This is a genomic window from Microcoleus sp. B5-D4, assembly GCF_036705145.1.
Classification (GTDB): domain Bacteria; phylum Cyanobacteriota; class Cyanobacteriia; order Cyanobacteriales; family Microcoleaceae; genus Microcoleus.
Genome location: NZ_JAUBTV010000063.1, coordinates 1 through 46,807 on the forward strand (window position 1 = coordinate 1; position 46,807 = coordinate 46,807).

The 46,807-nt window shown below is 45.9% G+C and carries 36 protein-coding genes; 11 read left to right on the forward strand and 25 right to left on the reverse strand.

Annotation, left to right across the window (positions count from 1 at the left end; genetic code table 11):
* Positions 1-198 precede the first annotated feature (198 nt).
* Positions 199-768: a tetratricopeptide repeat protein gene (locus QUB10_RS24085; RefSeq protein ID WP_333205756.1), complete on the reverse strand. Its 570-nt coding sequence runs from the start codon at positions 766-768 to the stop codon at positions 199-201.
* 526 nt (positions 769-1,294) lie between these two features.
* Positions 1,295-3,349: a serine/threonine-protein kinase gene (locus QUB10_RS24090; RefSeq protein ID WP_333205757.1), complete on the reverse strand. Its 2,055-nt coding sequence runs from the start codon at positions 3,347-3,349 to the stop codon at positions 1,295-1,297.
* Positions 3,350-3,906: 557 nt separating this feature from the next.
* Between QUB10_RS24090 and msrP the strand changes: the two genes are divergently transcribed.
* Positions 3,907-4,890: a protein-methionine-sulfoxide reductase catalytic subunit MsrP gene (gene msrP / locus QUB10_RS24095; protein WP_333205758.1), complete on the forward strand. Its 984-nt coding sequence runs from the start codon at positions 3,907-3,909 to the stop codon at positions 4,888-4,890.
* Between the two features lie 260 nt (positions 4,891-5,150).
* Positions 5,151-5,804 carry a Uma2 family endonuclease gene (locus QUB10_RS24100; RefSeq protein WP_333205759.1) on the forward strand — a complete coding sequence of 218 codons (654 nt, stop codon included), beginning with the start codon at positions 5,151-5,153 and terminating at the stop codon, positions 5,802-5,804.
* Between the two features lie 69 nt (positions 5,805-5,873).
* Here the strand turns inward: QUB10_RS24100 and miaA are convergent, their stop codons facing one another.
* Positions 5,874-6,779 (reverse strand): tRNA (adenosine(37)-N6)-dimethylallyltransferase MiaA, encoded by a 906-nt coding sequence (gene miaA / locus QUB10_RS24105; protein ID WP_333205760.1) that lies wholly within the window; start codon positions 6,777-6,779, stop codon positions 5,874-5,876.
* A 257-nt stretch (positions 6,780-7,036) separates the two neighbouring features.
* Here miaA and gyrB point away from each other — a divergent pair, with 257 nt between their 5' ends.
* Positions 7,037-10,282, forward strand: coding sequence for a DNA topoisomerase (ATP-hydrolyzing) subunit B (gene gyrB / locus QUB10_RS24110; RefSeq protein ID WP_333205761.1), 3,246 nt, complete (start codon positions 7,037-7,039; stop codon positions 10,280-10,282).
* A gap of 266 nt (positions 10,283-10,548) precedes the next feature.
* On the forward strand, positions 10,549-11,265 hold the full coding sequence (locus QUB10_RS24115) for a heme oxygenase (biliverdin-producing) (protein WP_333205762.1): 717 nt from the start codon (positions 10,549-10,551) through the stop codon (positions 11,263-11,265).
* A gap of 261 nt (positions 11,266-11,526) precedes the next feature.
* Here the strand turns inward: QUB10_RS24115 and QUB10_RS24120 are convergent, their stop codons facing one another.
* Both QUB10_RS24120 and mfd read right to left on the reverse strand, forming a co-directional pair.
* Positions 11,527-12,186: an S-layer homology domain-containing protein gene (locus QUB10_RS24120; protein WP_333205790.1), complete on the reverse strand. Its 660-nt coding sequence runs from the start codon at positions 12,184-12,186 to the stop codon at positions 11,527-11,529.
* 126 nt (positions 12,187-12,312) lie between these two features.
* On the reverse strand, positions 12,313-15,870 hold the full coding sequence (gene mfd, locus QUB10_RS24125; protein WP_333205763.1) for a transcription-repair coupling factor: 3,558 nt from the start codon (positions 15,868-15,870) through the stop codon (positions 12,313-12,315).
* Between the two features lie 424 nt (positions 15,871-16,294).
* On the opposite strand from mfd, the gene QUB10_RS24130 reads away from it, so the two are divergent.
* Positions 16,295-17,623 (forward strand): hemolysin family protein, encoded by a 1,329-nt coding sequence (locus QUB10_RS24130; protein WP_333205764.1) that lies wholly within the window; start codon positions 16,295-16,297, stop codon positions 17,621-17,623.
* A gap of 276 nt (positions 17,624-17,899) precedes the next feature.
* Here the strand turns inward: QUB10_RS24130 and QUB10_RS24135 are convergent, their stop codons facing one another.
* The 17 genes from QUB10_RS24135 to QUB10_RS24215 form a co-directional block, all read right to left on the reverse strand.
* Positions 17,900-19,231 carry a hypothetical protein gene (locus QUB10_RS24135; RefSeq protein ID WP_445300787.1) on the reverse strand — a complete coding sequence of 444 codons (1,332 nt, stop codon included), beginning with the start codon at positions 19,229-19,231 and terminating at the stop codon, positions 17,900-17,902.
* A gap of 6 nt (positions 19,232-19,237) precedes the next feature.
* Positions 19,238-20,563: a hypothetical protein gene (locus QUB10_RS24140; RefSeq protein ID WP_333205766.1), complete on the reverse strand. Its 1,326-nt coding sequence runs from the start codon at positions 20,561-20,563 to the stop codon at positions 19,238-19,240.
* 13 nt (positions 20,564-20,576) lie between these two features.
* Positions 20,577-21,812, reverse strand: a complete 1,236-nt coding sequence (locus QUB10_RS24145) for an SGNH/GDSL hydrolase family protein (protein WP_333205767.1) — start codon at positions 21,810-21,812, stop codon at positions 20,577-20,579.
* 4 nt (positions 21,813-21,816) lie between these two features.
* Positions 21,817-21,981: a DUF5989 family protein gene (locus tag QUB10_RS24150; protein WP_190657062.1), complete on the reverse strand. Its 165-nt coding sequence runs from the start codon at positions 21,979-21,981 to the stop codon at positions 21,817-21,819.
* Positions 21,982-22,389, reverse strand: a complete 408-nt coding sequence (locus QUB10_RS24155; RefSeq protein WP_333205768.1) for an SxtJ family membrane protein — start codon at positions 22,387-22,389, stop codon at positions 21,982-21,984.
* Between the two features lie 100 nt (positions 22,390-22,489).
* Entirely contained in the window at positions 22,490-24,466 is a 1,977-nt protein-coding gene (locus QUB10_RS24160; protein WP_333205769.1) for a carbamoyltransferase, read from the reverse strand.
* Between the two features lie 169 nt (positions 24,467-24,635).
* Positions 24,636-25,121, reverse strand: coding sequence for a hypothetical protein (locus tag QUB10_RS24165; RefSeq protein ID WP_333205770.1), 486 nt, complete (start codon positions 25,119-25,121; stop codon positions 24,636-24,638).
* Positions 25,122-25,483: 362 nt separating this feature from the next.
* The gene (locus QUB10_RS24170; RefSeq protein WP_333205771.1) at positions 25,484-26,404 is read right to left on the reverse strand and encodes an NAD(+) kinase; all 921 of its coding nucleotides are present in this window, start codon (positions 26,402-26,404) and stop codon (positions 25,484-25,486) included.
* Between the two features lie 48 nt (positions 26,405-26,452).
* Entirely contained in the window at positions 26,453-26,683 is a 231-nt protein-coding gene (locus QUB10_RS24175; RefSeq protein ID WP_333205772.1) for a hypothetical protein, read from the reverse strand.
* 168 nt (positions 26,684-26,851) lie between these two features.
* Complete coding sequence (locus QUB10_RS24180) at positions 26,852-28,519, reverse strand: hypothetical protein (RefSeq protein ID WP_333205773.1); 1,668 nt, start codon at positions 28,517-28,519, stop codon at positions 26,852-26,854.
* 41 nt (positions 28,520-28,560) lie between these two features.
* Positions 28,561-29,244 carry a DUF3226 domain-containing protein gene (locus QUB10_RS24185; protein WP_333205774.1) on the reverse strand — a complete coding sequence of 228 codons (684 nt, stop codon included), beginning with the start codon at positions 29,242-29,244 and terminating at the stop codon, positions 28,561-28,563.
* Positions 29,244-30,353, reverse strand: a complete 1,110-nt coding sequence (locus QUB10_RS24190; protein WP_333205775.1) for an ATP-binding protein — start codon at positions 30,351-30,353, stop codon at positions 29,244-29,246. Before QUB10_RS24190 ends, QUB10_RS24185 begins: the two co-directional genes overlap by 1 nt.
* Positions 30,354-30,398: 45 nt before the next feature.
* Complete coding sequence (gene cobN, locus QUB10_RS24195; protein ID WP_333205776.1) at positions 30,399-34,544, reverse strand: cobaltochelatase subunit CobN; 4,146 nt, start codon at positions 34,542-34,544, stop codon at positions 30,399-30,401.
* A 61-nt stretch (positions 34,545-34,605) separates the two neighbouring features.
* Positions 34,606-34,728: a hypothetical protein gene (locus QUB10_RS24200; RefSeq protein WP_333205777.1), complete on the reverse strand. Its 123-nt coding sequence runs from the start codon at positions 34,726-34,728 to the stop codon at positions 34,606-34,608.
* A gap of 161 nt (positions 34,729-34,889) precedes the next feature.
* Positions 34,890-35,750: an EamA family transporter gene (locus QUB10_RS24205; RefSeq protein ID WP_333205778.1), complete on the reverse strand. Its 861-nt coding sequence runs from the start codon at positions 35,748-35,750 to the stop codon at positions 34,890-34,892.
* Complete coding sequence (locus QUB10_RS24210) at positions 35,747-36,484, reverse strand: ABC transporter ATP-binding protein (RefSeq protein ID WP_333205779.1); 738 nt, start codon at positions 36,482-36,484, stop codon at positions 35,747-35,749. The genes QUB10_RS24205 and QUB10_RS24210 overlap by 4 nt, the downstream gene beginning before the upstream one ends.
* 152 nt (positions 36,485-36,636) lie before the next feature.
* Entirely contained in the window at positions 36,637-37,449 is an 813-nt protein-coding gene (locus QUB10_RS24215; protein WP_333205780.1) for an ABC transporter ATP-binding protein, read from the reverse strand.
* A 211-nt stretch (positions 37,450-37,660) separates the two neighbouring features.
* On the opposite strand from QUB10_RS24215, the gene QUB10_RS24220 reads away from it, so the two are divergent.
* Positions 37,661-38,527: a HEAT repeat domain-containing protein gene (locus QUB10_RS24220; RefSeq protein ID WP_333205781.1), complete on the forward strand. Its 867-nt coding sequence runs from the start codon at positions 37,661-37,663 to the stop codon at positions 38,525-38,527.
* A gap of 25 nt (positions 38,528-38,552) precedes the next feature.
* Positions 38,553-38,795 carry a PAN domain-containing protein gene (locus tag QUB10_RS24225; protein WP_333205782.1) on the forward strand — a complete coding sequence of 81 codons (243 nt, stop codon included), beginning with the start codon at positions 38,553-38,555 and terminating at the stop codon, positions 38,793-38,795.
* 140 nt (positions 38,796-38,935) lie between these two features.
* Here the strand turns inward: QUB10_RS24225 and QUB10_RS24230 are convergent, their stop codons facing one another.
* A complete protein-coding gene (locus QUB10_RS24230; RefSeq protein ID WP_333205783.1) occupies positions 38,936-39,685 on the reverse strand; it encodes an abortive infection family protein in 750 nt (249 codons plus the stop codon).
* Positions 39,686-39,966: 281 nt separating this feature from the next.
* Between QUB10_RS24230 and QUB10_RS24235 the strand changes: the two genes are divergently transcribed.
* Together QUB10_RS24235 and QUB10_RS24240 are read left to right on the forward strand one after the other, a co-directional pair.
* Positions 39,967-40,740, forward strand: coding sequence for a Uma2 family endonuclease (locus QUB10_RS24235; protein WP_333205784.1), 774 nt, complete (start codon positions 39,967-39,969; stop codon positions 40,738-40,740).
* 65 nt (positions 40,741-40,805) lie between these two features.
* Positions 40,806-42,674: a tetratricopeptide repeat protein gene (locus QUB10_RS24240; RefSeq protein WP_333205785.1), complete on the forward strand. Its 1,869-nt coding sequence runs from the start codon at positions 40,806-40,808 to the stop codon at positions 42,672-42,674.
* 204 nt (positions 42,675-42,878) lie between these two features.
* Here the strand turns inward: QUB10_RS24240 and QUB10_RS24245 are convergent, their stop codons facing one another.
* The gene (locus QUB10_RS24245) at positions 42,879-43,514 is read right to left on the reverse strand and encodes a L,D-transpeptidase (RefSeq protein WP_333205786.1); all 636 of its coding nucleotides are present in this window, start codon (positions 43,512-43,514) and stop codon (positions 42,879-42,881) included.
* 683 nt (positions 43,515-44,197) lie between these two features.
* On the opposite strand from QUB10_RS24245, the gene QUB10_RS24250 reads away from it, so the two are divergent.
* Positions 44,198-44,698, forward strand: a complete 501-nt coding sequence (locus QUB10_RS24250; RefSeq protein WP_333205787.1) for an autotransporter — start codon at positions 44,198-44,200, stop codon at positions 44,696-44,698.
* Between the two features lie 444 nt (positions 44,699-45,142).
* Positions 45,143-46,489, forward strand: a complete 1,347-nt coding sequence (locus QUB10_RS24255) for a sorbosone dehydrogenase family protein (RefSeq protein WP_333205788.1) — start codon at positions 45,143-45,145, stop codon at positions 46,487-46,489.
* A gap of 133 nt (positions 46,490-46,622) precedes the next feature.
* Here QUB10_RS24255 and QUB10_RS24260 read toward each other — a convergent pair.
* A partial coding sequence (locus tag QUB10_RS24260; protein ID WP_333205789.1) for a hypothetical protein occupies positions 46,623-46,807 on the reverse strand: 185 nt, incomplete at its 5' end.

A 46,807-nucleotide genomic window follows, 5' to 3' on the forward strand; every position in this document is an offset into this window, starting at 1 on the left:
ATATATTGATTCCATGGCTTTATGCCTCCCAATTTAAAACTATTAAATTTGTCTAAATATCTGCGGAATGTGGGTTGGATATCGGCAACAGTTTCTTGTACTTTAGCCGTTAGGAATTCGAGCGGATTCTGGCTAATTTCCATGTTGATCCAGCTTGCATCGTTAATGATTGAATTATTTTGACTATAACATTCCTCTTCAGTAAGTGTGATTTTTTACTGAATTGCTTCTACCTTCTAACTCCGGCTGTAAATTTAGAGCTTTTTTTTGATAAAATAAACCTTCATTGATTCGACCTTGCTCTTCCAAACTTTTGCCTAAATTCCAATAAGCGACGGCTAAATCTGGTTGAAGAACGATAGATTTTTGGTAGTAACTTATGGCCTCATCGAGCTGGCCTTGTTTGTAAAACATACTGCCCAAATTAACATAGGCTTCGACAAAATTAGGATCAAATTCGATCGCCTTGGAGTAGGCGCGAATTGCCGCGTCTATTTTGCCTTGGGCTTGCAGGATATTCCCTAGGGTTTTGTAGGCGGCAGGGAAATTGGGTTGCTGGCGAAGTGCTTGGTAACAGGATGCGATCGCCTCTGCATATTTCTGTTGCGTATAATAAATTTCTGCTATCTTGTTGAGTGCGATCGCACTATCCACTTGAATGGCTAGTAATTTTTGATATTGAGCGATCGCCTCCTCAAGTTTTCCTGATTTCTGAAGGCTATCGCCCGCTGACAAATACTGCTCTGCTAACTCGGAATTTGCGGTCATATATTTTAGTTTAACAGCCGACACTACTTTACCACAAGTGTTAGTTAGCAACTGCGATTTCTAGGGATATTCTGACTCTTTGATATTTTAAATTTGTTTTTGTACCAACATAGGAATTACGCAATCATTCCAGGTATGGGGGCAACCGGGCGTGGGTTTGGTCCCTACAAAACACTAGATCGGGCAACCGGGCGTGGGTTTTGCCCCTACAAAACACTATATATTGAGGCTGTGCGTAAGTCCTGCAACAGTTCGGACAGTTTTTGATTACTAACCGTAGAATAGAGGTGTCAGGGAACCCCGATTAAAGCAAGATAAAAGCCAGCAAAGTCCTGGACACACTCTTGACAATCTGAAACCCGGTTGCTCACTAGATTTATCGTTCCTGTTAGCAAAACTCATAGGAACTGGGTTTCTAAAACCCATGCGTCAGCCTTGAAACTGTCCGAAGCGTTGATAGATAAATTAGCTAAATGTTCGATCGCCCTAGCTGTTCAAAAATTGATTGAACGGGCGATCGAAAAAATTAAGGAGACAGTCGCCACACCTTAATCGTGTCGTCAAAACTGCCACTGATCAGAGTTTTGTCTTGAGGATTAAAAGCCAAATCCACCCAGGTAGAATGACCCTTCAGCGTACCCGCGATTTCGCCGGAACTCATGCGCCACAGCTTGATAGTCCCGCTCAAATCCGCGCTGGCGAGTTTGTCTCCGTCGGGACTGAAAGCCAAGGACTTAACCTTGTCGGAATGGCCGATCAAAGTCCGTAGCAGAGAACCGTTGGGCTGCCCGGAGTGATTATTTGCGCTGATATCCCACAGCTTCACCGTCTTGTCCCAACTGCCACTGGCGAGAGTTTGACCGTCCGGGCTGATGGCCAGAGACCAAACCGCCTCGGAATGACCCCAAAAAGTGTCTTTGAATTCTCCAGTCTGCCAGTTCCACAGGTTGATCTTACCGTCGCTGCTGCCGATCGCCAAAGTTTCTCGATCGGGACTGAAAGCCACCGACTGCACCTCGTCCAAAACCCCCTTGAGAGTTTGCAACTCGGCCCCGCCTTCGACTTGCCACAACTTCAAAGTTTTGTCCTTACCGACACTGGCCACAGTCCGGCTATCGGGACTGAAAACCACCGAGAACACGCCGTCTTGGTGTCCCTCCAAAGTCCGAATTAACTTGCCCGAATAGAAATTCCACAATTTAATCGTACCGTCAACGCCACCGCTGGCGATCGTCCTGCCGTCGGGACTGACTGCCACCGACCACACCGGCCCCAAATGTCCGGCTAAAACCTTGAGCAGCTTGCCGTGACGCTTGTGCAGCAGGTGAATTGTGCCGTCGTTATTCCCGCTGACAATCACGCGGCCCTGGGGAGCAACTGCTACCGCCCAAACCGGGTTTTTGTGTTGATCCGCCAGAGTCCGTACAGCCGGCCCTGACGGCGATGCCTCACCCCGGAAATTCTGCATGGGGGGCGGATTGAACCGAATTTCGGGAATGCTAGAAGCAGGCTCACCAGAAGTGAAAGCCTGCGGTGCAGGAGATGGCAAGCGAACACCCAGCACTACGGACAGCAGGGCAACCGTAGTTGCTCCCCACATGGCCAAAGTCCACTTGGGTTTGCTGAGAATCACGTCTACCGGTGCCGGGCCGTATTTCATGTCTGTGAGAATTGCCTCGGTCGAGCGATAGCGTTTTGATGGTTCTCGCTGCACCATTTTATCCAGAATGCGGCCGAGTCGCGCCGAAACTGGTACTTTCAAATAATGTCTCCAAGTCCAACTTTCGGCTTTGATGTCAAACAAATCAAAGGGCGACATTCCCGTTAACAAGTGAATGCAAGTGACGCCCAAACTGTAGATGTCGCTGCTCTTAATCGCTTGGCCTTTAATTTGTTCCGGGGCCGCGTATTCCGCAGAACCTGTCACCGTTTCGGTTTTGAGCGGCCCACTATTAGCCGGAATTGCCGCGCCGAAATCGACTAAAACTAGCCCAGAGGCACTTTCTTGGGACACTCCATGTAAATCCTCTTTCCCTGCCAAAGCTGGGGATGCTTGGGGAGTTTTCCGGTGAATAATATTGGACGGTTTGATATCTCGGTGAATCAGTTGATTTTCGTGAACAAATTGCAGGACTGGCAACAATTCGCTCAGCAGATACCAAATTTGAATTTCTTTAACAACACCTTTTTCTGAAAGCCGATCGGCTAAATTGCGGCCTTCGATGTATTCTTGGACTAAATACTGGCAGCCTTCGACTTCAAAAGATGCCAGCAGTTTCGGTATTTGCGGATGTTTGCCCAACTCGTCGAGAACTGACGCCGAGCCGCGAAATGTCCGGTTTTGCTGTGTGCCACCGTCTGCGGCTGCTGCTGAGCCGCAGAACTGTTGAATGACGCAGCGGGGTTGCGAAGGTTGGTCTTCATCGACTGCTAAGAAGGTGCGACAACTGAGACTTTGACCGAGGGTGTGAAAGACTCGGTAGCGGCCTTTTAGCAGCAAGTTCGACTCGCAACTTTTGCATACTGTCGCGCGATCGAGATTTTGGGGCTTCTGGCAATGGGGATTGATGCAGTAACTCATTTGTCTTTCCGCTGGAGACCCCCGTCCGACATTATTGCTGGTGGGGGAGGAAAGCGGGGCGGTGCGTGCCGCTTCCTGTGGACAAATTAAATAATTGGAATCTTTGCTTGATCATAATTGTTTCCCAGATTTTCGCCACAATTGCTGCCGTCGATCGCGCGTAAATAATTGCTGACTTTCCTGCGAGCGAGGTTTAATAGGTCGATCGTACCGAGCTCATTCGAGCGATCGGCGGGATTTGCTGTTACCGAATTACGTTATACTGTCATTGCGAATACTTTCAGTGCGATCGCAAGCATTGCCAAAGCTATCGCGAGGCATTGCCAAACATCGGCGATTCTTTGTTCTATGGAGTGAATCTAAAAGTTGAAATTTCCCATGTCAAATCGACTAAGCGATTAAAAATTAGGCAATTTTTGCCAAACTAACTATAGCGGTTCTCAGGAATGTAAGGTATTCTTCCAATGCCCAATGCCCCATGCCCAATGCCCGATGCCCAATGCCCAAGAACACCTCATGTTACTGAGAAAGGCTATACTAACTTTTAACTATTACTTATGCCCTTAATTCGCGTACCCAAACCTTGGGAAATTCTCGAACCCCAAATTACCCCAGAAACAGCCTTTCTCAACCGCCGCCGCTTCATGACAAACTTAATCGGCGCCGGCGTGACTGCTTCGCTGCTGCCACTGACCGGCTGCCAAAGCAATGCTAGCTCAAAAACTGCTCTGGATCAAAGCTCAACCCAAGCATATTCGGAATTGAGCCGGAATCCCGCCTTTGCGAAAGTCGATCGAGCGATTACCGACGAAGCCTTAGCTACAAAATACAACAATTTTTACGAATACGGCGGCACAAAATCAATTTGGCAAGCCGCTCAAGCTTTGCCAACAGAAAACTGGAAAGTTGAAGTAGGCGGTTTAGTAAAAAATCCCCGCACTTATGATATTGACGACCTCAACAAAAAATTTCCTATCGAAGAACGAGTTTATCGATTTCGCTGTGTAGAAGCCTGGGCGATGGTAGTTCCTTGGGTCGGATTTCCCATGAAATTACTGATGGCTGATGTCGAACCGCAATCGAAAGCTAAATTCGTTCGCTTCACCTCATTTTACGATCGCAAAATAACTCCCGGCCCCGGTTTAATGTCGCAATTTTATCCTTGGCCTTATACAGAAGGTCTGCGAATTGAAGAAATGGCGAACGATTTAGCATTTTTCGCCACAGGCTTGTATGGTCGAAGGCTACCAAAGCAAAATGGTGCGCCGCTGCGGCAAGTGATTCCTTGGAAATACGGTTTTAAGGGCGCAAAGTCGATCGTCAAAATTGAATTTGTCGAACAGCAGCCCGCCACTTTTTGGAATACAATCGGCCCCAACGAATACGCTTTTGAAGCAAATGTCGAGCCCGACAAACCGCACCCCAGATGGTCGCAGGCCAGCGAACGCATAGTCGGTCCCGGTAACAGTTGGTCGTGGGAAACTCGCCCAACTTTGCCCTACAACGGTTACGGCGAATATGTGGCGAGTTTGTACAGTTAATTAACTACGCGAGATGTAATTTGAGAAACAGGCTTTTCTGCTTCTCAAATTATTAATTTATCTCTTTTCTCTTTCTCTGCGCCCTCTGCGTTCTCTGCGGTTAATAAAAAAATTATTTTTTTCGGTTCAGCAAAATGAAATACAGGACACGGCATTGCCCTATCCCTACCCTATACCTTCACTTTGTTTTTAAATTTTACCTTAAATTTGAAGTCCATCGACTACAATAAAAATTGATGAATCTACCAAGGAATTGTTAAATGGTAACAACAACATCAACTCCCATCGAGCAGCAAACTACCCCAGAAAACCGAGTTATTTTAAAAGGTGTCAGTTGGTCAACTTTTAAAGCATTGGTGGCAGATGTTGGGGACGAGAGAGCTTGGAGAATTGCTTACGATGAAGGAGTATTAGAAATCAGGATGCCACTGGAAGAACACGAAGAACCCAAACGACTGATAGAAAGCTTTGTGGAAGCTATTGTAGATGAGCTGGAAATTGAACTTAGAAGTCTTGGTTCGCTGACTCTTGAACGAGAAGATTTAACTCGTGCTGTCGAACCTGATTCCTGTTTCTACATTCAAAATGAATCTTTAGTTAGAGGCAGAAATATCAATTTGCCAAATGACCCGCCGCCCGATTTAGCAATAGAGTCGGATTACACGAATTCTTCTGTTAATAAAGATTCCATATATGCTGCTCTTGGTGTTCCCGAACTGTGGAGGTATCGCCGAGAATCTCTGCAAGTTTATCAACTTGTAGATGGAAAATATGAAATGTGCGATCGGAGTTTAGCATTTCCCTTTTTACCAGTTGCTGAAATTCCCGGTTTCATAGAACAAAGCCGAACAATCGGACAGCGTGCTGCTGTGCGTTTGTTTCGGCAAAGAATTAGAGAAATTTTGCCAAATTAAAAATAACACTTACATCTCTCCTTAACTCTTTCTCTGTGCCCTCTGCGCCCTCTGCGGTAAAAAAACTCTTTATTGTTCGCAAAACTCTGCAACCCTCCGCCAAACTCGATCGCACAAATCTGGTGCGCTAACATCAAACCATTCAATTTGAGGATAGGCCCGAAACCAAGTCCCCTGTCTCTTCGCAAATTGCCGCGTGTGCAAAATTGTTAATTCTTTCGCTTCTTCAAGCTTAATCTCGCCAGCCAAATATTGTTTCATTTCCTGATAGCCCAGCGTGTTCAACAGTGGCAAGTCGCAGCCGTATTTTTTACACAAATATTCTACTTCCGCGATCCAACCGCGTTCTAGCATTTGTTCGGTGCGCTGTTTGATACGATCGACCAAAACATCGATCGCGCAATCCAACCCAATTTGTAAAATAGGATAATTGGGAGGATTTTCGCCCTGCTGTTCGGAGATAGGGCGACCGGTCGCATAAAATACTTCCAGTGCTCTTAAAGTTCTTACTGGGTCATTGAGGTGAATTTTCTCAGCGGCAGAGCGATCGACCTGCTGCAACATCGCGTAACATTGAGATTGTCCGAGTTCCGCAAGCTGCGATCGCAATTCGGGCATCGGTGCTACCCTCGGAATTTTTAAACCGCGCACGATCGATTTAATATATAAGCCCGTCCCTCCAACCAACAACAGGGGGGGAGACAGGGGAAAATCGACAGCAGCAATTAAATTTTGAGCTTGTTCCTGGTAATCTGCTAGTGTCAGAGTTTCTGTCGGATCGCAGATGTCAATTAAGTGATGCGGTACACAAGTGCGATCGACCGCCGTCGGTTTTGCGGTTCCGATGTCAAATTCGCGGTACACTTGACGAGAGTCCGCACTTAGAATCGAGGATTGCAGTCGCCCCGCCAAAGCCAAAGCCACTCCCGACTTCCCCGTCGCCGTCGCCCCGCAAATCGTAATTAATCTAGGCATAAGCTGTCGCAAATTTCCCTATAAAAACTCTCAAATCCTCTCCTCTCCATGCTTTCCCCTCTCTCCTACACTGATTCACCGCGATCTGCCAGGGCATTCCTCCAGCAATCTCAAAACTATTCCCATCCCTCCCCCCGATAAATTTCCCTTCAGAAAGCCCTAGCATCGCCTTTAACGGTTTTGTGCTATAATTTTAGGAGTTTTCCCATTTTAGAAGCTTTTGGGGCTTTAGGCCTCATTATTGGAGCTATTTTTGTATGACCAGCAGCTACAGCGCCGACCAGATTCAAGTTCTCGAAGGTCTCGAAGCAGTCCGTAAACGACCGGGGATGTACATCGGTACCACCGGCCCGCGAGGACTCCACCATCTAGTTTACGAGGTTGTGGACAATTCCATCGATGAGGCGCTGGCTGGCCACTGCACTCACATCGAGATTGACATCAACGCCGACGGTTCCGTTACCGTGACAGACGACGGCCGGGGTATTCCGACCGGCATCGTTGCCAAGACTGGCAAATCGGGAATAGAAACAGTAATGACTGTACTCCACGCCGGCGGTAAATTTGGCGGTGGTGGCTACAAGGTTTCTGGAGGATTGCACGGTGTAGGTATTTCTGTTGTTAACGCGCTGTCCGAGTGGGTAGAAGTGACAGTTTGGCGCGACCAAAAAGAACATTTACAGCGCTACGAAAGAGGCAATCCAGTTACTGAACTTACTGCCAAGCCCAACAAAGGCACTCGCACCGGCACTTCAGTTTCTTTCTTGCCAGATACTCAAATATTTAGCACTGGCATTGAATTTGATTACACTACACTCGCGGGGCGCTTGCGAGAATTGGGTTACTTGAATGCGGGCGTGAGAATTACGTTTAGCGACCACCGTTTGGAACTGCTCAAAAGTAGCGAACCGCGCATCGAAACATACTGTTACGAGGGCGGAATCAAGGAATATATCGCCTACATGAACCGCGAAAAGCAGCCTCTGCACGAAGAAGTGATCTACGTGCAAGGAGAACGCAACAACGTGCAGATAGAAGTGGCTTTGCAGTGGTGCGTCGATGCTTTTAGCGACAATGTTCTAGGTTTTGCTAACAACATTCGGACGATCGACGGTGGCACGCACTTAGAAGGTTTGAAGGCAGTTTTGACGCGGACGATGAATTCGATCGCCCGCAAGCGCAACAAAATCAAAGAAAACGAGCCCAACCTCGCCGGCGAAAACGTGCGCGAAGGTTTGACAGCAGTGATTTCGGTCAAAGTCCCAGATCCGGAATTTGAAGGTCAAACTAAAACCAAGCTAGGAAATACAGAAGTTCGGGGAATTGTCGATTCCTTGGTAGGCGAAGTATTGACAGAATATTTAGAGTTTCGCCCCCAAGTAGCCGACGCTATTTTGGAAAAAGCAATTCAGGCATTTAAGGCCGCTGAAGCCGCCCGCCGTGCCCGCGATTTAGTGCGCCGAAAATCAGTCTTAGAATCGTCTCCTTTGCCTGGAAAATTAGCGGACTGTAGCTCTAGAGACCCCGCCCTGTCTGAGATATACCTGGTCGAGGGGGATTCCGCGGGGGGCTGTTTTTTTTCATTTCAGGAAATAAAATTAGCTGACGGCACCACAAAAACTATCAAACAGATAGTTGACGAACAAGCAGAAGGTAAAGAACACTTTTGCTACACCATTCGCGAGAGTGGAAACATTGGGTTTGAGCGAATAACTAATGCTCGGATGACTAAAGCAAATGCTGAAGTTGTCAAACTGACATTAGACAATGGGGAGACAATAACTTGCACTCCCGACCATCCATTCATGTTGCGGGATGGCACTTACAAAGCAGCCGCCATGCTGACACCGGATGATTCATTAATGCCGTTCCACTGCAAGTTGTCGGAAAAAAACAAACAGGGTCAGGGACTTAACGGTTACGAAATGGTTTGGAATCCCAACAGTGATAAGTGGATTTACACCCATCTTTTAGCGGATTTCTACAACCTGAAACATGGCGTTTATCTCGCATCTGACGGCAATCACCGCCATCACGTTGACTTTAACAAACTCAACAACAATCCGACAAATATTCAGCGATTGCCTGCTGAGGAGCACTTGGCTCTTCACCGCGCGAACCTTGAGAAAACCTTGCACAGGCCCGATGTCATTGAAAAGAGCCGTCAAGCTCACATGACCGATGAATTTCGGGCGATGATGAAAGAGCGGATGCGGCAGCCTGAAACGCGACAAATTCTTTCGGAACAGGCGAAAGCTCAGTGGGAAGATGAAGAGTATAAAGCTTACATGATGAGCAAGTGGCGGGAGTTTTACGATAGTGATGAAACTTATCGCCAGCAAAATAATGAACTGCTGAACCAAGCGCAGCAAGAGTATTGGAGTAGTGAAGAAAACCGTTTGGCTCAGTCGGAACGGGTGAGTAATCATTTTGCTAACAATCCTGAAGCACGGGAGACTCATTCTCAACTTGCTAAAGAACAGTGGCAAGATGAGAATTTGTTGGAGTGGCGGCGCGAAAAAACTAAGGAACAGTGGACGCCGGAGTTTCGCCAGAAACGTAAAGCGACTTTGAAGGAAACTTATTACCGCCAGACGCTGGAAGCTTTGAAGACAGTCCACCTGAAAGAAGGTTGGATGAATGTAGATGCTTACAATCTTTATCGCCGCATGAAGGGTGATAAGACTTTGTTGAAGTTTGAGACGTTTTGCGATCGCTACTTTAATGGTGATGAAGTATATGCTCGCCAAGCGGTTCGGAATTACAACCACCGCGTTGTGTCGATCGAACATTTGGAGGAACGCTACGATGTTTACGACATCGAAGTGCCCAACAGTCACAACTTTGCATTAGCTGCGGGAATTTTTGTCCACAACAGTGCCAAACAAGGGCGCGATCGCCAATTCCAAGCAATCCTGCCTTTGCGCGGTAAAATTCTCAACATTGAGAAAACCGACGACGCCAAAATCTACAAAAATAACGAAATTCAATCGTTAATTACAGCCCTGGGTTTGGGCATCAAAGGCGAAGAATTCGATCCGGGTCAATTGCGGTATCACCACATCGTAATTATGACTGACGCTGACGTAGATGGTGCTCACATCCGCACGCTGTTGCTGACTTTCTTCTACCGCTATCAGCGGGCACTTGTAGAACAAGGTTACATCTATATTGCTTGTCCTCCTCTCTATAAAGTGGAACGGGGACGCAATCATTACTACTGTTACAGCGATCGCGAAATGAACAATCTCGTCCGCAATGAATTTCCGGCGAATGCTAATTACACGATCCAGCGGTTCAAAGGTTTGGGCGAAATGATGCCGACACAGTTGTGGGATACAACGATGAACCCAGAAACTCGGACGCTGAAACGGGTGGAGATTGAAGACGCTGCTGAGGCCGATCGCATCTTTACGATCTTAATGGGCGATCGTGTCGCCCCCCGCCGCGAATTCATTGAAACCTACGGCCCCAAACTCAACCTCCTCGACTTGGACATCTAAATTAGCCAGTAGTCAGTAGTCATTAGTCAGTAGTCATTAGTCATTAGTCATTAGTCATTAGTCATTCGCTAACAGCCAATGACTAAGGACTAATGACTAAACTGCTTGTGCCTTCTACCTTCGGAGGCCTTCTGCGGAGTCTAGGTTTTGTTATAAAAATTAATACAATCTCTCATCAAATCGATCTAAGGTAAATGCTTAGGTAAATTTTAGATTTTTGGCGCATCCATCAGCTACCACAAAAATAGAAGGTTGGACAGTATAGCATGAGCATCAATTTAGCGACCAAATTGCGTGAGGGAACGAAAAAGTCCCACACAATGGCAGAAAACGTCGGTTTTGTCAAGTGTTTTTTAAAAGGCGTTGTAGAAAAAACTTCTTACCGGAAGTTAGTAGGAAACCTCTACTTTGTCTACTCGGCAATGGAAGAGGAAATGGAACGCCAAAAGCAGCATCCGGTTGTTTCAAAAATTTACTTTTCTGAGTTGAATCGCAAACACAGCTTAGAGCAAGATTTATTTTACTACTACGGTGCGAATTGGCGCGAACAAGTAGCTCCGTCAGCAGCAGCTAAAGCTTATGTGGAGCGAATTCGCGAGATTTCGGCGATCGCGCCGGAACTGTTAGTAGCTCACTCTTACACTCGCTACCTTGGCGATTTATCCGGCGGACAAATCCTGAAGGGAATTGCCCAACGCGGGATGAATCTTTCCGAGGGAGAAGGCACTGCTTTCTATGAATTCCAGGATATTCCTGATGAAAAAGAATTCAAGGGTAAGTACCGTCAGGCAATGAATGAACTGCCGATTGACGAAGCAACAGCAGAGCGAATTGTTGACGAAGCTAATGCAGCTTTTGGCATGAACATGAAGATGTTCATGGAGTTAGAAGGCAATTTGATTAAAGCAGTTGGTCAGATGCTTTTCAATACCCTGACACGGAAGCGCGGTGGTGCCAGTACCGAATTGGCTACTGCTGATTGAGTTAAAGCTCACTGGGGATAATTTGAGCCTCGTTTAAGAGGAAAAACTTAAATCCTGGGGGTTTGATGGCTGCTTTTACAGTCACCAAATCTCCGGGATTTTGCATGGTGTTTGAATTGCGGGCGATCGACTTTTTAACTCATATCGTTTCCGGTTGTATCGGAATGATTTAACCGCAGAGGTCGCAGAGAACGCAGAGGGAGAGAATACAGAGAGGAATAATTCCGATGCTACCGGATTTGATATCACAATTCAACACTATCACCTTCCCACGCCGCGATCGGGAGGCTCCTCGTCCGGGACAGGCAAAGAACTGGGCCTTACCTGCCCCTCCAAATACTTGCTCAAAGCGTAAGCGATATCTCCACGAGTCATCGGCTTCAAAGGATTAATCTTATTAGTTGCCAGCTCAACATTAACAAACCCTTCATAAAGTGCAGTAGCCAAAGACTTTCTAGCCCAATTAGGAATTTCGCCTGCATCTGGATACTTAGCTAAAATTTCGGAAATGCTGGGTTCGGGAAACTGAAAAACCCCGTAAGCTTGAGCAAAAATCGCCAAAGCTTCAGCGCGAGTCACCCTTTGATTGGGGAAAAACATTCCGTCGCGATATCCACTCATCGTTCCCGTTTTCAAAACAGTTTGAATCGCACTGTAAGCCCAGTAACTCTTCGGTACGTCCGGCAATTCCCTATCCGGTTTCTGAGCGGTTTTCCGGCGTTCCAAACCAAAAGTTTTCACTAAAATCACCGCCAAATCGGCGCGACTGACAAGGCCATCAGCATTAAAATTACCACTAGCATCTTTATTCATCAATCCGGCACTCACAACCCGATCGATCGGGTCAATTATTTGTTGAGATTGAACCGCCATTGGGACTCCTTGCATTAGCGCGATCGCCAAAAAAATACTCACTAACATTTTCACGATTTTAATCCTTTCTGTCGCTAAAACCATCATGAAAACAGCAGTAATATTTTTTAGGGTTCCATCGGTATTATTCGGTGGTTTCGGCGGTGCGCGAGATTTGGGGATTATATATTAAAATCAAAGATTGGCTTCCGGCAAAGCGCCCTGCATTTTACCCAGCCAATCAATCAAATTATCCAATTGCTTTTGGGCCGTCAAAACCGCCATACCTCGAATAGTAACCTTCCCCTTGCTGTAGACAAAACGAGAGCGCAAATGTTCCGGCAAATTAGCCTTGAGCAAATTCCAAGCAGGCTCTTCCATCGTAGTTTCCAAAACTATGTTCTGCTTATTCTCCGGTTTGATCCGAGAAAAACCGATTTTTTTAGCGATTTGTTTGAGTTCGACCACACGGATAAGTTGTTGGGCTGGCAGAGGAATTGGCCCATAACGATCGCACCAATCAACCTGAATCTGCTGTAACTCTTCTGGAGTATTAGCAGAAGCCACAGACCGGTAAGCGCTCATCTTTTGATCCAAATCTGCGATGTAATCTGCAGGAATAAACGCCGTCAAAGTTAGGTCAATTTGCGCGTCCTCAACTTTCGGAATTTCCTGACCCTTAATTTCCCGAATAGCCTCCTCTAACATTTCAGCATACAAATCAAAACCGATCGCCTCCATTTGACCAGATTGTTCAGTACCCAAAACATCACCCGAACCGCGAATTTCCATATCTCGGACAGCCAACTGATAGCCCGAACCCAACTGGGCAAACTCTTGAATAGCCCGCAGCCGCTGCCTTGCAGCATCAGACAGTTGGTTCTGCTTCGGATAAAACAGCCAAGCGTGAGCTTGAATCCCCGCGCGTCCCACCCGTCCCCGCAACTGGTAAAGCTGACCCAAACCAAACTTCTGCGCGTCTTCAATTAAAATTGTATTGACTCGCGGAATATCCAAACCCGACTCAATAATCGTCGTGCACACCAAAATATCAAACTCCGCCGCACTGAAAGTCAGCATGATGGATTCTAATTCCGAAGCCTCCATTTGACCGTGGGCGATCGCAATTCTGGCAGACGGAACCATCTCCTGCAACTGAACTGCCAACTCATCAATCCCCTCAATCCGCGGCACCACGTAAAAAACCTGACCGCCCCTGTCTAATTCTTGACGAATTGCCGATCGCACCACTTCCGGGTTATAGGGAGCCAAATGCGTCTGAATCGGGCGCCTGGAAGGAGGCGGAGTCGAAATCAAACTCATCTCGCGAATCCCCGACAGCGACATATACAAAGTCCGGGGAATCGGCGTTGCTGTCAGAGTTAGAACATCTACCTCTGTTTTGAGAGATTTAATTGCTTCCTTTTGCTTAACCCCAAACCGCTGTTCTTCATCCACCACCAACAAGCCCAAATCCCGAAATTTAATCGCTTTGCTCAAAACAGCTTGAGTACCGACAATCACATCTAATTCCCCAGTCGCCAAACGCTTGTGAATCTCCCGGCGCTCGGTTTCAGTGCGAAAGCGATTCAGCAAACCAACTTCGATCGGATAAGGGGAAAAACGCTCCGAGAGCGTGTGATAGTGCTGTTGGGTCAAAATCGTCGTCGGAGCGAGCAAAGCCACCTGCTTGCCCGCCGTAACCGCCTTAAAAATCGCTCTCAGAGCCACTTCTGTCTTACCAAAACCGACATCGCCGCACACCAAGCGATCCATCGGTCGATCGCCCTCCATATCGCGTTTCACATCTTGAGTTGCCTTCAACTGATCCGGCGTCGGCTGGTAAGGAAAAGAATCCTCTAATTCTTGTTGCCAAGGCATATCAGGAGGAAAAGCGTAACCTGTTTGTTGAGCTCTTTTAGCATAAAGATTCAACAAATCTACCGCTAATTTCTTAACAGCTTTGCGAACCTTGGTTTTAGTTTTTTCCCAAGTTTGACCTGTCAGCTTGTTTAAATCCGGTACTTTATCGGCTACAGTCCGAAACCGCGACAAAGCGCCCAATTGATCTGCCGCCACCCTCAGAGTACCGTCAGCGTATTGAATCAATAAATATTCGCGAGTTTCCCGATCAATCGTCAAACGTTCCAACTTGATAAATTTACCCACTCCATGCTGGCGGTGAACCACATAATCACCAGGGCTTAATTTATTCGGGTCTACTTGCTTAGAAGCAGCACGGCGGCGCTTGCGGACGTAGCTAAAAGTAGCGAGAGAATGCTGACCGTAAAATTCCCGATCGGTAATTAACACAATCCGAAAAGTCGGCAGAATAAAACCTTCCAATTCTGCCAGCCCGCTGTACTTCAAAGCAACCGGAACGTGCTGCAATTGCAACTTATCGATCGCCAAATAATCACGCGGATTTACCACAAACTGAGCCGGACAGTCGTGTTCCGAGAGCAAAGAAACAGAACGGCTGGGTTGAGCCGAAACCAGGAAAATAGTAAAACCCCGATCGCGCTCTTCCCTGAGCATTTGAGACAGCTTAGCAAATTGGTGAGGCATCACCGGCACAGGGCGAGAAGCCAAATTAATCGCAGACGGTAGCTGGTCGCCCTCCGCAGAGCTTTGAAGTTTTTTCGCCGTAGAATCTTCGGCTAATTCAGAAAGTTCTAGCCGCTCGAAAGCTGCGACATCTGCCATAGATTCAGCAAAAGTGCGGTGAATTTTCGGAACTTTCAAATGAGAAATTGGCAACTTTTCTGTTCCCGCCTCCGCAACAACAGATTCCCGCTCGCAATTTTTCCACTGTTGCTCTGCATTCTCAAACCAGCGGTCGCTGTGACCTTCGCACCCTTGTGGTTCGTCAATAACAACTAAAGTATTTTCTGGCAAATAATCCAACAAAGATGCGGGTTTTTCAAACGCTAAACCCAACAGCCTGCGGACAAATTTTTCGGTTTCATTTTCTGGGTCAACAGAGCCTAGATGGTTGATTTCGTCAACCTTTTTTTCAGATAAAACTGCTTTAATAATTGTGTTAAAATTAGTGGGAGTTAAAACTAATCGATCGACCTTATCGAGCGATCGCTGGGAAGACGGATCAAACTCTCGAATTTGCTCCAAATCATCCCCAAACCACTCCAGCCGCACTGGCAACTCCGCCGCTACCGGAAATACATCGACAATATCACCCCGGCGACTCCACTGGCCCTCCATTTCTACCAGAGTCACTCGATCGTACCCCATCGACACCAGTTGACGATCCAGTATCTTCGAGTCTTGAACCGCACCTCGCTTCAGCGTCAGACAGTAGGGTTCAAAAGCAGCAGGTGGCGGCAAGTGAGACTGGAGAGCTCTTTCGGTAGCTACAATCGCGATCGGCTTAGAATTAGCGTTTGTTTCTCGTTTCTCGACCAAATCCGCCAGCACCTGCATTTGCCCCCACGTCATTTCGTTCTCGTCGGAGTAAGATAGCTCGTAGGGTGAAGCCTCCGAAGTCGGGTAAAAATGTACGGTTTGCCAGCCCATCGCCTCTAAAGAGGCAACCCAGCGGCCGGCTTCTTCTAAAGTAGCCGTTACTGCCAATAAGTTTCGCCCCTCTTGCTGTGCGAGGGCGGAAGCTACCAAACTTTTAGGCAACCGGGCGATGCCGGACAGTTGCAAGCAGCGATGGCGCTTGAGCTTGTTGAGGAGTTCTGTTGCTAGGGGCGATCGCCCCAGGGTACGAATTATTGAAGAGAAAGTCATGCGCTTTTAATTTTAATCCCCGATCGGCGAAGGCTCTTTCCCTTTGCCTGTTAAGGAGATTGTACGACAAACATCCATGATTGTGCCGCTCTGCTGTTGACGCCTGGGAACTTAACTGGAGATAGATTTCTGCTTTAATGTGTCGATCCAGCGATCGGGATCGAGCCCGGGACGTTAATCTAGTGACAGGTTTAGAAAAAATTTCGATTTTGCGATCGAGATTCGCAGCTTCCAGACCTCTCCTGTGACTGCACCCAAAGACGGATACCCTGCCACGTACTCAAGTTGTGAAGATCGAAGAATTTTAGACATTAGGGAAATCCCCCAGATACTGGCGGCGTCGTCAATCTAAAATCTAAAATCTAAAATCTAAAATCGACTAACCGGGCACAGCGCTTTGCCGTTACTACCGAAAATTTTAGAAATGTCCCCAAGTACCGATATTCTGATTGTTCTCCTGCTGGTTTTCCTCAATGGCTTATTTGTGATGTCAGAGATGGCCATCATCTCTGTACGGAAGGTGAGACTGCAACAGATGGCCAACCAAGGTTCGATCAATGCCCGCGTAGCTTTGGATCTGGCTAATGCCCCCAATCAGTTCTTGCCGACAGTTCAAATCGGGATTACGATGCTGGCCATTCTGTCGGGCGCTTTCGGAGAAACGACGATTTCTAGAAGGGTAGAGCCTTTGTTGCGCCTGATCCCTGCCCTTGCGCCCTACTCTCAGACGATCGCCTCAGTAGTAGCAGTTTTAACGATCACTTATCTGACCCTAATTATCGGCGAACTTGTGCCGAAGCGGCTAGCGCTCAACAACCCGGAGCCCATCGCCTCAAGCGTAGCAATTCCCATGCGAATGCTCTCAAAAATTGGCGCTCCTGCGGTTTATCTGTTAAGTCATTCCACTGACTTAGTAATGCGGATCATGGGGATTGTGCCTTCAACAGAACCGCAAGTTACAGAGGAAGAAATTAAAGTTTTAATCGAGCAAGGAACAGAAGCCGGAACCTTTGAAGAAGCCGAACAAGATATGGTGGAAAGAGTGTTTCGTTTGGGCGATCGGCGAGTCAGCGCCTTAATGACCCCGCGTCCCGATCTTACCTGGCTCGACCTCGACGACTCAGTGGAAGAAAACCGCCAAAAAATGCTCGGCAGTGGTCATTCTCGGTTTCCCGTTTGTCAGGGAGGGCTCGACAACGTTGTCGGTTTAGTACACGTTACTGATATGCTGTCTCGGACTTTAACTGGTCAACCCCTAGATTTAAGCGCTTCTTTACGACGACCGTTATTTGTACCGGAAAGCACGCGGGGTTTAAAAGTATTAGAACTTTTCAAACAATCTAGCAATCAAATTGCCTTGGTAGTAGATGAATACGGGGTAATTCAAGGATTGGTTACAGTCAACGACATTTTGGTCGAACTCGTTGGCGACTTTCCCTCAATAGAAGATGCTGACGAGCCGGAAGCCGTGCAGCGCGAAGACGGTTCTTGGCTGTTAGACGGAATGCTAGCAGTTGAAGATTTTTTTGAGCTGTTTGGAATCGAAGAGTCAGCAGAACACAAAGGAAGTTACCACACAATGGGCGGTTTTGTGATTACAAATTTGGGCAAAATTCCCACAGCAGCAGAGCATTTTGAGTGGAACGGTTTGCGCGTGGAAGTAGTGGATATGGACGGGAATCGAGTTGATAAAATCTTGGTAATGCCGATCGACTCAGCGGGCGATCGACCTAAAACCGAACCAAAAACCTAAAACTAAAAACCATGTAATTTTAATCCATCGACATAATACCCGTAGGGGCGGGTTCACCAACCATCATCGCCGGAAACAAACAATCTCAAAAACCCGCCCCCACCCAACGATAAATCATCACCTACATTTAGGAATTAAATATAAATATCAGGTTGATGTGAATTATTGGTGAGTGGGGCGGGTTTTTATATATTGTTGGTTATCGTTATATATTGTTGGTGAACCCGCCCCTACGAGTTCGCAAATTGTACAATAACGAATCAACCAGACATAATATCACTTCTTCTTTTTTATTTCATCTTTCCGCAAAGATTCCAGAATAGAACGGCCCACATAATTGCTGAAAACTACCTCTCCAGCTTGATTGTAGTGGCAGCAGCTATCTACATAAACAGCATCTTTTGTCTTGTCAAAAACATTGACAGCATTCACTAGAGTGATATTATTTTTTTCTAAATTAGGAAACTTTTTGAAAAGAGCCGGATATCCAATTTGCACAGCTTTAGCATAAGGAGTATCCTTGTTAAAAGCAATCTGCTTTTCGGCTTCACCAAACACCCTTTTCGTCTGATAATATTGATTAGGCTGAAGAACATGAAAATAAGGCACCTTACTAGCAGACAGCACTTTTTGCATAAAAATTGAACTTTTCGCCCAATTCTGGGCCATTTGTTCAAAAGCAGCATCATCTTTTATAACAGAATTGTTAAGATTGATATAAATCACGCTGCCGCCGTCATCTTTTTTTTGTTTAGTCCGTTCTTTTTCAAACTTAATAACATCGGTTTTATAGTTATTAACTAGATTTTGAACGTAAACAGAAGTCAAAGCATCGCACGCAGCTAAAGAACAGTTTTGCAAACGTTCCAAACCCTGACTAATCCTAGCTTTATTTTCTTGGATTCTGATAGTTGCTTTCATCGCTTTGGTAGAAAGGCTATTATTCGCCAAGCTAGTCAACGGCAAAATATGCTGAATGCTTGGCATCGCCAAATCGACTTGATTTTTATTGTTTAAGTTAGAAAGTGCTACTTCATTAAAACCATCTATATTGACGACCAGATCCAGTTCTTGCCCTAAAGCCAAAAAATAGTTTAAAATCAATAATTGCTGGGGTTGTTTGTAGCCACCGGTAGCAAAAGACAAAATTACAAATTCTTTATCTTTCAAACCCGGAAGCTGCTTGAGGTATTGAGGTAAAATTTTGTTTTGAACTTCAAATATTCCATAATTAGAAGCCACAGAACCGCCAAAAACTCCGATAATAAATTGATTGGGTTTAGTCTTTTTGAAAGGGTAATCGTAAGGTGAGAGAAACCCATAGTTGTTATTTTTAAAACCGGGGCGAAAGTCAGGGCCTGGTTTCTGAATGAACCCAAAAAAAGGATGAAATCTTTCGACTATAGACTCATTGAGTCGCACTCCTTCTAAATTAATTCCCAAGGCAGATTTATCTTGCGTCTTTTCTCTCGTATAGAAAAATTGCTTGTGCTTGACAAAATACCATGCCAGGGAGCCAAGTTCCAGGAAAACCAGTAAAAGCACTAAATTAATCAAAGTTATCTTGAGGAATTCTTGCCCTTTTTTGAGAAATTTTAAATCTTTCATAAACCTCTATTTCGACTCTCTTACTACTTTAATAATGGAACTAGAAACATAGTTTGCCAATACTTCGTCTCCGACTGAATTATAGTGGCAGCAGGCATCTTTGTAAACCGTCTCTTTTGTATTGTCTAAAATATTCACTGCGCTAAAAACATTAACCCCAGCTTTTTGCAAATCATCGACTTTGGACAACAATACCGGATAACCTTTTTTCACACCTTCAATGTAAGGACTCTTGTTGTCGATCGCGATTTCGTTTTCCTTGGCGGTAAACGCTCGCTTAGTGGGATAATACTGGTTGGGCTGGATAAAGTGAAAATACTTAATCTTTCTACTTGATAAAATTTGATTCATCCCGATCGACGATTCATACCACATCGATGCCATTTTGTCAAAAGCAGCGGCCTCCTGCAAAACAGAGTCAGCTTTGGGAATGTACACTATACTGCTATTTGCCGTGTCTGGGTTGGATGGTTTGACTTGCGAATCGTACTTGACAACGGCTTGCTGGTAATTGTTGACTAATTGTTTCACCTGTAGCGAGGTGACAGCGTGACACAAAGCAAGTTGACAAGTTGGTAATTTGTCAATACCTGCTTTCAACTGTTTTTTGTTTTCGTTAATTTGCACGATCGAGCTCATCGCTTCCGGTGACAAGTTGTTGTTGGCTAAACCAGTCAGAGGCTGTATGTGCTGAACGCTGGGCATTCCTATTTCTACTTGGGCTTTGTTGTTTAAATTTGACAGTGCTACTTCGTTAAAACCGTCAATATTAATGACTAAATCTAACTCTTGACCCAAAGCCAAAAAGTAATTTAAAACTAATAATTGTTGGGGCTGTTTGTAGCCGCCGTTGCCAAAATTTAAAACAATAATTTCTTTGTTGGCAAATTCTGGATAAGTCTTCAATTTGTTAGACAATCTGCGATTGACGTATTCATCAACTGCAAAATTATTTGCAACTGAACCGCCAAAAACTCCGATAATAACTTGATTTTTATTGGTTTTAACAAAGGGATATTCGTATAGTGAAAAAAAGCCTTGTTTGTTGACTTTTAACTTTAATTTTTCATTGGTGAAAGCACCTTGTTTGAGTACATAGCCAAAAAGTGGGTGCAGTCTTTCTACGATAGATTCATCAAGTCTAATGCCGCTCCTTTCAATATCTTCTACTACTTTTTCTTTGGCTTTAGTTCGGGTATAAAAAAATTGTTTTTGATTGATAAAATAAAAAGCTAGCGATAAAGCTTCCAGACAAATAAAGGCGATCGCCAAATTAACCGCGATTATAATTAATATGTTTTTGCTTTTTTTTAGCGCCGTTGAATCTTTCATGAAATTTGACTGATTACGGTTGTTTTTTGGGTACTTGAGACTGCTTCAAATTTTCGCACAAATTTCGGTTAATCAGGATACTAGCCAGCCGATGTCCGAGTTCATTCCAGTGACCTCCACAGGGTACAGAATTATCAAAACCGTGGGCGCAGACTTGATATTTTTCCGTGTAACCTTGGATCTGTTCGGATAAATTTAGTACCCGAAAACCCTCGCGCGCGCCCAATTTTTCCAGCCGCCTATCGGGATAAAACAAATCCTGAATGTTGTTTTTTTTCATAAAATCTTTTCGCCGATCGGCCTCCGGTCTAACTTGCATCGGATCGCCGATTGTCACCACCAAAAAATCAGCATTTTTCTGCACGACTTCATTCCGCATCGTCACAATCAAACCCTCTGTCACCCTCCAAGCCTCTTCCCAAGCTGCATTCTCAGGTTCCTTGAGGTTTTTGGTACTTAAAGTGGTAAAATCCTCAGATAACTCGCGCTTTTTCCTTTCTAAGTCTACTTTTTTAATAACCTGCAAAATGCGCGAATTTTTGACGATCAAACGGGGCATTCGGTCTACAAAGGAAACTGCTCTTTCGTTGCGATCGATCGGCGGCAGATTGCGAAAAGACATATCCGGTACTAACTTGCCGCTAGCATCATAAGCAAAAAATGGTCGGTAAAGGTCATATTCCAATTTCGGCGAATTATTAATCACATCATTGCCAATAAAAAAAGCAAGAATTACAATATCAGGATTGTAATCCCACACTTTTTTTCGCAGCATTATCAATTCTTGAGCAGTACCGTAACCCTGCACGCCGAAATTCATGACCTCAACATTTTTCCGTCCCTTAACAGCTTCGCAGTTGCCTAACTTTCGTTCCAATTTTGACCAGAAAGTTTGTTCGACAGGTACCTGAATTGCTTCGGTGAAAGAATCGCCCAAAACCGCAACGCGCAAAGTATTTGGAGGTTTTGCTTTGGTATGTTCACGATGATCGCGCAAACCCTCGCTATTCACCTGCACAAAACTCGCACCTTCCCCATTCCACTCGCCCGACACACCAGGTTTCAGCTTCCAGCCCAAATTCGGATCGGAAGTGTGAAAACGAGTTGGCGCCGAGTCTGCGAAATCTCCTATTTTTGGATAGCCCTCAACTTTAGCAACTCGCAATCCAATTTCACCAATTACCACCCCCATCAATAAACCGCCGAGTGTCAAACCCAAATTGACACCCAAATCTTTCAACTTGCTCATTATTTCAAAACAGCGTGTAAATAAATGGAGCAATCACAGAACCCTGACTCAATACAATCAAAGCTCCCAAAAAGACTAAAGTCACAATGAGCGGCAACAGCCAATACTTTTGGCGTTCTTTCATAAACGCCCACAAATCTTTGAGAAAATCTAAAGTTGCTTCAAACACTTAAAAAGGACGCTCCATACTAACTTTTGTTCTTGCTTTACTGGGGACGCGGTAAGTATCCATTTTCGGATTTAGTTTGCGCCGCATGGCATCTTCGCCGAAAATGTTTTTGATCACTCCCATCGGCCAAACTATCAGGTAAAAAACTATCCCTAGGACGATCGGCGTTTCGATTTTGTTAAGAATAATTCCAAAGCGCATCCACCCGTGATAAACGGGATTAAGCGATTTCGGCGCAACCAATGCTAGCAGCACCAGAACTCCGCAGATTGCCCAAGGCCACCAAGGTAGAGAATGCCGCCGCAGTAAAGGTACTGCTAAACCGAACAGCACTCCAATCAAGCCGCCAATTAGCAGCCCGAAATCGCGCAAGCCTTTTTTGTCGAGTTTTTTAATTTCTTCGCTCATTAGAAATGGGGAATTTGGAATGGGGAATTGGTTATTAGTTATTAGTTATTCGTACCAACTAATAACTAATAACTAATGACTAATAACTAAGGACTCATGACTAATCTAGTTCAAATTCATTTTTCCAAGCATCATCTTGTTTCCAAGGAATTTGTTCGGACTTGGGAAGCAAGTAATTTTCCAAAACCAGATAGTCCATTTCGGTTCGCATGAAACAGCGGTAAGCATCCTCTGGAGTGCAAACAATGGGTTCGCCTCGGACGTTGAAAGAAGTATTTACCACAATTGAACAGCCCGATCGCTTTTCAAAATGGCTGATTAAGTCATAGTAGCGAGGATTCGTTTCTTTGTGAACAGTTTGAATGCGAGCCGAGTAATCGACGTGGGTGACAGCCGGAATCTCCGATCGCGGAATGTTGAGCTTTTCAATGCCAAACAACTGCTCTTGTTCGGGAGTCATCGGAATGCGGAGACTGGATTTGACAGGTGCTACCAATAGCATATAAGGACTAGAATGGTCAATCTCGAAATAATCCGCAACTCGTTCGGCTAAGATTGACGGAGCAAAAGGTCGAAAAGATTCCCGATATTTAATTTTCAGGTTCATCACGGACTGCATTTTAGCACTGCGGGGATCGCCAATGATCGATCGACCACCCAGAGCCCGGGGCCCAAATTCCATCCGCCCCTGGAACCATCCCACCACATTTCCCTGTTCCAAAATTTCCGCCAACTGCGGCATTAATTCGGCATCGTCCAATCGATGATAGCTAGCTTTGACAGCATCCAAATATTCGAGAATTTCTGCTTCAGTAAACCTCGGGCCCAAATATGAGCCCCGCATTTGATCGTGACAAGTTAAATGAGCAACAGACTTCGCCACAGTTGCCACCGCTTGGTTCGCAGTGAGAACTTCAGTCCTCTCCTCAACCGCTGCGTTTGTAGTGACAAGTTCAGTTTTGAGGGATTCTATACTATTTGCTGTCGAGTTGGCGATCACAGTGCGAGTTTGTTCGCAATACTGATACCAAATCGCCAAAGCCGCGCCCAAAGCACCGCCAGCATCTCCCGCCGCCGGCTGAATCCAAATATCTTTGAAAATACCTTCCCGCAAGAGTCTGCCGTTAGCAACACAGTTGAGAGCAACGCCGCCGGCCAGACAAAGATAATCGACATCCAATTCTTTTTTAACTGTTCTGCAAAGTCGCAAAACAACTTCTTCGGTAACAACTTGAATGGAAGCTGCAATGTCCATTTCTCGCTGAGTCAATTTTCCTTCAGCTTGACGCGGCGGCCCTTCAAACAGTTCGTCAAACTTCTTGTTTGTCATGGTTAAGCCAACTGTATAGTTGAAATAATCCATGTTCAAACGGAAAGTTCCGTCATCTTTGAGGTCGATTAAATAGTTGAGAATCTTATCTACATACTTGGGTTCGCCGTAAGGTGCTAAACCCATGAGTTTGTATTCGCCAGAGTTGACTTTGAAGCCGGTGTAATAGGTGAAAGCTGAATAAAGCAAACCCAAGGAGTGGGGAAAATCGATTTCCCACTGAGGTGTCAGTTGGTTCCCGTCTCCCAACCAAACCGAGGTTGTTGCCCACTCGCCCACGCCGTCGAGGCACAAAACGGCTGCTTTTTGAAACGGGCTGGGGAAAAATGCCGATGCTGCGTGGGATTGGTGGTGTTCGGTAAATAGCAGAGATGGCAGTTTATTTGTTTTGCAGTTTGCTATTGCTGCCAGATCTCTTTTGAGCATGGTTTTGAGGTAAAGCTTTTCTTTGAGCCATATCGGCATGGCGGCTAGGAAAGAGCGAAAACCTTGGGGTGCGTAGGCTAAATAGGTTTCGAGAAGGCGCTCGAATTTGACTAAAGGTTTGTCGTAAAAGACTATTTGATCGAGTTCCCGCAAATCTATTTGCGCTTCTTTCAAGCAATAAGCGATCGCATTCTTAGGGAATCTGGCGTCATGCTTTTTGCGGGAAAATCTTTCTTCCTGCGCTGCTGCTATAATTTCTCCGTCGCGAATTAAGGCTGCGGCGCTGTCGTGATAGTACGCCGAGATTCCAAGTATGTTCATCGCTCTCCTCACAAATCGCAATGCGTTTGCTTTTGACTATTTAGAATAGCTAACGATTATAGCTGCATAAGTGCTGATTGGGAATTGAATTTTGCGATCGCCTCTAATTTTACCTGGATTGATGTCGGTGGGCAGCCCTCGGGCGATCGGCTCTTAGACAGCATTTAACTTAGCGCCGGCTTATCCTGCGCCCCCAAGCTCTGAAGTAAGTTGCCACCGGGAATTGATAAAATTCACCGATCAACCACAGCACAATGCCTAAATGCGACAAAAAAGCTAAGCCTGTCCAAGCTACGGGCAGCCACGACAACCGGCTGCCGGGAACCGGGGGAAAATAGTAAGCTGAAAGTCCCAGCAAGGTAGTGGGAAGGAAAACTAGACCAATAGCCGCTGCCAAGTAGGGCCATCCGAATTCTACCCCTTCGAGGTGCGCTCCTATCCACTGTTTGCCGTTCCAGTGCCAAGTTACGGGCGGTTGGCGGTCTGCCATTTGGAGCGATTGTCTTTCAACGCTTGCGGTATAAATGTGCTGGCAGAAGTTGCAAGCTAGGGCATCCATCATCGGCATGGTAGAAATTTGACCGGTGCGGCACACGGGACAGGGATATGTATCTTGAGGGTTGAAAGGTCGGGTTGATTTTTTGAAAATCTGCATAGATCAGGCTGTTTGTCAAGATATTGAGCGATCTTAACAAAGTACAGAGATTATGGGTTGGCTGATGGCGGTTTTTGTATCTAGATTAGATATCTTGCTCTCGTCAAATTCACCCCCCTTATTAAGGGGGGAAACAAGAATAATCTTGCCCCCTCCCCTTACTAAGGGGAGGGTTGGGGTGGGGTGCATTGTATTTTTGCAAGAGTTCTATTGTTGGTGATTTAACAGGTTTTTTCAGGCCTACTCGCCCCTACAGGTTAATGCGGCTTGATATTAGACCTCTTCAATAATTATTATTGTGGAACAGGCATCCTGCCTGTTCAAGACTGGCAATTCTTGCGATGTCTATTGAATGATTCGGATTAATTGCGGTGATTGTTGCTGTACCGAATTCTGGCTCCTGCCCAGTGAAGTTTTTCCCTCAAAGTGTTGAAATAAGAATAGTTTTCCCGCAAAATAATAAACTGGGCTTCGCAGTCTGCCCTCCGCACGTCTACGCGCTGTCCTGGCCAAATTGCAGTACCCAAAATGCCGTCTGTCCAGAGTTTGGTACTGAGTTCGTAATCTGCTAAAGGCCAAATGCTGACGACTGAACCGGGCGGGAGGACGATCGCCCGACTGGATAAACTCAAAGGGCAAATCGGAGTAACTGCGATCGCCTCCATTCCCGAGTGCATAATCGGCCCGTTGGCAGATGCGGTGTAGCAAGTCGAACCGGTGGGAGTTGCCACAATTAAACCGTCGCCTTGATACTGATCGACTACTTCGCCGTCAACTTCCATTTCTAGAATACAGCTCGGCATTCGATCGGCTGAAGCAGGTTTGACACACATTTCATTTAGTGCCAAAAATCGATCGCTTTGGGGTTCGAGATTGGTTCTGTTTCCCTCAAAAACTGTTGCCTGCAACATCATCCGCGTCTGCACAGCATACCTGTCTTCCGCAAGTCTGTCCCAAATCTCCTCAGTATTTTGGAAATCCTCAAAAGACTCGGTTAAAAAACCCAGATGTCCCCCCACATTCGCTGCCAAAATCGGGATGCCATCAGCCGCCAAATTCCGCGCCGCAGCTAGGGCAGTACCGTCGCCCCCCAGAACTACCGCTAAATCAATTGGGGTATTACTAGAAGCTAAAAACACCGGATACGGGTTATCTTTCGGGCCACTGGGCCCCATTAAAACCTGACAGCCGCGACTTTCTAATTGGCGGGCACACTGTTCTGCCCACCGCTGGCTGAGGGTATCTCTGGCTTTGTGGGCGATAATTACTTGTTTTAGTTGCACAACCTATCGATTTTAGATTTTAGATTTTGGATTTTGGATTGTTAGATTTTAGACTGAATTGCCGCGATCGTCCCGGTCGTAGTGCACATCGATTTGAGATTTGAGATTTGAGATTTGGGATTTTAGATGATTAGATTTTAGACTGAATTGCCGCGATCGGGACGATCGCACTGTACTCGGAAAAATATTATTCCGATGCCGCAGGGCATCTCCCCTCGGAGACTCTCCCTCTGGTTTATAGTAATTCCAAAAAGTAATCCAATTTTTGGTAAGCTGCAAACCCTTATCTCATATCAATTCCGGTTAGATCGGAATGATTAAACCACAGAGGACGCAGAGGAAGGGAAGAGAGATGAATAATTCCGATGAAGGGCGGATTTGATATCATCTGTTATGCCCAATTCTTTAATCGAAACGAAAATCTAAAATCTAAAATCTAAAATCGTATTACCCGTCGCTGCGGCTGGATTTGGGCCGTGGCCAGATAATGCTGGAATCGGCCGCGAGTAGGCTAGAAACTGCGCTCGCCCCAAAGCGGTTGAGGTGGCTGGGGTCAACAAAATAGTCATTGCGGCCAGGCCACCGCTGGGACAAGTCGCGGAAAGCGAAGCCTTTTTGCCGCGAGAGTTGCTGCATTCGCTGCCGGAACTGCTGTTCGGCCCGCAGGCGAGTTCCGTCTAAATAGTCGTTGGTGAGGGGTAAATTGACGAAAATTAGGGGAATTTTGCGAGCTTTGGTAAATGCTACAACTGAATTAAAGGCTGTTGCTTGTTTGCCTCCGAGGTTGAAGTTTTCGTAGTCGCGATCGTACTGACCTGAAACGTAAGCGCGTTCTCGATAATAAGTGTTGGGATTGTACTTGCCCGACATAGCCATGAATCCGTTGGAGTCGATCGAATCTGCCAATTGGTTGACTTGTCTGATGGCTACTGTTGTCCGTCGTGAGACTGGAATCAATTGTGCTTTTTGAGTTGCTGCATCCGCTGCGATTGGTTTTAACTCATATCTTGCAGCATTCTCAGCAACGGGCAAGATGCCCGTTCCACTAGAGAGGGATTTGATTGTGGGGAGTAGGGGTTGGGTGTCAGCAACGGGCAAGATGCCCGTTCCACTAGAGAGGGATTTGATTGTGGGGAATAGGGGTTGGGCATCTTGCCCGCCCGTGAAAGGTTGATCGATAGAGGTAAATGCTTTGCGGAAAGTGTTGTTAGCGCAGGGCTGCGGGAATCTGTAACACACCGGAATCACATTCGGTTCATCCAACTCCAGTTGGGGGCGAATGCCTGCTGCTAAAAGTTGGCTGCCTTCAGAATCGACGATCGAATTAAAAGTGCGATCGTCTCGGCCGCTGTTAAATGCCCGCACACCATCCGCCCAGACAATCATTTGAGGCAAATGACCGGGCTTCAAAAGTCGCCGCAGTTGAAAGTCAACTACTTGTGCAGTTGCGCCGTTGACTGAAAAGTTAAATACTTTTAAGCCCGGACGGCCCCTTTGGGCCAAAGATTGTTTTAGTTGTTTGGGATCGACGCCCTGCAATGCCCGCGAACTACCGACAATCAAAACATCTGGTGGGCCGACCGCAGCAACGTAGGATAGGTAAAGTTCGAGTTGTTCGTTTAGCAAATCGCTGCTGAAGCTGACTGTACTGGCTTGCGATCTGGTTGCGCTCGCTTGCTGCTGGGAATAAACCAGGTTTCTCATGTACTCGATTACTTTTTTCTCCGCAAACGCCCGTCTGGGACTGCCGGGGGGAACGGCTTGCATCCAGGCGACGGCCTGCACCCACAGGGCGGCTACTTCGTCCCAGTCTTCTTTTGAATTGGCTGATTGAGCCAAATTAGAAGCTTGGGTGGCAAAGTTAATTGACTCCGTGAAGGCATCGTTTTGCGGGCAAGAGGGAACGCTGAGGGATTTTCTGGTTTTGTTGCGGTTTTGAGCTAACAGAGACGTTGGGGACTGCGCTAGGACGGCGGATTCGATCGAACCCGATGGCGCTGCGGTGTTGAGTGGCTTCGTTGACGAACATCCCAAAGTTACGGCTAGCAAGGCGGCTGCGGCGCAGGTACGTTTGAGGATTCTGGTGCTGATGCTAGCAATGTAGCGGCGAATCATAAAGCTTTCAGCGATCGCGAAACATTACTAGATATTACTAATTATCCGGCGGATCGAGCAATTAGCTCAAACAGATGTTTTAACCATTCTATAAAAATTAAGGCGATCGGGGAATCGCAGCTAAGCACCTGCGCTGTTATTGCTTGTCCCATCGGCATTGCAGGCGTTTTCTGCCATGCCAGCCAAGTGTGGATTAGCGCTTTGGGATGATGAATGAAAGTGTAGCGGTTAAGTCCGGCTTGTTCGAGCTCTTGTAAAATTGCTTCGGCTTTCGGATGCAGGGTGTCGCCAGGGGGGATGAGATAGGCGACAAAATCTTCTAACATTCCAGGAAGTTGATTGTTTGGCATCAACCAAACTCCGACGCGAGGCAAGTATGGATCTGAAGGTGTGCAAACCCAGCCTTCGGGAGGGGGAAATTGGGGGATGTCTCGATAGCCGCTCGAACTCAGTTTATCTTTAAGAGATTGCCACCGCCCACTTAAATTGCGATCGGCATCTACCACAATTCCCAAGGTGCGTAAATCCTCTGCTTTCAATCTTTCTGGCAAGCCATTTAGCAGCGCTTCAACTCCTTCTGTACCTTCTTCTTGCGGTACTTCGACGGAAAATGTTTCTGGCAGTTGATATTGCTGGCACAAAGCCCAGATTACGTGTCGGTCATTCTTACCTTCTACCAATAACTGTTGAGGTTTTGATTGAGGAGGTTTTCGTGCTTTTGGCATCAGCGCACCTCGATACTTTGGCGCACTGCAACGGACAATTCATCGGGAGTGTATTCAACTGCACGAATATCCTCACCGCGCCGACTCAAGCGAAATAATTTGCCAACAGAACTATCTTCTGACTGTTCTAAGGCTTCTTGAAATGCGGCTATGCAGTCCCAACTGTGGGTAGTTGCAAAGACTTGAACGTTCAATCGCTGTGCTGTTTCAAATATCAATCGCCACATATCAGTTTGGGTTTGATAGTAAAGACCTGTATCAATTTCATCAACCAACAAAAACCCATTCTCTGATGAGACGGCTACCATTGCTATACTAAGAATTCGTTGCATACCCTCTCCCATACTGCCTAGAGGAATTGGGTGATTCTGTCCTCTAATTTTAATCAAAATACCACTGTTATTAGTGGGATTACTGGTAAAACTAATACGTTCTACATCGGGTTCTAAGATTTGCATTGCTGCTACTACGCTTTCTTCTTTTGGTGTCAGTGTAATAGCATCCCAAAGCCCAGCCATTTTGTTAAAAGTTATTGCCGTAGTTTTGAGTAAATTAAAATTATCTTGACTGGAACCAACAAGCGATAAATAGTTATTATTTCTATCGGTCAATTTAGAAGAAACTAGATGAGCAATAGAAGCATCGCGCAGCAGTGAAATTTTGACTGTGGCATTCTGATTGTAGTAAGCAATTAATTCCCATGCTAAAAAGCTTGTTTTTAGTTCTTCAGCTACCGGAATTATCAATTGTTGGTTTGTAGGGTTTGCTTGAATTTTGAGGGAGAGTAGTTCTTCTTTCTGAGATTGAATGTAAATGCTTTGATCTGGGGTTAGTTGATGTCCGTAAAAAATATGTTCAAATTCATACTTGCTGCGGTTTACTGCTTGACCCGGTGCAAGTTGATTTTTTATGTTGCTCATTTCGCCACGGCCATTTAGTACATCAAACAAAGCTTGAATATTCTGTTGTTGGACTAATAAATAAATGGCTTCCAAAAAAGTAGTTTTACCGCTATTGTTCTGACCGACTATCAGATTAACCCTAGCTAGCTCGTCGATATGAAAATCTTTAAAACAGCGATAATTTTGGATGGTGAGATCGCGCAACATGGATTCCTCGCATATTAACTAAATTCTATCATTTCTCGGTTCAGACTAGAAACCCGTATGGGATTCGATGACTGCTTCGGCTTGCAGGGCGATCGACCTCAATTTATCCAATGTATCCTGGTTCGCACTCTCCCACAACCCCCGCTGACGAGCTTCTAGCAATCTTTCCGCCATATCTCGCAGTGCCCAAGGATTGTTTTCTTGAATAAATGTCTGGACTTTCTCATCAAAAATGTAAGCCTCGGCGATTCCTTCATACATAAAATCCTCTACACAATTTGCCGTAGCATCGTAAGCAAACAAAAAATCAACTGTTGCTGCAATTTCAAAAGCACCTTTGTAACCGTGGCGCATCGCACCTTCTATCCATTTGGGATTCACAGCCCTACTGCGATAAACCCGCGCAATTTCTTCTCTGAGTTGTCGCACTTTTGGATTTTCAGGGATTGAATTGTCTCCGAAATAGGTTTCAGGATTTTTGCCTTGCAAATTGCGAATTGCGGCCGTCATTCCGCCTTGGAATTGATAATAATCGTCGGAGTCGAGGATGTCGTGTTCGCGGTTGTCTTGGTTTTGCAAAACTATTTGCATTTGGCCGAGGCGTTTTTCAAATGCTTCGGGTGCAGAACATCCCCATTCACCCCCCCTAACCCCCCCTTGTAAAGGGGGGGGACAAGAGTTGGAATTAACCCCGCCTTGTAAAGGAGAGGAATTAGATTTAGCCCCCCCTTGGTAAGGGGGGGTTGGGGGGGTATTCTCTGGTGGTAAAGGAGAGGAATTAGATTTAGCCCCCCCTTGGTAAGGGGGGGTTGGGGGGGTACTTGTATAGGCGTAACTGCTCCAATTAATGTAAGCTTTTGCTAAATCGGCGTCGTTTGTCCAGTTTTGAGCTTCAATTATGCCTTGAAGTCCTGCGCCGTAAGCACCCGGTTTTGAGCCAAACACTCGAAATTGCGATCGCCCTTGCGCCTCTTCCTGACTCAAACCTGTAGATTCCCAATACAAAATCTCTTCCTTAACTTGTGCTGCTAAAGGGTTGTTTTCTGGCGATTCGTCTAAATCTGCCACAGCTTTTACCGCACTGTCAAACAAATCAATTAAATTAAAAAAAGCATCGCGGAAAAATCCCGAAATTCGCAAAGTAACATCAACGCGCGGCCGCCCCAAAACAGAAACTGGCAAGATTTCAAAATCTACAACCCGGCGCGAAGGGCCATCCCAAACTGGTTGAACTCCTATCAGCGCCAAGGCTTCGGCTATGTCGTCTCCCCCCGTCCGCATGGTGGATGTTCCCCACACGGACAAACCCAAAGTTTTCGGATATTCGCCGTTTTCTTGGGTGTATCTTTCGATTAAAGTTTCAGCGGCAACTCGGCCAACTCTCCAGGCGGTTTCTGTGGGAATGGCGCGGATATCTACTGAGTAAAAATTGCGACCTGTGGGCAATACGTCTGGTCTGCCGCGAGTGGGCGCGCCGGATGCGCCGCTGGGTATGTGCCGCCCATCTAGTCCGCGCAACAGGTTGGTAATTTCTTGGTTTGTTTGGAGGAGTGAAGGTAAAAGATAGTTGTTTATCCAGTCTAATTCTTGTTGGGTTGCTTCTCCGATTTGGAAATTTTTAACTGCAGATGAACGCGGAGAAACGCGGATGTTTTCGATTAAATTATCTACTAATTCAGCGGCTTTTTCTTCGAGTTCTGCTGTTAAATCGCCTGCTGTGCGGTGCTGAATTATTGAGGTGGGATCGGCCGTTAACGGGTCGAAATCGTAGCCTGAGTCTGCTGCTAGGGCGCGGGTTAAGCCCGATCGCCCGTTGGTGGGATGGCGGGCGATCGCAATTATCAAATCTCTCAACTGTCTACCTTCGGGACACTGCCCGAAAATGTGCAATCCGTCGCGAATTTGGGATTCTTTGAGTTCGCAAAGATAGCCGTCTGTGCGGGTAATAAATTCTGTAAATTCCGATTTATTTAGTTGTATTCCTAAGTCTTTATCTAAGTTTTCTTTGTTGGTGAGGGCGAGAATGCGATCGCGAATCATGGGCAATCTGGACGGATCTAAACTTTGGGCTTCGCAATACTCATCAATTAAGGTTTCCAACTGCTGCAAAGGCCCGTAGAGTTCGGCGCGAGTCATCGGCGGTGTCAGGTGGTCGATAATCACGGCTTGCGATCGTCTTTTTGCTTGGGAACCTTCCCCCGGATCGTTGACAATGAATGGATAAAAATTCGGCATCGCGCCTAACGCTACTTCTGGATAACATTTGTTAGACAATGCTATACTTTTACCGGGAAGCCATTCTAAATTGCCGTGTTTTCCAGCATGAATTATAGCGTCAATTCCCAACTTTTCGCGCAGCCAGTAATAGTAAGCTAGATAATTGTGAGTTGGTTCTAAGTCGGGTGCATGATAGTTCAAACTAGGGTCAATTTCATATCCCCGCGATGGTTGAATTCCTACAAATACATTACCGAACTGAATCCCCGGAATCGGAAAAGACGTATTGTTACTTATAAAGTCTTGTGCATAGCTTCCCGGAATCCCCCATCTTTTACAAATCCCATCTTGCACTTCCTGCGGCAAACTAGCAAAATATTCTTCATATTCTGCCAAATCCAAAGATTGATGAACAGGCCGCAATTCGCGTCCTTCCGGGTCATTTGTCACGCCCGAAGTCAGGAGTTCAATTAACTCGTTGCCGCTAGCGGGGATGTTTTCAATTTGATACCCAGCTTGCTGCATAGCTTTGAGGATTTCGACACAGCTAGCGGGTGTATCTAAGCCGACGCCGTTGGCTAAGCGGGCGTTGCGAGTGGGGTAATTTGCTAGAATTATGGCGATGCGTCTGTTAGCGGCTGGGGTTTGTTTCATTTTCACCCAATTCGCGGTTAAATCTGCTACAAATGAAATGCGATCGCCCGCTGCTACATAGCCTACTACATCTGTTTCTAATTCGCTGTTCCAAGTCTGTACGGCTTTAAAAGAAACAGCCCTAGTAATGATTTTTCCGTCTACTTCCGGCAATGCTACATTCATCGCCACATCCCGGGGCGAAAGCCCCTGAAGTTCGGTTTCCCACTGTTCCAAACCGCCACCGCTGAAGATTGCTTGCAATACGGGAACGTCTAAGGATTTTAAGCTGTTTTGTGCCGGTTCTTGACTGCTGAAACCGGAGACTGCAAAACTTGTGGTGTTGAGCAATAATTGAATTGGTTCTGATTCTTTAGGTTGGAAATATTCCAGCAATTCTATTTGCAAATCTGGTTCCCGCAAAGAAGACACAAAGACGGGAACTGGGACTAAATTTCGCTCTGCTAGAGCTTGACAAAGTGCATCAATTGGTGCTAAGTTTCCTGATAAGTAATGAGCACGATAAAATAAGATTCCGACTTTAGATGTAGTTGGTAAACCCGGAGATCCCCCCCAGCCCCCCTTAGCAAGGGGGGAGGAAGAAGTTGTCAAAGTCCCCCTTGTTAAGGGGGATTTAGGGGGAGCAGCGTCGGTTGGTAAACCCGGAGATCCCCCCCAGCCCCCCTTAGCAAGGGGGGAGGAAGAAGTTGTCAAAGTCCCCCTTGTTAAGGGGGATTTAGGGGGATATGAATCTGGTTGTAAAGTTGCAAAACACGCCCGCGCCTGTCCGCCCCAATCATAAATTCCGACGCGGGAAACTGTTTGAGGTAGGGGTGGATTGTAAGCAGTTTTCAGGCAAGTATCGGCTGCAAATTTGAGTGCGTTAACAAAGTTTTGGACTCCGCCTTCTGTGAAGTAACGCCACAGTTTATTGACTGCTGATAGCGATACATTTGAATGGCTGATTAAATCGGGATCGGGACTGTCTTCTCCCGGCATTACAATCAGTGAGGCGTTAGTTTTTTGCACCGTTTCTCGCAGAATTTCTAACCCGTAAGACCAATAAGAACGCCCTCCTAAAAGTCTTAAGATTATTACCTCTGCGCGTTCTAAAACTTCCTCGGCATAAGTATCAATTGTTAGTTGTTGCTGCAACTGAAGCAGGTTTACTGCCCGCACTTTGGGGAATTTTGCCGGCATTTTGGATGCGGCGGCTGCGAGTGTTTGAATGTCGGTGTCAGCAGCACTAATAAATACTATTGGTGCTGGGGTTTGCTGAATAAAAATTACTCCTTCTGCTTGAGGGTTCCAACCTCCGGGTGTGGCTGCTATTTTGTGCATTAATTTTTTTTATCTTAATAAATAGTGAGAGAAAGTGCGATCGCCTTGAGTATAACATGACTTATAGATAAATAAAGGCTAGGGCTTGTTTCTCAACCCGGACATCCCCGCCCAACCGAGAGAGGGCGGGCACGGGGAGTAGGGGTCGCACCGCCCCTAAATTCGGGGGGAGAATGAGCGTCAATCGATTTTAGATTTTAGATTTTAGATTTTAGATTTACTTGCGCGAGATAAATGCGGGGGCAATAAGTGATTTTCGATTTTCGATTTTGGATTGATTCCACGGATAAATCACGTGGCGAATACCCTCAAGAAATTCGTGGTCAAAGTCCGGGAAATCTCAACCTATAAACTGATAAATAAAACTCCCAAAATCATGATTCCGGCCCCTAATAATCTTTGTTGAATATCTTTTTCCTTAAAAATTAAATGACCGAACAATACACCCATTAACACGCTAGTACGCTTAATCGCGATCACTTGCACTACGAAAGTTAATGTCAAAGCTTGCATTTGAAAAAGCACTCCAATAGCATTGAAAGACCCCATAGCAGCTAGCATTGGTAATTGTTTGAGAATTTTTCGCCCTGGATTTGGGGTTTTGTGCAATAAAACTGGCAGTAGCAAGACACTGATTGTACCAAACAAAGAGAATAACCAAAAAATAGGGGAGGAATTTGTAACTCCTATTTTGTCAAAATTTGAGGCAATACTCCATAGCAATGCGACGATTAACATCAATTTTGGCCCTGGTTCATCCAGGAGTGCTTTGAATGGGGCTAAATATCCTTTAGATTTCTCTTTTATATTTAATAAATAAGAGCCGAGTACGATTAGTAAAATGCCAATATAATCAAAGATTTTGGGATATTCCCCGACAATTAATGGTGAAGTTACCAACATAAATAATGGTGTCAAAGCTACCAGCGGTAGTGTGAGGGATAAATCTGATACTTTGATGGCTTTGATGTAGAGGAGGGATGTGACAGCGTTGATGCTACCTCCGATTAATAGGGCGAGCCAAAAATGAGAGTTTAATGGCGGAATTCCTGTATATAATACCCAGGGAATCAAAAAGATGACTGAAAAAAATGAGAGAGACCAAGCTACAACATATTCGTCACTTTTTTTGAGATTTTGTTTGCCAAAAACGTCTTTGACGGCTTCAAAGAAAGCGGTCAAGAGTCCTAAAATTAACCAAGTCATCCTAAATATGCGCTCCTGACTCGCTCGTCGTTTAGCAAATCTGCTCCAATACCTGTGAGAGTAATGTTACCAGCTTCTAGCACGTAACCCCGATCGGCAATTTGCAGTGCTAAACTGGCATTTTGTTCGACTAAAAGGATTGTAACGCCCGTGGAGCGCAGGTTTTGAATAATTGCAAAAATTTCTTTGACGATCGCAGGTGCTAAGCCTAAACTAGGCTCGTCTAATAATAGCAGTTTAGGGCGCGACATCAACGCGCGGGCGATCGCCAGCATTTGCTGTTCCCCGCCGCTGAGGGTTCCTGCTAGCTGGCGGCGCCTTTCTGCTAAGCGGGGAAATATCTCAAATTGGCGCTCTAAATCGGCTTTTACAGCCGCCGAGTCCGATCGAATATAAGCCCCTAATTCTAAGTTAGTTAACACCGTTTGCTGCGCCAAAACCCGCCGCCCTTCTGGACTGTGGGCGATTCCCAATTTCACAACTTCGTGAGCTTGGCGGCGGCTAATATCGCGCCCGCTATAAATAATTTGTCCGTGGTGTATATTAACTATTTTGGAAATAGCCCTGAGTGTGGTACTTTTGCCCGCACCGTTGGCACCGATGAGACTGACAACCTCGCCCGCATTTATCGTGAGATTAATATTTTGTAGGGCTTGAATGCCACCATAATTTACAGAAAGGTTTTTGAGTTCTAAGAGAATGTTTTGGGTTTTTTCTGGCGGGGTGTCGTGCATTTTGTGTTACTTTGAGGTAGATTCCGATTTACCGTTGGGTGGGGGCGGGTTTATGAAATTATTGGTCTTAGGCAATTATTGTTGGTGAAACCCGCCCCTACAGAATGCGTGAGAATGGTGCAAGATGTGAGTTTTATCCAATTTCGCTATATCTACATTTCATCTCCCAAATAAGCCTCTATCACAGCCGGATCGTTCCTCACAATAGCAGGCTCGCCCAAGGCAATAAGCTGACCGAAATGCAAGACGGCAATTCGATCGCACAATCCCATAACTAGCGGTACATGATGCTCGATCAATATTACAGTTAAATTGAATTGTTGGCGCACTTCGCGGATAAATTCGCTTAATTTATGCTTTTCATTGGGATTCATCCCCGCTGCAGGTTCATCTAACAGCAATATTTGCGGTTCTAGGGCTAAAGCGCGGGCAATTTCTAAGCGCCTCTGGTCGCCGTAGGGCAAGTTTTTGGCTTGTTCGCCCGCGCGATCGCCCAATCCGACTAAATCCAACAATTCTAAGGCTTTTCGCTGGGTTTTGCGTTCCATTGCGTTAGATGCTGGCAAGCCGAAAATCCCCGCCAGCACCGATAAAACTGGATTGCCCGATCGACTGTGGATGTGTCGGGCGATCGCCACATTTTCCACAGCAGAAAGTTCCCCAAACAACCGGATATTTTGAAAAGTTCTGGCAATACCTTTATTAGCAATTTGATAAGGCTTCAATTGGGAAATATTTTCATTTTGATAAATCAGGTTGCCACTAGAAGCAGGTATCAGTCCAGTCATTAGATTAAATAGAGTTGTCTTGCCCGCGCCGTTAGGGCCGATTAATCCAAAAATTTCGTGTTTTTCAACTGTAAAAGATACGTTGTTTACAGCAATTAAACCACCAAATCGGCGAGTTAATCCTTTGGCTGCTAAAACAGGATTGCTGCTTGAGACGGTAAGGGGTTCGGAAATCATAAACAAATCATAGAATATAAGATATCTAATTATGCCTTAGACTGCGGAATGTTCTTAAAGTGCGGCTTTTTAAGCAGTATTTAGGGCGATCGATTTCACCACAGACAAGCACAAATTTAGAGCACCCGGAGTCCTGAAACAGTTTGATGAGAATGTATACACAATTATTCAAATGGCTGAGACGGCTCATCAAACACAAGGATTCTGACCCATGACGAAGCACTGCCGACAAAGATTAGCTACCGTAATTGCCCTCTCGTTTCTATCTTTCACATCCCCTTTGCTGTTGACTCGCAATGCTGCGGCTGGAATTGGGGACGAACCCACAGCTAATCCCAAAGAGATTCCCTCCCTCACCGAGAAGTTAAATATTAACGATGAAACGGCACTTGATGCAGCTATTAAGCTGTTACGAAAAATAGGTGAACCAGCCATCCCTGATTGGATGGAAGCTTTGCAGGCTCAGAATTTGTCAGTCCGCCAGAGTGCTGCTGAGGTTCGGAGACAAATGGGCCTCCCTGCTATTCCTGCCCTTGTCAAAACCTTGAAAGACTCAGATGTGTCGGTTGGTGCAGAAGCTAAAACTACACTGCCGCAGCTAATTCTCTTGCTAAAAGACTCGGATGCAGAGGTGCGTAGCCGTGCAGACTATGCTTTGGGAAGGATTGGTGCAGAAGCTAAAACTGCTGTGCCACACCTAATTCTGTTGCTGAAAGACTCCGATGCAAATGTGCGTAGCCGTGCAGCCAATGCTTTGGGAAAGATGGGTGCAGAAGCTAAAACTGCTGTGCCGCAGCTAATTCTGTTGCTGAAAGACTCCGATGCCACTGTGCGTAGCCGTGCAGACTATGCTTTGGCAAGGATGCGTGCAGAAGTTAAAACTGCACTACCACAGCTAATTTCCCTGCTTCAAGACTCAGATGCAACTGTGCGTAGTAGTGCAGCCTCTGCTTTGGGGATGATTGGTGCAGAAGCTAAAACTGCACTGCCGCAGCTAATTATCTTGCTGAAAGACTCCAATCCAAATGTGCGTAGTAGTACAGCCTCTGCTTTGAATAAAATCCGTGCAAAAGCTTAAACTGCAATGCGGCAGCTAGTGCCTGTTGACAAGGTGGAATTTAGAGTTAAATACTGACAGAATCGGCGCTGATTATAGGAATATGTACATTAGCCAACCAGACCCGGATCTTTGCAAACAAATCCGTGTGTTTGATGAACAATGTCAGGCTTTTACTTTTGTGAGGCCGGGAGTGGAGGGCGATCGAGCTTGGTGTTATTTCAAGAATGGTGTGCCGTCGCCAAGTCTGAGAGAAGGCCGGAATTCTAGTATTAGACCGAGGTGGTAACAGAAAGAGGGAAACGAAATGTTTTTAACGTTTCCCTTTGCAAGGTCAGCATTTCAACGGTCTAAAGTTCTGATTGAGTGACTCCAACTAGCCTTTGTAATCTTACCAGTCGCTTTCCCCAGTCCGTTCCAATCGCCTTGTTAGGTCGCTTTCGACAATCGTTCCTCCCAAGTTGCGACCAAAAAAGCTGCCATTGAACCCGCCAAGTTGACAGCAAGTGCAGCGTGTCGAGGAGAAGGTTTAATAGCTTGTTTCCCTTTACCATGAGCATCACTAAGCTTATTACGTAAAGTACCAAGTCCTGAAATCACACTCTGGCAACCACCAAGAATTTGTTTAAAAACCTCTTCTTGATGTTGTTGAGGAGCCAGATTAAGTTGCTTAGCCGTTTCATAATATAGTTTAGGCAAATCATCTTTATCACTATGATAAATGCCTGCTTCATCCAAAATGTGTTTACAAACCGATTCGATTAATGTACGCGCCATAGTAATCGCTGCTTCTGGATCTTGATTTCGGCGTTCAAGAGCTTTTTGCCAAGCAATATGAACCTGTTCTGTATCGAAATTGATAAGAATGGCGGAAATATCATCATCTGCTGGTTGAGCCACAATAATATTTTGCTCTAGAGACGCAATCAATGAACCAAATTCTTCCCATATAAACATCCTTCGTTCTTGGTAGGTACCGAACTTTGCTTTAATAAAACCCCAGAATTTTGAGATTTCGTCGCAATTTCTAACAAATTGAGGAAGGCGATCTCTGATTGCGCTATCTCTCAATAACTCTAAACGGAGTTTACGGTATTCCCGATCACTGTGATCGCCACCTGTTGCACAAGCAATAAATATATCTTGGAGTTGCCGTACTTTATCTAAGCGTGTCATCATCGTTTCTAAAATCTGAATTCTAACCTCAACATTCTAACCTTTACTAACTCACATTTTCCAATCAACTATCTAGCTTAAGATCGTATAGCTTTATTTTCATCTTTTTTGTGATGCCTCACTAACTACAACTATTAAACATGGTGTTCCCAAGGATCGCCATTTAGCTAAGATTCCCGGTGCAAAAGATACCGACTTTCTGCCGCAAGAAATCACATCGCGCTATAATATTACAATTGCCGTACCGCTTCAATCTCCTCAAGCCGTCTCGCCTGGGTAATCTTATGACGATGTACGTACCGGATTCGCAGCCTTCGCAAACAAAAGTCCTCCCTACGATGTACGATCTACCCAGTGAAGACCCGGAGGAGCCTGGTTTGCCTGACGAATTCCACGAGTTTCAACCCGAACTGCTGCGCCTAACCTGCCGCCCCGCTAACCATCCGCCAGAACAAATATTTATAGCGACAGACCTCAATCTCTACTACGATTCTAACCATCTCAATTGGTACAAAAGACCTGATTGGTTTGTCGTCTTGGGGGTTCCGAGATTTTATCGAGGTGACGAATTGCGCCTCAGCTACGTGATGTGGCAAGAAAATGTCAGTCCTCTGGTAGTAGTAGAACTCGTGTCACCTGGAACTGAAGATGAGGATTTAGGAATCACAGAAGAAACACGAAATAAACCGCCTACTAAGTGGCGAGTTTACGAACAGATTTTGCAGATTCCTTACTACTTTGTTTTCAGTCGGTACAACAATCAACTGAGAGTATTTCGCTTGATTGGCAATCGTTACCGCGAACAAGTTTTAACCGAACCCAGATTCTGGATACCGGAATTAGAATTAGGTATAGGTTTGTGGGAAGGTTGTTATCAAGGTTGTTCGAGGTTGTGGCTGCGGTGGTACGATGTCAGTGGCGATTGGGTTCTGACTCCAGAGGAGTTTGAAAGGCAGCGAGCTGAATTAGAAAGTCAACGAGCTGAATTAGAAAGTCAGCGAGCAAACCGATTAGCCGATCGACTCCGAGCAATGGGCATTAATCCAGAGGAGCTGTAAAATTAAGTAGCAGCGCGAAATACTGTCTGCGGTGTCCATAAAAACTTATTAACTAAAAATAAATTATGCCAGACTCTACCTCATTGCGCGATCGCTACCTAGCCCTAATCGACAAAATTGTCGAAATCACCCTCAAAGGTCAAATTCGCTCCAAAGAACAAGTTTATCAAATGCTGGTGCAAGACATTAGTACCGGTACTGGCGAAATCTTTGAACGCTGTTTCGGTGAACGCCTTGATGCCGCCGAAAATCAACTCAGAAATGAAAAAGACGAAATCAAACAAGCAAAGGCAAATCGCACCCTCCGAGCTCTCAAAACCATCCAAGGAGAATGGGAACGCTGGCAGAAAGATAACCGCGTCGATCGCGAAATTGCCTCCTCAATCCAACAAATCGTTAGTGCCGAATCTAACGCCCGCCTCCTGGCATTATTGCAAGTAATCGATCCGAATAAAGAACATCCGCTGACTCTGGCTCAATTGCAGCAATTAGCCAAATCTCTGCACCAACAAATGCTGCAAACTGCCAATCCCGAAACCGAACAAGATTTGCAGCAAATAACCGCCGGCATCGCTAAAGGTTTAGAATCTTGGCAGCGTTTGGAACCGGAACTTGTGGGCTGGATTTATCAGCCGCAGCAGCTAGGATTTGCCGGTAGTCCCGAAGAAAATGGGCCTTGGGCTTTTTGGGCCAAAAAAGTTAACAGTCCCTTTCCCCAGGCTCTTTTGAAGACTATTGCGCTCGGTGAATCTGTAGTTCAATTCGCAGCCCAGCAATCGAATTTAGATTTAGGCATATTGGTGGAAGTGGCGATTATTTTGCAGTGCTTGCAGCGGGCGTTGGCGACATGGTTTGACAAGCAAGTTTACGATTCCAAAGTGTCAACAAAAGCTTCAATTTCTACTTACATTACTTTTGCGGTAATTTGGAGTCAGCTAGCTAGTGGGTTTAATAATTCTACCAAGAGTGGGGAACAGTTGGCAAATGCTTGTTTTCAAGTAACTTTGCAAATTTTGCGTGCTTTTTCTCAGCGAGAATACTTTCCGCTTTACGGCGGGATTTTTGCTTCATTTGATGGTAAAGCTCTGCGGCATACTTTGGATTATTTAGACGAACCGCTGCGCCGAGTTGAAGGCACTCAAGCGAAAGCTCGGATTCTGACGCTTTTGGGTTATTCGATGCAGGCGGCTGGGGCTTACGAGCGATCGCTCTTGCTGCACAAGCAAGCGCTGGAAATTGCCCGTACCGAAGGAGACAAAGCTTGCGAAGTTGCCAATCTCAATCACATCAGCCGCAACTATGTTGCTCAAAAAAATTATCAGGAAGCGATTAATTACAGCCAGCGGGCTTTAATTATGGCACGACAAGCGGGAGAAAGGCAAGGCGAGGCAAATGCTCTAGCTAATTTGGGTTACAGTGAAGTGTTTCAAGCGCGGCAGTTGGAGGAGGTGGAACCGGAGGTTTATGAGAGTGCGATCGGTTATTTGGAACAAGGTTTGTTGCTATCGGAAAAATTGGGAGACAGGCAAAGTCAAGCTTTTTGTTCCAGCAGTCTCGGTATTGCTAAAATCGCCCTAGAAAATGCTGAAGGTGCGATCGAATATTTGCTCAAAGGTTGGCAAGCGGCTCAATTCTCAGGGGATTTATATTTGCAAGGTCTGAATTTGGCTTACTTGGCTCAAGCTTATTACAGAATCAACTCACTAGAAAAAGCGATATTTGCGGGCAGTTTGGGGATGTATACTTTGGAGCAAATTGGTGCGATGGAGTGGCGTCAATCGGCTGGTTTGTTGACAATTTTGCGGGGTCAAATGGGGGCTGAATCTTTTAAACAAGCTTTGGCTAAAAGTCGAGCGAATATCATTCCGGCGATCGGTGTTGATGGCTACGATTACATCCCGGAGTTGCTGGAAAAATACCAGCAATCTATTTAACTTTTTGTGGAACAGGCCGGAAAGCCTGTTGCTGACAGAGGTTTAAGGTGTCAGTTCTAACTCACCGAAAATCACCATTATCAATCAGTCTTTCATGGGCGGGCAGGATGCCCAACCCCTACTCCCCACAAGAAAATTTAATTTTTGTGGAACAGGCATCTTGCCTGTTCTGATGTTTTTTGATGCACCCCAACCTCCGAATAATTAATGCTCAACTATCACCGGCGTACCAACTGCAACTTTCTCAAATAAAGCCTGTGCATCTTTGTCAAACATTCTGACACAACCGTGAGAAGCCGCCCCCCCGATCGACTCTGGATTCGGAGTACCATGAAAACCAATCACATTCTTGCCATCCGTCCAAAACCCCATCCACCTACTCCCTAATGGATTGTCTGGCCCCGCAGGAATAAGTTCTCCTGTCCAAGGATTTTGCCAAACTGGATCTTTGATCATTTGCATCACTTTAAAATTGCCTGTAGGAGTTTCCCAGCCGCCTTTTCCCACAGCAACCGGGAAACTGGTTTGCACCTTATTTTGTCGGTAAACATAGACGCGGCGTTCTCGCAATTTCAGCACTAAACGCACTTCCTCAATAGGATTTACCGCAGGCTTTGGTTCCTGGGGAAGATAACGAAATGGTTCTCCCAAGGGCGGCAGTTCTGGGGTTCCGAGATTCGGCAATTGTGTCTCGGATGTTGGCCGCTGCGCTGCGATCGCACTATTACTTGAATTAGCCACCAGTTCGGCAGCCGCCTGCTGCTGTACGGCGACCGACAGCGCCACTGCACTCAAGCTCAGGACAATTAACTTGTTAAATAAAAATTTGCTGTTCACCATTTTTTTGTTCGCTAAACTCCTAACCAGCAGTTCCTACAAAGTTCCTATCTAATTATCCGCAAACTGCACCCGATCTGAAAAGTTTTGACGACAAGTTTTGACATAGCTTTTTGACGGCAACTGCGCTGCACAGTTTTTAGTTGAAATTCCACCACTGATAACTTGTAACTCAACACAAAGCTTAGGCAATAATACCAAAACCACAAGGTTTTTATAAGCTGCTCAGTGGAGTTACGCAAGAGAATGTCGTTAAAAAACCCGCTTTTTGCGTAAATCTTGCAAGAAAATGATTAAATTTGACCTCCGACTAATTTGATTTTTTAGCAATGGCCAGCGGGCGATCGAGTATTCAAACTATGGCGCTGCTGTATCCGGCAAGCACAATCTGTCTTTAGGTAGAGTTCCTCCCAGCAACAGTTAGGTTGGCGGAAAAAAACTGCTAAGGTCGATCGAATAAACTCAATATATCACGGCAACACTCTAGAGATGCAAACCGCTGAACTTGTTGTAAATCGGGAACTTATGATGTAAAATTTAGTCTTTCAATACTTGTTCGATAATCTTTTTTTGAGATTGTCATAAATTTCCTACTCTGGGGATTAAACTGGATTAGGTATAGAGGTTGGGACTTTCGTGCAGCGGAAGCAAACCCGACCCTGAATAGCAGTTAATGTGAGGTTTCAATGCGTCTTCAGAACATCAAATTATTGACAGGTGCAACACTGTCGGTGCTAATTTCGGCGGTCTCAGTACATCCTGCGATGGCTAACCCTGCAACTCAAATAGCCCAAACGCAGACCACCACAACAGCAAACACTACAACCATTGTCGGTTTTGTCAAAAGTATTGTCGGCGATGTAGTAACTATTCGCGAAGAAAGCGCGCCGTACAGGACTCTCAGGGTTCAAAGATGCGTCCTGAGAATTATTGGCTTAGTACCGGGAATGAAAGTCAGAGCCACCGTCGCCGGATCTCAGATCCAAAATATCGCGGTGATCCCCGATTATAAGGTTGTAGCCACAACGGTTGCTCGTCCCGCAACCCCAGCACCGGCACCGCGTCCGGCCCCAGAACCGCCACCGCGTCCGGCTCCTCGTCCGGCTCCTCGTCCGGCTCCGATTCCGGCTCCCCGTCCTATTCCGGCTCCGGCTCCCCGTCCGGCTCCTGTGAGAGGACTCTGGTAAAGCTAGGTTATACCATTTTCGATTTTCGATTTTCGATTTTCGATTGAAGATTGGCAATGACAATCAAGCAGTTTGATCCGGGGCCCTTGGATTCATTCGTGGGCTCGCTTTCTTCAATCTAAAATTTAAAATCTAAAATCTAAAATCTAAAATCGATTGACTGATCAAGCTCAAGGTTTGGATCGCAGGTCTACAGTTGCATTCTTTTTTGCAACTGATATGAGTAAGCAGAATTAAGCCACCGCGTGCGCGGTGGCTTCGCTGTTTAGGATCGTGAATTAAATAATTTGCATAAGCCTGTGGGATGGGCGTCTCGCCCGCCCCTTATAGACGGGCGAGACGCCCATCCCACAAGAAAATCACCATTGCAGGTTATTTAATTCTCATTTCTTAATAGAAGTTAGAATAATAGAATTGTCCAGCAATTGTGGAGAAATCGCTGCTATGTATTATCTGCGTTTCTTGCTGCTAATTCTGCTGTTGCCGATGATTGCGTGCGATCGAGCTACAGATGCGATCGCCCCTGCTGTTGGCGACAACGGCCCCCTGTCGCAAATTCCCTCCCGTGCACCGGTGGCAAATGTTGGGACAAATCAAATTGTACCGACCAAACCGCTGTCGGCGCAGCCAATCCGCATTGTTGCAACTGCTTTGCCGCAACCAGGAGCCAGCGAAAGCGCCTCAAAACCTCCTCAAGTAGTACCGATTCCCGCATCGCCCGTGCTGCGAGTGCCTCCTGGCTTTGTCGTCAACGTTTTTGCTGACAATTTAGACGCTCCCCGATGGCTAGCTTTGACGCCTACAGGCGATGTTTTGGTAACAGAAACCCGGCAGAATCGGATTACGCTGTTGCGAGATGCCAACGGCGACGGCGTTGCTGAGGTTCGCAAGACTTTTGCAAGTGCCCAAAACGGGTTAAATATTCCCTTTGGCATGGCTTTTGCCGATCGCTATTTTTTCCTCGGAAATACCGCTGAAGTCCGCCGATTTCCCTACACAAAAGGGCAGGAACAATTGACAGGTACTGGTCAAAAAATTGCCGATTTACCGGGCGGCGGCTACAACCAACACTGGACGCGAAATGTTGTCGTTTCCCCCGACAAGAGCAAGCTTTTCGTATCAGTTGGATCGCAGTCTAATGCCGATGTCGAACCGCTGCCGAGGGCGTCTGTTCAAGTCATGAATTTGGACGGCAAGAACCAGCAAATTTTTGCTTCGGGTTTGCGAAATCCGGTGGGATTGGATTTTCACCCAAAAACCAATCAACTCTACACGACAGTCAACGAACGCGACGGTTTGGGAGATGATTTGGTGCCCGATTACTTGACAAGAATTCGTCAAGGCGAGTTTTACGGCTGGCCTTACACTTATTTTAAGCCGAATTTGCTCGACCCGCGCCACGCTAGAAATGGCAATAGCGATCGACCTGATTTAGCGGCTAAAACATTAATGCCAGACGTGCTGTTTCAGGCGCACTCGGCCGCTTTGGGGCTTCAGTTTTACGACGGCAAAACGTTTCCCAAAAGATTCCTGAACGGGGCATTTGTGGCGTTTCGCGGCAGTTGGAATCGCAACGCTGGAACTGGTTATAAAATCGTGTTTGTACCTTTTAATGCGGCGAACGGACGCCCTCAAGGTTATTATGAGGATTTTCTGACTGGTTTTCTGACAGATCCGTCGGGCCCGAAAACTTGGGGGAGGCCGGTTGGTTTGCTGGTTTTACCTGACGGGAGTTTGCTGTTTACTGAGGAAGCGAACAACCGGATTTATCGGGTGCAGTATCGCCGCTGACGATTGGGCGTTCGATAAATTCTTCACCCTCGTATACTTTTCGTTGAATCAAGAATTTATCTTCTTTTCTAATTTCATATCATGTCCGATCGATTAACCATAATATCCCGGTAGGGGCGGGTTTTTGAGATGATCAATTATTGGCAGGTATTGTTGGCTCACGGGCCCCTACCAAAATCGGGGTCGCTCGACCGGACATAATTTCACTATTCAATTTGAGATTCGCTGGGTTGCGGCGGGTTTTGTAACCCACATTCCGCACCCCCAACTGGCACATACGCGGATTGAGGAAGTAAAAGTGAATCATCGGAGATAATA

What these genes read in the sequence shown, in the direction of transcription:
- QUB10_RS24100 (WP_333205759.1), top strand. Translation starts at nt 5,151, where the DNA reads ATGGTAACAACAACATCAACTCCCATCGAGCAGCAAACTACCCCAGAA.
- QUB10_RS24090 (WP_333205757.1), bottom strand. Translation starts at nt 3,349, where the DNA reads ATGAGTTACTGCATCAATCCCCATTGCCAGAAGCCCCAAAATCTCGAT.
- QUB10_RS24245 (WP_333205786.1), bottom strand. Translation starts at nt 43,514, where the DNA reads ATGGTGAACAGCAAATTTTTATTTAACAAGTTAATTGTCCTGAGCTTG.
- QUB10_RS24085 (WP_333205756.1), bottom strand. Translation starts at nt 768, where the DNA reads ATGACCGCAAATTCCGAGTTAGCAGAGCAGTATTTGTCAGCGGGCGAT.
- QUB10_RS24120 (WP_333205790.1), bottom strand. Translation starts at nt 12,186, where the DNA reads ATGTTAGTGAGTATTTTTTTGGCGATCGCGCTAATGCAAGGAGTCCCA.
- QUB10_RS24230 (WP_333205783.1), bottom strand. Translation starts at nt 39,685, where the DNA reads ATGATGACACGCTTAGATAAAGTACGGCAACTCCAAGATATATTTATT.
- QUB10_RS24220 (WP_333205781.1), top strand. Translation starts at nt 37,661, where the DNA reads ATGACGAAGCACTGCCGACAAAGATTAGCTACCGTAATTGCCCTCTCG.
- QUB10_RS24250 (WP_333205787.1), top strand. Translation starts at nt 44,198, where the DNA reads ATGCGTCTTCAGAACATCAAATTATTGACAGGTGCAACACTGTCGGTG.
- miaA (WP_333205760.1), bottom strand. Translation starts at nt 6,779, where the DNA reads ATGCCTAGATTAATTACGATTTGCGGGGCGACGGCGACGGGGAAGTCG.
- QUB10_RS24160 (WP_333205769.1), bottom strand. Translation starts at nt 24,466, where the DNA reads ATGAACATACTTGGAATCTCGGCGTACTATCACGACAGCGCCGCAGCC.
- QUB10_RS24140 (WP_333205766.1), bottom strand. Translation starts at nt 20,563, where the DNA reads ATGAAAGATTCAACGGCGCTAAAAAAAAGCAAAAACATATTAATTATA.
- QUB10_RS24155 (WP_333205768.1), bottom strand. Translation starts at nt 22,389, where the DNA reads ATGAGCGAAGAAATTAAAAAACTCGACAAAAAAGGCTTGCGCGATTTC.
- msrP (WP_333205758.1), top strand. Translation starts at nt 3,907, where the DNA reads ATGCCCTTAATTCGCGTACCCAAACCTTGGGAAATTCTCGAACCCCAA.
- QUB10_RS24215 (WP_333205780.1), bottom strand. Translation starts at nt 37,449, where the DNA reads ATGATTTCCGAACCCCTTACCGTCTCAAGCAGCAATCCTGTTTTAGCA.
- cobN (WP_333205776.1), bottom strand. Translation starts at nt 34,544, where the DNA reads ATGCACAAAATAGCAGCCACACCCGGAGGTTGGAACCCTCAAGCAGAA.
- QUB10_RS24135 (WP_445300787.1), bottom strand. Translation starts at nt 19,231, where the DNA reads ATGAAAGATTTAAAATTTCTCAAAAAAGGGCAAGAATTCCTCAAGATA.
- QUB10_RS24165 (WP_333205770.1), bottom strand. Translation starts at nt 25,121, where the DNA reads ATGCAGATTTTCAAAAAATCAACCCGACCTTTCAACCCTCAAGATACA.
- gyrB (WP_333205761.1), top strand. Translation starts at nt 7,037, where the DNA reads ATGACCAGCAGCTACAGCGCCGACCAGATTCAAGTTCTCGAAGGTCTC.
- QUB10_RS24115 (WP_333205762.1), top strand. Translation starts at nt 10,549, where the DNA reads ATGAGCATCAATTTAGCGACCAAATTGCGTGAGGGAACGAAAAAGTCC.
- QUB10_RS24185 (WP_333205774.1), bottom strand. Translation starts at nt 29,244, where the DNA reads ATGCCAAAAGCACGAAAACCTCCTCAATCAAAACCTCAACAGTTATTG.
- QUB10_RS24240 (WP_333205785.1), top strand. Translation starts at nt 40,806, where the DNA reads ATGCCAGACTCTACCTCATTGCGCGATCGCTACCTAGCCCTAATCGAC.
- QUB10_RS24190 (WP_333205775.1), bottom strand. Translation starts at nt 30,353, where the DNA reads ATGTTGCGCGATCTCACCATCCAAAATTATCGCTGTTTTAAAGATTTT.
- QUB10_RS24255 (WP_333205788.1), top strand. Translation starts at nt 45,143, where the DNA reads ATGTATTATCTGCGTTTCTTGCTGCTAATTCTGCTGTTGCCGATGATT.
- QUB10_RS24210 (WP_333205779.1), bottom strand. Translation starts at nt 36,484, where the DNA reads ATGCACGACACCCCGCCAGAAAAAACCCAAAACATTCTCTTAGAACTC.
- mfd (WP_333205763.1), bottom strand. Translation starts at nt 15,870, where the DNA reads ATGACTTTCTCTTCAATAATTCGTACCCTGGGGCGATCGCCCCTAGCA.
- QUB10_RS24205 (WP_333205778.1), bottom strand. Translation starts at nt 35,750, where the DNA reads ATGACTTGGTTAATTTTAGGACTCTTGACCGCTTTCTTTGAAGCCGTC.
- QUB10_RS24130 (WP_333205764.1), top strand. Translation starts at nt 16,295, where the DNA reads ATGTCCCCAAGTACCGATATTCTGATTGTTCTCCTGCTGGTTTTCCTC.
- QUB10_RS24145 (WP_333205767.1), bottom strand. Translation starts at nt 21,812, where the DNA reads ATGAGCAAGTTGAAAGATTTGGGTGTCAATTTGGGTTTGACACTCGGC.
- QUB10_RS24180 (WP_333205773.1), bottom strand. Translation starts at nt 28,519, where the DNA reads ATGATTCGCCGCTACATTGCTAGCATCAGCACCAGAATCCTCAAACGT.
- QUB10_RS24235 (WP_333205784.1), top strand. Translation starts at nt 39,967, where the DNA reads ATGACGATGTACGTACCGGATTCGCAGCCTTCGCAAACAAAAGTCCTC.